The sequence below is a fragment of the Coleofasciculus sp. FACHB-1120 genome, from assembly GCF_014698845.1.
In the GTDB taxonomy this organism is placed as follows: Bacteria; Cyanobacteriota; Cyanobacteriia; order Cyanobacteriales; family FACHB-T130; genus FACHB-T130.
The window spans coordinates 1-57671 of the sequence record NZ_JACJTV010000030.1 but is presented as its reverse complement, the minus strand read 5'-3'; the positions used below and the strand labels follow the sequence as shown (position 1 = coordinate 57671).

Here is a 57671-nt window from a genome sequence, read left to right as displayed (position 1 = left end):
CCGAACGATATCCTGACTTTGGAGCAGCTGCGGTTGCCAGAGGTGTTCAAGGATATTTGCCATTACCATAAAGGATTGATTTTGGTCACAGGCCCCACGGGTTCGGGTAAATCCACCACGATGGCTGCCATGATTGACTACATCAATAAGGAGATGGCGAAGCACATCATCACGATTGAAGACCCGATTGAGTTTGTTCATACCAGCCGCAAGTCGCTGATTAAGCACCGGGAAGTAGGGTTGAACACGTTAAAGTTTGACAACGCGCTGAAAGCGGCGTTGCGGGAAGATCCCGATTTGATTCTAGTTGGGGAAATGCGGGATAAAGAAACCGTCAACACTGCCCTCAAAGCGGCGCAAACGGGTCACTTGGTAATGGGAACGCTGCACACCAATAGCGCTGTGAAAACGATCGAGCGGGTTCTCAACCTCTACTCGGCAGAGGAGCAGCATTCGATGAAAATAGCGATCGCTGAATCTCTAGTGGCGATCATTTCCCAAGGATTGTGCAAAACGACCGATGGCAAGCGTGCCGCTTTCCATGACATCCTGATCAATACTGAAGCAATCAAGGACTACATTAAGGAAGGTAAGTACGAAGACATTACCGGAATCATGCTAGGCTCCGGTTTTGACGGCATGATGACGATGAACAAAGCCCTCCTTGAGCTTTACCATGAGGGTCGAATCACCGAAGAAATTGCTCTGGAAATGTCGCCCACTCCGAACGAGATGGCTCAGTTCCTCCGAGGTCGAGTGTAAAAATTACATATTTAATTTTTAATTAAGCAAGAAAGAGGAATTTCCTCTTTCTTTTTTTTATTCTTTTGGCATATTTTCTTGACTCAAAATCCACTCTCTATTCCCCAGCTCTTTAAAGGTATTGCCCTGTTTACGCCAGGGGGAGATTTAATTTATTGCATCGATCCGAATAAGCAGAGCCACTGGCACCTGCATCTGTGTGCTGGATTTCAAGAAATGCTGGGATTACCAGAACCTCCCCATTTTTTAGTGCCAGCCTATACTGCGACGATCGATCGGTGGCTCGATCCTTACACCCAGGAGTTACGGATTGCGGCTGAGGTTTATTTGCCGGTGCGACGGCATCAGGCGTTGCTGAATGGGATTTTCCAGAATATCAACTTGCACAATTGGCAAGTTGCTCCTTGGCCCCCAGAATTAGGCGATCCGATCGTATTAGAAACTTATCGTCACCAATTTCCCCAACTTTGGGAAAACCACGATTTAATTGTGCGCTTGGAACGCACAGGTTTCCAGCCTTCATTCCGCCCAGTTTCGACTCCTGGATACGTCTTGCGCCTGTTTGTTTCCGGTCATAATGGAGCCACCGAACACACTCTCCAAAGTCTGCATCAGTTGTTGGAGCAGTCTCTCGGTCATCCTTATACTTTGAAAGTGATTGACATCTTCAAACATCCAGAGCAGGCGGAGTCAAATCAGATATCTGCTACACCCACCCTTGTTAGAGTTTGGCCCGAACCTGTGCGGCGGATTGTGGGGGATTTGGACAATATTGAGAGAGTCTTACAGGTTCTTGGGTCTGTAGATTATTGAAGTAGAGGCACGCGAGTGTCGTGTAAGAGTATTTCACTTGAAGGTCGCCATAAATAAATTGCTGGAAGTGGCTACTGATAAGACGCGATCGCGATAAGTCTTCTACAATCCAAAATCTAAAATCCTTATGTCTTGTCTCTTATTTTAATCACTGGTAGGAATACAGGCGTCTGGCGCGCACAACCCCGGAAATTTCAAGGTTGTCACTTCCAGAGTAGCAACATCGACACGACGGATAGCATGGTTATTGGTGTCGGCAATGTATAAATGAGAGCTAATCCCACTCACTCCTGATGGCTCATAAAATCGGGTGCTGGTGCCTTGACCATCTTGGTTCCCTGCCGTCCTATCCCCCAAAACTGTGATGCAAATGCCAGTCTTTGGGTCAACTCGCTTAATTTTGTGGTTGTAGCTATCAGCAACCCAGAGGCAATTATGGGCGTATTCAATGCCTAAACAATGCTGGAGCCGAACCTCAAAGCCTTCACCATCGATATCCCCAAACCCAAATAGTTCACCACTGCCGCAGATTGTTCGTACCTGAGCCTTTTCACCCAATCCGACGCCACGGATTGAGCTAATTTCGCTGTCGGCAACGTACAACTCTTGTCCGTCGGTGGTAATGCCGCTGGGTTGGGAAAAGGCAGATTCGTCAAGATTTCCATCGACGCATGATTCTGCACCAATCCCTGCGTAGGTACCAATGATGCCGGTTTCCATCTGCATTTCCCAGATTTGGTGGAGTCCCGCCATCGCAATAAACAAGCGATTTCCTACTTTTTCTAAATCCCAAGGAGAATTGAGCGGTGTTTCTCGTGCCGTACCCCTGTAGGGGCGAAGGTGATAGCTTTGTTCGCCAGTCCCGGCAATTGTTTCCACCTTTTGATTCTTCAGGTCAATCTGTCGCAGGGCATGATTTTCGGTATCGGCAACATAGAGAATGTCATTTTCTGCGTCGAGTGCCATGCCTTGGGGAGCGAAAAACTGAGCGTCGGTAAAGGAGCCATCGGTTAAGCCTTGTTTGCCAGTGCCAACGATATGTATCACTTTCCCGGAAAGGGTAGCGATCGCAATCCGGTGATGTCCGGAGTCAGAGATGAACAGGCGATCGCTTGCTTCATCCGCTAACACTTTACCGGGAAAAGCCAACGGCGTTACCAGCGGTTGCCGCTGTTTTTCTAAAATAAGGCTGATTTCTTGAAAATTAATCGTTCCTCGCTCTTGGTGTTGTTGAATCAGTTGCAAAACCAGTTCCTCTACAACATCCCGATCCCCTTCCCCAGATACACAGCCAATGACGTAACCTTCTGGGTCAATCATCATCAAGGTGGGCCAGGCACGGACGGCATACTCGCTCCAAATAGCAAAATTGCTATCAACAACGACTGGATGCTCAATGTCGTAACGCAGAACTGCCTGACGGATGTTTTCCACCTCTTTTTCGTTGTCAAATTTGGCAGAGTGGACGCCAATCACCGTAAGGCTATCTTTGTATTTTTGCTCCAGGTACTTCAACTTTGGCAGTACGTGCAGGCAGTTGATACAGCAATACGTCCAAAAGTCAAGAATTACCACTCGTCCTTTTAATTCCCGCAGGGAAAGGGGACGGTCTGTATTTAACCAGGTTTGTTTCTGGGGGAATTCTGGCGCTCTAACACGGGGCGTCATCATGTCTCCTTTTTACTGACCGCAACAGGAACAAAGCCGCTCCTCACGAAGTATGTTGTAAAGCTAATCCTGTTCGGTTAAAGGTTATCGGTGGGAATTGCCGGTATATCGAGACGCATTCGTGAAACGGCAAGTTATGTAAGGGACTTTCAGAAAAAAGATTCATCCACCCTCCTAGGGGCAAGGACAAAGCCCGTGCCCCTTACATCTATTGTTAAGACCGATTTATTGATTCCTAGGAAGTCTTTAAGGCGTAACGGCTTCCCCTAGCTGAGCATTCTCTGCATTATTTTCCTCTGTTGGGGCTTCTAGTTCCGGTGTTGCCGGTTGTGATTTTTGGAAGAAACGACTAGGGATATCTGGCTCAGCGGGAGCTTGGATAATCCGTAACGGTGGAGCCGCAGCAGATTTAGGCGTCAATACGTCCTTGAAATCAACTTTTGGTTTTGCTTGAGCCGATTGGGTTGTCTGTTCAGTCTTCTGCTTTACAACTTCAGGAAGCACCGAAGTTGTCGGCTGAGGCGAGGGCAGTGGTTGTATTGAACTCTCTGGTTGAGGAGGTGCTTCCTGAAGTGGCTCTTCTGGCATTGGAGATGGGACTATCTCCGGTAGGGTGGGCGGTAAATTGGGTGCCGGATTGCCAACACCTGCATCTGGACGCCGGAAGCGATTGAAGAATCCCCCTTTGGGTTTTTCTAACTGTTTTGCTGCTGGAGGTACTGGGGGCGTAGATGGAGCCGTTTCTACTTCTGGGATTGCTTCTGGACTTGCTTCTGGACTTGCGATTACCTCTGGTAAAGTCCCTGGTTGAGGAATATTGTCTGGTGTGGGTAACACAGAAGGCTCCTCAATTGCCTCAGGCACTGGCAGTGCAGGCGCTGGGCTAACAGGGGTCTTGGAACGCCGGAAGCGATTAAAGAATCCACCTTGAGGCTTTTCTAACTGTTTTGCCGCTGGGGGTGCCTCGGCTGGCGCTGCTGGCTCAACTTCAGAGGGCGTCGGTTCTTCTTTACCCAGCTCCGGTGCTGGTGTTTCTTCAACGGCAGGAAGTTCTAATGGTTCGGGGGTCGGCGTAATCGATGGTGCAGGGGCTGCCGTCGGCACTGGCGTCTTCCCAGTGTAGTTGGGGTTTACAATCCCGCGAACAGCAGCCGCTGACAGTTCCCCACGTACCAATTTAGAAAGGGTATCTTTGCCTTTCGGTTCGTAGGTAATTACCCGCGCGGTGTTGTTGAAGACGTTTGTAACTGGATTTCCTTGTTCATCTAGAAATTCCAGTTTTACCCAGTTCTTCCCTGAGTTAAACCCTTTGAGGTAAAGGGGTTGCCATCTGTCCATGACAAAGCTTTGACCATTTACGGTGACGCGAACTCGCCAGTCAGCAATTTCATCGTCGGGATTGGACTGGGCGACTAAATGCAGGGGGGCGTTAGTCAGGTAGAAGTCCAGCATAATTGGCTCAGCTCCATAACTGCCTGTGGGGCGGCTATAGGTCAACAGAGGCTGCCCTGGATTGGGGTTGTTGTCCGTTGTCTTAGTGAAAAGGTGAAAGGTTGTTTGAGCGTAAGCGCCTTCATTTTTGAAGCTTTCGTGCCAGGGACGGGAGGCAAAAACCCGTAGGGTGTGGGTTCCGGGCGCTAAATCTTCAAAGACGAGGGGCTGTTCTAAGTCATAAACAGCTTTGTAAGGCTGGTTGTCCAGGATGACGTGTAAATGGGGGCCGAGACCGAGTTGGGGATCTTTGAAGATGGGTAGATCCCGAACTTGGAGTCGCACTGCTACTGTTGTGTCTTGAAGAACTTCATCCGTTTGGGGACTCAGGATGGTGACTTGAGGCTGAAAACTCTCCAAATCTGGGCGCAGCTGTTGAATGACCTCAGGAGGAGAGACCTCTGAGATTTGCCCACCTAGGGAAGATGAGGGCTTGGAGGTGCCTGATGGGGTCGTCAGGGCGCGATCGCCACAACCGACTAAACTCCCCACCAAAACAGTTGCCACCAGCAACGAAACTAGCGTTCTCACAGGGTTCCACCGGCGATTCATGCCCAACACGCACTCCTACTCCTTCCGCGACCAACATCAAACAAAATATCGAGACCTGTCCATAGGGAACTATAGCCCAAAAGCATCAACTACCCCGCTCGAAATGCCGTGAATTTCAGCCTTTGACAACCCAGAAGACACGGAGTTTAAATGAGCTGATAGTTGCGTTTTGTTAACTAAATTTAATCCCTCTTGACTTTTTAACACTAAATATGGAGGTGCAAGCTAAGTTGCATCAATAACTTGACCAAATTTGAATTATTGTTAAGTGGCTCGAAATACTCAGTAAACCTAGTCCTATTATCTACAAAGATAGAGGGTGTGGTTTTTCAACCCTTCCTCTCAGAGAACCCTTTAAAACGGGTATTCCATAAATTGGGGAAAGCAGTTCTTCCCAGCCTGCGTTCCTACCCATTAAAATCAATTTTCAATGGGACAGAACTCGTTCCTTGTCTAGAGAGAGGAGAGTCCTCATGACAATCAGTCCTCCGGAGCGAGAGGAGAAAAAAGTAAGGGTTGTTGTCGATAAAGATCCAGTACCCACTTCATTTGAGAAGTGGTCTCAGCCGGGTCATTTCGACCGCTCCCTTGCTAAAGGACCAAAAACCACCACCTGGATTTGGAACCTTCACGCCCTCTCGCATGATTTCGATAGTCATACCAGTGACTTAGAAGACGTATCTCGGAAAATTTTTGCCGCGCACTTTGGTCACTTAGCCGTGATCTTCATCTGGCTAAGCGGTATGTATTTTCATGGCGCTAAGTTTTCAAACTACGAAGCTTGGCTAGCTAATCCTTTAGGCGTCAAGCCTAGCGCTCAAGTCGTTTGGCCTATCGTTGGTCAAGATATTTTGAATGCCGATGTGGGCGGTGGCTTCCACGGGATTCAAATCACCTCCGGCTTGTTCCAGGTTTGGCGGGCAGCTGGCTTCACAAACACATTCCAGCTGTACTGCACTGCCATCGGTGGCTTGGTAGCAGCAGCTCTGATGCTGTTTGCTGGCTGGTTCCACTATCACAAGCGGGCTCCTAAACTGGAATGGTTCCAGAATGTGGAGTCAATGCTAAACCACCACCTAGCTGGATTGCTGGGTCTGGGGTGCTTGTCTTGGGCTGCTCACCAAATCCACGTGGCATTGCCCACCAACAAGCTCCTGGATGCGGGAGTCGCCATCAAAGATATTCCGCTCCCTCACGAGTTCATCTTGAACCGTGACTTGATGGCCCAACTGTATCCCAGCTTCAACCAAGGGTTGACACCATTCTGGACTTTGAATTGGGGTCAGTATGCTGACTTCCTAACATTCAAAGGCGGTTTAAATCCCCAGACGGGTGGATTGTGGCTGTCAGATACGGCACACCATCACCTAGCTTTGGCAGTACTCTTCCTGATCGCCGGTCATATGTATCGGACGAACTGGGGGATTGGTCACAGCATTAGGGAAATTCTAGAGAACCACAAAGGTCCCTTTACAGGTGACGGTCATAAGGGTCTCTATGAAAACATGACCACATCCTGGCACGCGCAGTTGGGAACCAACCTTGCCATGCTGGGTTCTGTGACCATCATCGTGGCTCACCATATGTACGCGATGCCTCCGTATCCGTACCTTGCCACTGACTACGCTACTCAGTTGTCCATATTCACTCACCACATGTGGATTGGGGCATTCTTGATCGTTGGCGGAGCAGCTCACGCTACCATTTTCATGGTGCGGGATTACGATCCAGTGGTGAACCAGAACAACGTCCTGGATAGAGTGATTCGTCACCGGGATGCAATTATTTCCCACCTCAACTGGGTTTGTATCTTCCTAGGCTTCCACAGCTTTGGCTTGTACATCCACAACGACACGATGAGTGCTTTGGGTCGCCCCCAAGATATGTTCTCGGATACGGCGATTCAGTTGCAGCCGGTGTTTGCTCAGTGGGTGCAAAACCTGCACACTCTGGCTCCTGGCGGCACAGCACCTAACCAGCTAGAACCAGTAAGTTATGCCTTCGGCGGCGGTATCGTTGCTGTAGGCGGCAAAGTAGCGATGATGCCAATCGCGCTGGGTACGGCGGACTTCATGATCCACCATATTCACGCTTTCCAAATTCACGTCACTGTTCTGATTCTGCTGAAAGGCTTCCTGTTTGCCCGTAGCTCTCGTCTGATTCCAGACAAGATGAATTTGGGCTTCCGCTTCCCTTGTGACGGCCCCGGTCGTGGCGGTACCTGCCAAGTTTCTGGTTGGGACCACGTGTTCTTGGGTCTGTTCTGGATGTTCAACACTATTGCGATCGCGGTTTACCACTTCAGCTGGAAAATGCAATCCGATGTGTGGGGCACAGTCAACGCTGATGGCACGGTGGACCATATCACCGCAGGTAACTTTGCGATGAGTGCCATCACTATCAATGGCTGGTTGCGTGATTTTCAATGGGCACAAGCTGCTCAAGTGATTCAGTCATACGGTACAGCCCTCTCAGCCTACGGTCTGCTGTTCCTGGGCGCTCACTTTGTGTGGGCATTCAGCCTGATGTTCCTATTCAGCGGTCGTGGCTACTGGCAGGAGTTGATTGAGTCGATTGTTTGGGCTCACAATAAGTTAAAAGTTGCCCCTTCTATTCAGCCTCGCGCTCTGAGCATCATTCAGGGTCGGGCTGTTGGGGTTGCTCACTTCCTCCTGGGAGCGATCGTCACGATATGGGCGTTCTTCGAGGCGCGAATCCTTTCAATAGGATGATTTAAGCCTGAGTAACGAGTGCTGAGTAAAGAGTAAGATGCTCTCACTCCTCAGCACTCAGCACTGATAATTGAGGAGACTATGGCGACAAAATTCCCCAAATTTAGCCAAGACCTCGCTCAGGACCCGACTACACGTCGGATCTGGTACGGGATTGCAACGGCTCACGACTTTGAAAGCCATGATGGGATGACAGAAGAAAATCTTTATCAAAAGATTTTCGCTACTCACTTCGGTCATGTGGCAATTATCTTCTTGTGGGCCTCTAGCCTCCTGTTCCACGTCGCCTGGCAAGGTAATTTTGAACAGTGGATTAAAGATCCGTTGAATGTCCGTCCCATCGCGCATGCGATTTGGGACCCCCACTTTGGTCAACCGGCAGTAGATGCCTTTACCCAAGGTGGTGCGACCTTTCCAGTGAATATTGCCTACTCAGGTGTCTACCACTGGTGGTACACCATCGGTATGCGGTCAAACAATGACCTGTATCAAGGTGCAGTGTTCCTGATTGTCCTGTCTGCAATCTTCTTGTTTGCAGGCTGGCTGCACCTACAGCCCAAGTTCAGTCCTAGCCTTTCTTGGTTCAAGAGTGCCGAGCCTCGGCTGAACCACCACCTGGCAGGTCTGTTTGGCGTTAGCTCCTTGGCTTGGGCAGGTCACTTGATTCACGTTGCGATTCCCGAATCTCGCGGTCAGCACGTAGGTTGGGATAACTTCCTAACAACGCTGCCTCACCCCGCAGGCTTGGGACCGTTCTTCACCGGCAACTGGGGTGTCTACGCTGAGAACCCAGAGGCTGCTAATCATGTATTCGGTACCTCTCAAGGTGCTGGAACAGCGATTCTAACGTTCTTGGGTGGCTTCCATCCCCAGACACAATCGCTGTGGCTGACGGATATGGCTCATCACCACTTGGCGATCGCAGTCATCTTCATCATCGCCGGTCACATGTACCGGACTAACTTTGGGATTGGTCACAGCATCAGAGATATGCTGAACGCCAAAAACTTCTTTGGCACCAAGACTGAAGGGCAATTCAACCTGCCTCACCAAGGGTTGTACGACACCTATAACAATTCTCTACACTTCCAGTTGTCTATACACCTGGCAGCGCTGGGAACTGCTACTTCCCTGGTAGCGCAGCACATGTATGCGATGCCTCCCTATGCTTTCATCGGGAAGGACTTCACAACTCAAGCAGCGCTCTACACACACCACCAGTACATTGCTGGTTTCCTGATGCTGGGAGCATTTGCCCACGCAGGTATCTTCTGGGTGCGGGACTACGACCCAGAACAGAACAGAGGTAACGTCCTCGATCGGGTACTCCAGCACAAAGAAGCGATCATCTCGCACCTGAGCTGGGTTTCCCTATTCCTGGGCTTCCACACCCTAGGTCTGTACGTCCACAACGATGTTGTGGTTGCCTTCGGGACTCCCGAAAAGCAGATTCTGATTGAGCCAGTATTTGCCCAGTTCATTCAGGCTTCTCACGGAAAAGTCCTATACGGCTTAGATACTCTCCTGTCTAATCCTGATAGCGTTGCCTCGATGGCTGGTGGGCCTTGGCTTCCCGGTTGGCTCGATGCTATCAACAACACCACCAACTCTCTGTTCTTGACAATTGGCCCTGGCGATTTCTTGGTTCACCATGCATTCGCCCTCGCCATCCACACCACCACCCTGGTTTTGGTCAAGGGTGCGTTGGATGCTCGTGGCTCCAAGCTGATGCCCGATAAAAAGGACTTCGGCTACGCCTTCCCTTGCGACGGCCCCGGTCGTGGCGGTACTTGCGAACTCTCTGCTTGGGATTCCTTCTACCTCGCTGCGTTCTGGATGCTGAATACCATTGGTTGGGTAACCTTCTACTGGCACTGGAAGCATCTGGGGATTTGGCAAGGCAACGTGGCTCAGTTCAATGAGTCTTCTACTTACCTCATGGGCTGGCTGCGCGACTACCTCTGGCTGTACTCCGCTCAGCTGATCAATGGGTATAACCCCTACGGCATGAATAACCTGGCGGTTTGGGACTGGATGTTCCTGTTCGGACACCTAGTTTGGGCGACTGGCTTCATGTTCCTGATCTCTTGGCGTGGTTACTGGCAAGAGTTGATCGAAACCCTTGTCTGGGCACACGAGCGCACTCCTCTGGCGAACCTCGTTCGCTGGAAGGACAAGCCGGTTGCTATGTCCATCGTCCAAGGTCGTGTGGTTGGTCTAGCTCACTTTGCAGTCGGCTATGTCTTGACCTACGCTGCCTTCCTGATTGCCTCCACTGCTGGTAAATTTGGTTGATCTCCTGTAGTTCGCTGAATCGATGCATTTTAGGTAATTAAAATAAAATCCCCTGCCTTCGGGTAGGGGATTTTTTTATAAGATTGTCTAAAATTCCCAAGGAAAATGTAGCTTAAAATAGCAAAGTATTTTATATAAAATGTCTAATAAAATAGCAACTGTGAGTAACTTAAACATTAATAACGTCACCCATCAGCTAATAAAGATTCAAGAGCAAAATAGCAATTGTAGTTTGTGGCAATTTAGAAGCTTAGTTAGCGCTAATCAATATCTTCGGCTATATAGAATTTTTTTTAAATATGTTCCAACCGGAAATGAAGTATTAGATTGGGGTTGTGGGAACGGTCATTTTTCTTACTTTTTAGTAAAGGCTGGCTATAAAACCTTTGGATTTGCCTTTGAGGACTTTTGTGTTCGGGAAACTCTTAACAGCTCAACTTATGAATTTAGAAAAGGGAGTGCTGAAGATCCAACAGCCATTCCCTATCCAGATAATAAATTCAAGGCAATTGTCTCTGTAGGGGTTTTAGAGCATGTCAGAGAGACTGGAGGAAATGAAATTACCAGCTTACGGGAAATATTCCGCTTGCTCCAACCAGGTGGCGTTTTTATCTGTTACCATTTCCCGAATCAGTTTAGTCTGATTGAAGCGATCGCTTCCCGCTTGCCCCACAAATACCATCATCAATATCGTTATACTCGCCAGTCAATCAAAACGCTTTGCCAAGAAACCGGATTTGAGGTTCTAGAAGTCCAGCGTTATGGTTTTCGGTAGTCCTAAAGATGTAAGGATGCATTGTAGTAGTGGACAAAGTGCCACACTGCACCAACATGATTCTCTAACTTCTTGGAAAACGACAACGTCTTTCTCACTAACCGGGATACTCGCTGCCGTAAGGTGCAATTGAAGCGCTCAATTAAGCTTGTTTGACCACTGTCCTTGCCCACACTAGCAATGTCGTTGGCTGGGGAAAACCTCATTGTAGGCAGACCAGAAATCGGTATAGGAGACGGCACACTGTCGATACACCCCTGGCAAGCTGTCCCATAATCCTTGGGCACCCTCACGAGAGCGATCACCGACGTACACGCCGACAATTTCTCGGGTATTGACATCTAATGCTAACCAAATCCATTGCTTGTTGCCCTTATTAGCCACAAATGACCACATCTCGTCGCATTGAATCGTCAAGCGCCCCTTTTTTTAGCCGATACCTCGACTTGTCGGGGAATCGCTTCGTATTTCCCATTGACATAGCTCTGGAGCCAGGGTTCTGAAACACCCGTCACTCTAGCAATTCCAGCTAACGGAATCTTCTCCAACAGCAGTTTGTCAATCAGGGTTTTAGTAGTTTGGTCAATGATCTTGTTCTGCGGGTCTTGCACAAATTGTCTGCCACACTCACGGCACTTGAAGTTCTGTTTGCCGTTGTGAATTTTCCCATTTTTCACGGTATGAGTAGACTCACAAGCAGGACAAGTAGGATGGGGATTGGACATCGAACAACAGCAGTAACTCTACCTTCTTATCCTTACATCTTTAGGACTACCTGGTTTTCTACCTAGAAATATCTGGGGCGCATTTCCAAAAGCGATCGCAAATTTCCCACCGCTGGCATGGAGTTGGGATTTTCTAGACGACATTTTGGCATATCCTTTCTCTGTAGTCTGTCAAAACTATTTGTTTGTCGCTAGGAAACCCTTGGCAAAATCCTCTGAATGACGATGCAAGTATTTGGTAGAAGTATACAAAGCGATCGCTCTTTTAGGGTGAATTAAACGCGATCGCTCAAATATCCCCTTTCCATCAAAAACGCTGACCCGTGGTTACTTCAAGTCGGACTTCTCCCTGATCGCTAATGCCTAAATCGCTGCGAATTAAACCAATCGGGGACTTGACCCGCAATCCTAACCCGTAACCAAAACCACTCCCCGGTTTACCGCGCCGCAAAGCTGGTTGCCCAAGCACCGTGTCACCAGACCCCAAATCTGAGCCGTAGTCAGCAAAGACAACCCCTCCCAGCCACTGCAAAATTGGGAAGCGATATTCTATTGAAGCCAAGGCATAACTGCGACCGCTAGCGACTTTACCAGATCCATAACCGCGCACAGAATTGAATCCGCCAAGATTAAACGCCTCAGTCGGAGGAAATTCGCCAAGTATCGTCCCAGTTTGCAAATTTAAAGCCACCATTTCTGGATTTTCGGTTTCCTTACCCTTACCTATCCAGCTGACGGGGACATATTGGATGTAATTTGCTCGCACTCGGTTACTCAAAATACTGCCCAATCCAATCGGAATCGATTGTTCTGTGGTGAGGGTGAGTAGCGAACCCTGAGTCGGATTGGAACGGCGATCGCGTCGATCTCTCGCCACGCCGAACGACACCGTCACCAAGTCATCAATGCCAGTTTTGCTGACAGATAGCGGATTCCCTAATTCATCCACCCGTGCAATATTGAAATCAGCATCGCGGGTACTAATCCGGGTGTAGTTCAAACCCAACGATCCATCCCAACCATTAGAAGACCGCAACACCGCAACACCACCGCCAAATCGTCCCTCTCGCGTACTGTCCCCATTAGGCAACTCGATTTCATCGGTGAAGGTGCGCGAATAATCCCGATTGCGAAACGCTCTAACGCTATACCCCAAGCGGTTTGGCTCGTCAGCCCGATAAGGGCTGGTAAACTCGGTATTAAACTGGACATCCTTGCCGCTCACTTGAAGTTTGGCAGCTAAGCGATCGTTGACACCGTTAATATTGGCATCTCGATAGCTTACCGAACCATAAAGCCCGATGTCGCCGCTATTGCCACCCCCTAATGTGATAGAAGGAAAGCGATTCTCCTGGATGTCGTAGATGATGTTAACCCCGTCGGCGGCTTCCTCCACAGAAACATTGACATCATCAAAAGACTCTAATCGCCTCAATCGCTGCAAGTCTTCCTGAAGCAAATCCTCACGAAATACCTCACCCGGCTTGAGTTTCAGTTCACCAATAATAAAATCTTTTTTCGTGCGACTGGGTATCGGTCGATTCTGGTCATCGACTGACTCACCTTTATTATTGACAAAGCGGATCTGCACATCTTTGACAATTCTGGAGGCAACCTCAGCAGCAGTTTGAATGCCCTCCCCTCCGGACGCTGGCGGTATCGTCGGTGGCAGATAATTACCGTATTTGGCATCATATTCAACAACAGGAATGGGATTTGCTGTCTGAGCCAATCCTGGCGTTACCTGGGTTACAGATGGAGTCGCAGCATCCTCAATGGGTGCCGATGTCGCCATATCGCCCGAAGTCCTCTGGGCAGTGGGTTGGGAGGATGCGATCGCTCCTTTTGGTTCCCAGATCCCCAGCGTTGCCACAATCAAAATTGCAAATGTTTTAAGACCCATAAAATTAGCTTAATCGGCTGGCTACCATTGTGCTTGGCTCATTGGCTTGTATCCTTGGCTAGGACTGGCTTTTGAGGCGGGCAACAGACGGATCTATTGCAGATATCAAGTGAAATGGTATCAGTAACAACCAAGGAAACGTCAAGGATATGAGTATTCAACAGGCATTTAACACAGCAGCAACTGAGTACGACAAGCTCCGACGTACCCTAATTCCCTGTTTTGATGACTTTTACCAAACAGCCATTCAGGTTATCCCATTTGACCGCACAGCATCCCTAAACGTTCTCGATTTAGGTGCAGGGACGGGACTTTACTCAGGCATGGTTCAGGCAATGTTTCCGTATGCTGAATTTACCCTACTGGATCTCGCGACTGAGATGTTAGAGCAAGCAAAGGCTCGATTCCAGCAGATGGGCAAATCTCCCAAAATATGGATTGGAGACTACGTTAAGACAGATTTGAGCGATTCCTATGACCGGATTATCTCCGGCTTATCGATTCATCATCTGTCTGATTCAGAGAAGCAGCATCTTTATCAACGGATTTACGATGCGCTCAAACCTGGAGGGATGTTTGTCAACGCCGATCAAGTTTTAGGCAGAACACCCCAACTGGAGCAATTTTATCAACAACAATGGCTCAATACCGTGCGCGATTGCGGGATCTCAGACGAGCATCTGCGAGCCGCTCAACATCGGATGACCTACGATCGTCTAGCACCTCTCGACGCTCAACTGCAATGGCTGGAAGCAGCCGGTTTTCAGAACGTAGACTGCTGGTATAAGCATTACAGCTTTGCCGTGTTTGGTGGATCTCGTTCTGCTGAGTCGGAGTCAGAGCTACAACCACCCACGCTGCAAACACAACGGTTAACGCTCCGTCCTTTCACCTTGGCAGATGCTCCGAATGTGCAACGCCTAGCCAGCGAGCGCGAAATTGCTGATACAACACTAATTCCTCATCCTTACGAAGATGGGATAGCTCAAGCGTGGATTAAGGCTCATTCGGCAGCATTTAAGGAAAACAAAGCAGTTTACTTTGCGATCGCACTCCAGGAAACTGGAGAACTCTGTGGGACGGTTAATCTGATGATTAATGCCAAACAGAACAATGCGGAGATCAGTTACTGGATTGGAAAGCCCTACTGGGGACAAGGCTACTGTACTGAAGCAGCAAAAGCTCTACTGCAATACGGCTTCGAGGTGCTTAAATTGCACCGCATTCATGCGGCTCACTTTTCGCGCAATCCAGCTTCGGGACGAGTCATGCAAAAACTGGGGATGCAGTATGAGGGATGTCTCCGCCAACATTTACGGAAAGGAGAAACCTTTGAAGACATCGAACAATACGGCATATTGAAAAGTGATTGGCAGCAAAGGATTGGTCAAAATTACTAACTGCTTACCTAAAAATGCAGAGAAAAACCTACTATGGCACAACCATCTTTACCAAAAATTATCATCTTCGACACCACCATGCGAGATGGAGAACTTACGCCCGGTGTCAAAATGGATATTCATCAAAAAGTCCGGCTTGCCAAGCTTCTAGAGGAGATGCGGGTTGATGTCATTGAAGTGGGATATCCAGGGGCTATTAAGAAAGACTTTGATGAAATTTTTCTAGTCTCCAAGGAAATTAAACAATCAACCATTTGCGGATTAGCCAATTCTAAGCTGAATGAAGTGATGGACGTTGCTTTAGCAATTAAACCAGCGTTACAAGGCAGAATTCACATTTATACCCAAGTTAATTTGAAGCATCAATCAAAGTGGGCTGAAGAACACACCTTAGAAGCGATCCACGATTCTATTGGACTTGCCAGAAACTACTGTGGGGATGTGGAGTGGAGTGCTTTTGATGCTCCTCGAAGCCAGCCGGATTTTCTTTGCAAAGCCGTTGAAACAGCCATCAAAAGCGGTGCAAAAACAATCAGTATCCCTGACAGCCTTGGTTTATCGTCGCCAATAGAATTCTCAGGGTTGCTGAATATGCTCTTTAATCGGGTGTCAAATATCGATCGGGCTACGATTTCTGTCCACTGTCATGATGATTTGGGATTAGCAGTGGAGAACTCAATCGCAGCTCTTAGTTGGGGTGTCAGGCAAATTGAATGCTCGATTAATGGGCTGGGGGCAAGGAAAGGAAATGCTGATTTGGGAGAAGTCATAAAGGCAATTATCAATCATCCAAACTACAGCGTTGATGTTGAGCAATCTTTAATAGACGAAGCCTCTGAGTTGGTCAGTGAGATTACTAAAATTATCAATCAGTCAGTAGGATAAAATAAAAACTCAATCCGTGGTAAAAACAGACCTATTTTTAGGTATTTTATATGTTTATTTAATCTTAAACTCTATTATTTTGGCAGGGAAATTTCTGAGCTGTGATGGAATCATAGACTTACTCTATAGCATCCCTAAATGATTAGAGAAGGCGGGAATCTCCCTTTCTTTAAGAAGCCGGGAGCCTGAATTTCTGGCACTTCACGACTAAAATAGAATTGCTATAGAACCTTTCGTTTCAGAAAAGTTGGAGGCTAACAATACACTGCCCCACATGGCTTGTTATTAGAATTTAATAATTTATTTCTAACAATAGTGACAGATAGCAGTTATAAGTTGATGAGTATTAACCGCGATCGCTAGCATCTGTCAGTAAATCGCTAAAGGTTATAGACTGGCTACCCTCTACGGGCAGAGTAAAATATGATGCTGCCTACTTTACAGATATTGTTGCTGGGTGGCTTTCGCCTAACTTATGGCGAAAGGCCGCTGACAGACGTGAGCGGGGAGCGATCGCAATCGTTGCTGGCATATCTGGTGCTGCACAGCGGCACGCCTCAGCCTCGTCAGCGTCTAGCTTCCCTGTTTTGGGCTGACTCCACGGACGAGCAAGCCCGAACGAACCTGAGAAGAGAACTGCACCACTTACGGCGGGTTTTGCCGGACGCGGATCGATTCATTGAAGTGGATACAAAAACGCTACAGTGGCGCTCAGATGCACCTTTTACGTTGGATGTTGCAGAGTTTGAGCGGGTGGTTGCTCAAGCGGAGGAGGCAGAACGAGCGGCTGACCAGAAAACCGTCCGAACGTTGTTAGAGCAGGCGGTAGCCCTCTATCAGGGGGATTTACTGCCCAACTGTTACGACGAATGGATTTTTCCGGAACAGGAACGACTGCGACAAATTTTTATCCAAGGATTGGAGTGGTTGGTTCGCCTGTTAAAGGAGCAACGAGATATCCGGACGGCGATGCGCTATGCCCAGCAGTTGTTAGAAGTTGACGCGCTCAACGAAGCAACTTATGGGGACTTGATGCAACTGCACGCACTGAATGGCGATCGCGCGAGTGCCTTGCGAATCTACCACCGCTGCATGACGCTTTTACGGGAAGAGTTAGGAATCGATCCCAGCCCGATTACCCGCGATCTCTACGATCGCTTAATCAATGAAGATGCTGAAGGGATTAGAAGTCCAGACAAGAGTTCTGAGTTACTGGAGATAAATTCTGAATTAAATACACCCACTCAAAATGACCCGCAACCTCGTTGCGACTGGGGCGAAATCAACGATGTTACCCTGTTTTACGGAAGGACAGAGGAGCTAAACACGCTCAAGCAGTGCATTTTACAGAATCGCTGTCGGCTAGTTGTCTTATTAGGCATGGGTGGAATTGGGAAAACTGCCTTGTCTGCAAAACTAGCGCAGGAAATCCAAGGAGAGTTTGAGTGTGTAATTTGGCGATCGCTACGGAATGCTCCCACGTTAGAGACTCTTTTTCACGACTTAATCTCTTTTCTATCAGAGCAACAGGAGACAGGAGGTGGAATTGAACGACTGATATATTGGCTGCGGAGTTCTCGTTGCCTGATAATTTTGGACAATGCAGAAACCCTTTTTCAGGTGAGTTGTCCGGGGCAATATCGTCATGGCTATGAAGGGTACGAGGAACTGCTACGCGCGATCGCAGAAACTGCCCATCAAAGTTGCCTGGTGCTGACCAGTCGGGAGAAGCCTACTGAGGTGGGCATCTTAGAAGGCGTAGTTGATAGGAATTCACCGTTACCTGTGCGAACCTTGCAACTAAGCGGTTCACCAGAGGCAGCTCAAGCATTAATTCAAGCAAAAGGATTGATTGGAACTGAAGCACAGCAACAGCATTTGTGTGAGTTCTACGGCTGTAATCCTTTGGCGTTAAAGATTGTTGCCACTTCCATTCAAGATGTTTTCGATGGCAAGATTCAAGATTTTCTCGCTCAAAACACCACGATTTTTAATGGGATTCACAGACTGCTAGACCAGCAGTGTCAGCGTTGCTCTCCCTTAGAAAAAACAATTATGTTTTGGCTTGCCATTAATCGAGAATGGACAACTTTCTCGGAATTGGCAGATGATATCGTTCCCAGCGTTGCTCGTGCAGACCTAGTAGAAGCATTGGGTTCTCTCAGTTGGCGATCGCTAATTGAAAAGCAGTCGGGCAGCTATACTCAGCAACCTGTCGTGATGGAGTACATCACTGAGCGATTGATTGCCCAAGTTTGTGAAAAAATTCAAGAATTGGGAGCAGAAAACCAGACATCCCTTCCAATTCCCATCCTGCACAGCCACGCATTGCTCAAGCCTCAAGGCAAAGACTATATCCGAGAAATTCAGATTCAACAAATTGTTAAACCCGTTTTAAACACTTTAATTACCCGACTGTACGGGCAATACAACGTTGAGCAACAGCTGACTCAACTGCTTTCAAAACTGCGAAATGAATGGTCGCGACAACCCGGATATGCAGGTGGCAATATCCTCAATCTGCTGGTTCAATTGCAAAAAGACTTAACAGGTTATGACTTCTCTCATCTCACCCTCTGGCAGGCTGATTTACGAGAAGTGAATTTACATCAGGTCAATCTTGCTCATGCCGACCTGTCCAAAACGGTGTTTACCGAACCCTTGAGCTTCGCCCTCGCCGTTGCTTTTAGTCCAGACGGAGAACTTCTGGCAACCGGCGATACGAACCGCGAGGTGCGGGTGTGGAGAGTAGCAGATGGGAAAAATTTACTGACCTGCCAGGGACATACCAATTGGGTTTGGTCGGTCGCTTTTTGTCCTCAAGGTAATATCCTGGCGAGTGGTAGCGATGATAAAACGATTAAACTGTGGGATCTCAAGACAGGACAATGCCTCCAGACTTTGCAAGAACACGCCCACCAAGTCTGGTCAGTCGCTTTTAGTCCGGATGGTCAAACCCTAGCCAGCGGGAGTGAGGATCGAACGGTCAAGTTGTGGGATGTCCAGTCAGGACAGTGCTGCCAAACGCTTCAGGGTCACGAAAATTGGGTACGGTCGGTAGCGTTTAGCCCCGACGGAAAAACCCTGGCGACTGGCAGCGACGATCGAATCATCAAGCTGTGGGATCTTAAAACCAGTCAATGTTATCAAACACTACAAGGACACGCTGAGCGAGTCTGGTCAGTCGCCTTTAGCCCGGATGGTCAAACCTTAGCCAGCAGTAGTAGCGACCATACAATTAAACTTTGGAATTTTAAGACGGGTGAATGCCGCCGAACCCTCAAAGGGCATGGAAATTGGGTGCGATCGCTTTCTTTCAGCCCGGATGGTCAAACGGTAGCGAGTGGCAGCGAAGACCGCAGCGTGAAGCTGTGGCGAGTTCGGACTGGGGAATGCTACCAAACATTATGGGGGCACCAAAATTGGGTGCGGTCGGTGGCATTCAGCCCGGATGGAGAAATCCTGGCAAGCGGTAGTGGCGACCATACTGTGAAGCTGTGGCACGCTCCCACGGGTCAATGTCGCAGAACCTTACAGGGTTATGCGAACCGAGTGCGATCGCTGGCGTTGAGTCCAGATGGTCGCATCTTGGCAAGTGGGAACGACGATCGCACCGTTAAATTGTGGGATCTCGGTACGGGGAAATGCGTTCAAACCTTGCAAGGTCACATCAGCTCAGTTTCTGCTGTTGCCTTTAGCCCAGACGGTCAGACTCTCGCCAGTGGGAGTGGCGACCAAATGGTGAAGCTTTGGGATCTTGACACCGGACGTTGCCGCCAAACCTTGCAAGAGCATACTTGCGGGATTTGGTCAGTTGCCTTCAGCCCCGATGGTCGAACCCTTGCCAGTGGTAGTGATGATCAGACGGTGAAGCTTTGGAATATTGACACAGGGCTTTGCCAACGCACCTTGCAGGGACACGCCAGTTGGGTTTGCGCGATCGCTTTTAGCCCGGATGGTCATACTCTGGCGAGTGGCAGTTACGACCAAACAGTGAAACTTTGGGATGTCCAGACGGGACAATGCGCTCAGACATTCCAGGGACATACCAATTGGGTTTGGTCAGTTGTCTTTAGCCCAGATGGTCAAACCTTGGCGAGTGGAAGTGGCGACCACAGTATTAAGTTATGGGACGTGCGGACAGGAGAGTGCCGACGCACCTTGGCAGGACACACCAGCCGAGTTTGGTCAGTTGCCTTTAGTCCAGATGGTCAAATCCTTGCCAGTGCGAGTAGCGACCAGACAGTAAAGCTTTGGGATGTCCAAAACGGTTCTTGTCTTCATACCTTGCAGGGACACACCAATTTAGTCTGGTCAGTAATCTTCAGCCTTGATAGCCGCAGGGTCGCGAGTGGCAGCCAGGATGAAACCATTAAGCTTTGGGATGTGCAGACGGGTGAGTGTGTAAAAACCTTAAGGGCAGATCGACCCTATGAGGGAATGAATATCACCGGAGTCACCGGATTAACAGACGCCCAAAAGGCTGCATTGAAGGCGCTGGGGGCAGTGGAAACTGGGAGCCGGGGAGAGAATCAGCCCCGATTCTTGGCTCCCCTAATCGGGCGAGAGCGGGAATGGGCGACAATCTGTAATTGGATGGCATCCGATACCCGGATGGTCGTTTCAGAAATCCTCTTACTGGTTGGCGAATCGGGAATTGGGAAGACGCGCCTGCTGGAAGAACTGGCTTCCGTTGTCACGAGTAACGGTTGCGTCGTTTGGGGACGCGGGTTTGAGGCGGAAATGCTGCGACCGTATGGAGTCTGGATTGATGCACTGCGGGCGATCGCTCGTGATTCAGGATCGCAATTGCCAGCAGAACTGAGTTCCCTATTTCCGGAAATGGAGGGAAGAAGAGATCCGGGCGATCGCTCTCAGCTATTCGATGCGGTAGTCAACCTACTCTCCCAACTTTCGAGCAATGGCAAACAAACCATCATCATCCTGGATGACATTCAGTGGCTGGACGAGGCATCTACGGCACTCCTGCATTATGCAATCCGCCTGCTGGGTCATTCCTCCGTTCGGTTTGCCCTCTCTGCTCGTCAACGCGAGTTATCAAATAATGTGCCTGTGTGTAAGCTGGTGCAAGCGCTACGGCGGGAGGAGCGGGTGCAAACCATCTCACTGCCACTATTAAATCAAGCGCAAGTGGTTCAGCTGACTCGCTCGGTGAATATCGATGTTGATGGCAACCGCGTCTTTGTGGATAGTGGCGGGAATCCCCTATTCGCTCTAGAAGTGGCTCGTGCCCTAGCCCAGCATGACACGGCTTACTCCGACAATCTGGAAGCCTTGATTCAAGACCGATTGCGGCAACTCGACGAACCGGCGCGAGAACTTTTACCTTGGGCAGCTGCATTGGGACGAAGTTTCAATCCGACAATCGTGGCACGGGTTGCCGACTATCCGCTCTCTAAATTACTTTTAGCCGTGGAAGAACTGGAGCGGCAGGGGATTATCCATCCAGGAACTTTATTAAATAACGAAACTGGCTATGACTTTGCTCATGATGTTGTGCGGAAAGTCGCTTATCACCAGTTGTCAGAACCCCGTCGCCGCCTGGTGCATTTGCAAATTGCCCAGGCTTTGAATCGTCTCTCGGTCCCTGATAACGCCAAAGCCAGCGAAGTCGCGCATCATGCGTCATTGGGGGGTCATGATTCCTTAGCAGCCTCAGCTTTCCAAGCAGCCGCCGAACGTTGCTTGCGCCAGTTCGCTTACTCAGAAGCATCAGAACTGGCTCAACGGGGAATCCAGCATTGCCAGAACCTTGAGAAGACTTTACGGGTTCGGCTTCACATCGGACTGCTAAAAGTTTATGTTCTGGCAGGAGTGAGCAGAAATCAAATTTCCCAACTTGAAAACAACCTGCATCAACTGATTGCCGAAGCTAGCGCCCTTGGTTTGAAGGATGAAGAAGCGATCGCTCTAGAAGCCTTAATCGTGCTGAACTACGATCGCGGAAACCTCATGGGCGTCCGCGAACACTCGCTCCAAGCCGTGGAACGAGGACGATTGGCAAGTCCGGCGACTACCGCCCGAATGCTGGCTCACAGCGGTTGGTGCCTTGCCGAAACCGAACGCGAGATGCCCCGTGCCGAGGCGCTGTTGCTAGAAGCACAGCCGCTTGCAGCGAGAGTTGGGCTAGAAATTATCGATATTCCTTGTGGATTGGGATGCGTGCGCCGTCATGCGGCTGATTTCCCCGCAGCGCGTTCTCTTTTGGAACAAGCATGGCGAATGGCGCAAGCCGAACAGGATCGCTGGCGAGAGTCTGCTTGTTTGACTTATTTGGCAATGACCGAGTTGGAAGCGGGCAATCCGAGAGATGCGATCGCTTATTGTGAGGAATTGGCAGCAGTTGCCACAAAAATTAGTGGTGAAGGCAGCGAAGGGCCATTCGCCGTTGCCCTGAGTTCGCTCGCCCGTTATGTTATCGGAGAAATCGGTGCTGAAGAAGCACTTGAGCCAGCATTATCCACCCTGCGCCAGATCGATGCGAACCGAATGCTAGCTTATACCCTGAGCTTTGCAGCAGGGAGGGATCTGGAAAGGGGTCGCGTTGAATTAGCGATCGCCCGCGCTCAAGAAGCACTTCATGCCGCGCAAATTGTGGATCATCCCAGTGAAATTGCCCTAGCTGGGGCTGCATTAATTCGGGGGAAACTGACTTTGGGAGAACATCAGCGTGCCGCAGAGCTATTTGAAAGCTTACAGCAGCAAATTGACCCTCGCGTATTGAGCGTTCGTGCCCAAACCGCCATCAATCGCTTACCGCAGGATCTTAGACTTATGCAGAAATCCCCCTTGCATCCCCCTTAAAAAGGAGGATTTTTCCAATTCCTGCCAATTTATCGGGGGGTTAGGGGGTATCTAGGCTTCAAATGTTCAGTGCGTAAGTCCTGTATTTAAAAACCTAAATTGCTCAATCAATCAGGAGAAAAATATGGTGCGCGTCCTCGTACAAAAGATATTTGAGCCACCGATCACCGACGAGAAGTGGAACCACGATCTTGAGATCGGGATACCCTGTCATCGGGCACACAATGTTCATTGGATTCGCTCGATGATGGCACGCGATCGCACTCAGGTCGTTTGCGAATTTGAAGCACCTGATGCTGAAACTGTGCGGAAGTCCTTTCGGAAAGCTGGCTTACCCTTCGCCCGGATCTGGACAGTTGATATTTTGGAACCGGCTGTTCTCTCAAGTCGGGCTAATTGCCCCTAATTCCAGAATCTTTGTGGTCTCACAAAATTTTAAGAGTCTGGTTCGCATCCTGAAGGATTCCACAATACACTAACCTGAAAGATAGCCAACTCTATAGCGCGTTTTAAAACGCTTTTTTATGACCTTTCGGAAACTAGCTGCGTTCCTACTAACCGTCGTTCTCTTTATCTGGGCATTCCCAGCACAAGCAGGATACTACCCGCCTCCCTTGTCATATAGCAATGCCGAACTGAAAGCCAAGGATTTCTCCGGTCAAATTTTGCAGGTGGCTGAGTTTTCCAACGCCAACATGGAACTCGCTAACTTTGAAGGTGCGGACTTAAAAGGGGCGATTTTAAGTGCATCGGTGATGACGAATGCCAATTTACACGGGGCAGATTTAACCAATGCAATGGTCGATCAGGTAAAACTCAACGGCGCGGATTTAAGCGATGCCGTTTTGGTAGAAAGTATCCTGTTGCGTACTATATTTGACGGTGTAAATATCGCTGGTGCCGACTTCACTGATGCAATTTTAGATGGGGCGCAAATAAATGAACTCTGTATTAAAGCATCTGGTGTAAATTCTAAAACTGGTATCGCAACTCGTGAGTCTTTGGGGTGTCGATGAAGCGTGTAGGAGTAATTGGGGGCGGACAGCTAGCCTGGATGATGGCAGGTGCAGCAGAGGTGTTGGGGATTGAATTGGTTGTACAGACGCCTAGCGATCGCGATCCAGCGGTTGCGTTAGCGAAGCGTGCGGGAAGCGCAATCGCATCTTCCATCATTTTTGCCCCTATTGATGATGCTGCCGCTACAGCCGAGTTAGCGTCTCGCTGCGATGTTATTACTTTTGAAAACGAATTTATTAACCTGGAAGCTTTAGATTCCCTTGTCCAGCAAGGCGTCTGCTTTCGCCCTGGACTGGAAGTATTAGCGCCGCTGCTAGATAAATACGATCAGCGTTGCTATTTAGAAGATATCGGCTTGCCAACTCCCAGTTTTACGACGCTGGAGGGGGAAGCCGGGAATCAGGAAGTCAATCTTCCAAAATCATTTACTCACCCCCTGAACCTCCAAAACCTGGATTTTCCCGTCGTTCTAAAAGCCCGACGCGGCGGCTACGATGGTCAAGGCACCTTCATCATTCAAGATAGTCACGCCCTAGAGTCAACTTGGCAGCGACTCAAATATGCGCCAGTGTTGTTAGAAGAATTTGTGCCTTTTGAGCGAGAATTAGCGATTATTGCGGCTCGTTCTGCTGCTGGTGAGGTGGTGACTTACCCTGTCGTAGAAACTCAGCAGGTAGATCAAGTGTGTCGGCGCGTCTTGGTGCCAGCGGCAATTACGCCAACGGTGGAACAAGAGGTGAAAGCGATCGCACATAAGCTTCTCGATAGCCTGCAAGCGGTTGGCGTCTTCGGCATTGAGCTATTTTTAACCGCATCGGGGAAAGTGTTGGTGAATGAAATTGCTCCCCGCACTCACAACTCCGGACACTTTACCCTTGATGCCTGCGAAACGTCCCAATTTGAACAGCAACTTAGAGCCGTCAGCGGTCTCCCTTTAGGCAATCCCGATCTCAAAAGTGGGGGCGCTGTCATGGTGAATTTACTCGGTTACGAGCATTCCCAGAGCGATTATCTTGCCAAACGGCAACAGCTAGCTCAGTTGTCTCACACTCACGTCCACTGGTACGGCAAAACCGAATCTCGTCCCGGTCGAAAACTCGGTCACGTCACCGTTTTGCTAGAAACAGCCAACCGTGCTGAGGCAGAAGCGATCGCCCAAACGATTGAATCTATCTGGTATTCAGAGGACTGAGGATTAGGACTGAGAGGTTGAAAGGTAGGGGTTAGGAGTAACTAATTGAATGAGATTCTTCCACTCCCCGACAGCCTAGCTCCTTTGCTATAATAATTTTTAGGTTAAGCTGCGGCGTTGGTGACTGCCAATAACGTTTTTTGATCTTGCCTTGTTCTAACGGGAACCATAAAGCTCTGACAGCAGTAGACCGGGCAAGTACCCGGAAACTTTAAGTCAGACATTCGGTGCCCACCTGGTTTATCCAGGTCATAAACTGAGGTAAAACGGCGTTGCGGTGAACCTAATAGAATTAAAATCCCCTTGTCCAAGAGAGAAGGGGATTTTTGTATATTATGTAGCTGAAAGTTTAAAAATTTGATTGTATTTCTTAAATAATGGATGCAAAGCTGCCAACTTTGGATCGACAAATGATAATTTTTTAGCGTTAGGCGCTAGGATAATTGAATCGCATCTAACTAGAGTTAGAAAATAAAAAGTTTGTTGCAACTCTTAAATACTACTTCAAAATTTCCAGCTGAGGTATTCAAGCTGGACAACGGCTTAACAGTGATTTATCAACACATCCCAGCGACACCAGTGGTTGTGGTGGACGTTTGGGTGAGGGCGGGAGCGATCGCTGAGACAGAAGAGTGGTCGGGCATGGCTCACTTTCTGGAACACATGATTTTCAAAGGCACCGACCGACTACCGCCCGGTGTATTTGATCAAGTGATTGAAAATACTGGCGGCATGACGAACGCGGCAACCAGCCACGACTACGCCCATTTCTTTATTGTTACAGCCGCTCAGTATTTAGAAAATACCTTGCCTGCCCTGGCAGACATTCTCTTAAACGCGGCGATCCCCGAAGAAGAATTTATCCGGGAACGCGATGTAGTTTTAGAGGAAATCCGCCAGAGTTACGACGATCCCGACTTTATTGGATTCCAAGCGCTGACAGAAAGCATTTACCAGCGCCATCCTTACGGACGTCCCATCCTAGGAACAGAAGCCCATTTGATGGAGCGATCGCCCCAAGAGATGCGTCGCTTCCATCGCTCCCATTACCAACCGGAAAACATGACCGTCGTGATTGTTGGGGGAGTTGAGAAAGAACCCGCACTAGAACTGGTGAATCGCTCATTCCAGCACTTCGCCCCGCCGTTGGAGTGTCCTCTGGCTGAAGCTGAAGCCGAACCTCCGATGATAGAAATTCGGCGTCAGGAAATCCACTTACCCAGGCTAGGACAAGCTCGTTTGATGATGGCATGGGTGGGACCGGGGGTAGAGCAGTTGCGAAATGCCTACGGCTTAGACTTGATCTCGGTACTGTTGGCAGAAGGGCGGTCTTCCCGACTGATCAGAAACTTGCGAGAACAGCAGCAATTAGTCCAGAACATTAGTAGTAGTTTCTCCCTCCAACGGGATTCTAGTTTGTTTACGATTAATGCCTGCCTCGCGCCAGAGAATCTCGATCGAGTAGAGGCACTCATTGGCGATGCGATCTCCGAGTTGCAAAACACACCCGTTTCAGAGGGAGAACTTTCTCGCTGTAAACGCTTACTGTCCAATGACTATGCTTTTTCCACAGAAGCACCCAGCCAGCTAGCGGGATTGTATGGGTATTACAACACGATTGCGGCGGCTGAAGTCGCCACGACTTACCCCGAAAAAATACAGTCTTTTCAGAACACAGAACTTCAGCAACTGGCGCAGCAGTATCTCTCCCCGTACCGCTATGCGGTCACAATCCTCAAACCTTGTTAGCTTGATGAGAGGAGTGATGAGTCATTCGTCATTAGTGAGTAGTAAGTTGTTCCTACCACTCACGATCGATGACTGATCGCCGATGACCAATGACTAAGGACTCAACAACGAATGACTCAAAGTGTGACGCGATCGCTCGCCAACCCAACTATCCACCGCAGTGTTTTGGACAACGGCATCGTATTAATTACGGTGGAAAATCCAGCGGCTGATATTATTGCTGGTCGAATTTTTGCACGGGTTGGAGGTCGGTGGGAACCCCAAGAAAAAGCGGGACTTTCTCACCTGCTATCCACGGTACTCACCAAAGGAACCGATCGCCTTTCTTCCCTGGAAATTGCCGAGCAAGTGGAGTCAGTGGGAGCGAGTCTCGGTGCAGATGCGGCTGCGGATTATTTTTTGCTGAGTCTCAAAACAGTATCCGCAGATTTTCCAGAGATGTTGCAACTGGCAGGGGACTTATTGCGATCGCCTAGCTTTCCAGAAGCGGAAGTGGAACTGGAACGGCGTCTCGCCTTGCAGGATATTCGCTCCCAGCAGGAACAGCCATTCACGATCGCCTTCGACCAGCTGCGGCAAGCCATGTACCCGAATCATCCCTACGGATTCTCCAGCCTGGGAACCGAAGCCACCGTCTCTGGCTTAAGCCGCGCCGATCTCCAGGACTACCATCAGACTTATTTCCGTCCCGATAACCTGGTGATCAGTATTGCCGGTCGCCTGACTCCTCAAGACGCCACTGATTTAGTTAATCAAGTGTTTGGAGATTGGCAGAGTGGAACCACCCCTCTCCCTACCCTGAGCCTGCCCCAAATTACCCCTGAACCTACTGCTAGCGCTACCCCACAAGATACGCAGCAATCTATCGTGATGCTGGGCTACGTCGCGCCATCTGTGCAAGAAACCGACTACGCCTGCCTGAAACTGCTCAATACTTACTTGGGCAACGGTCTTTCTAGCCGCTTGTTTGTGGAATTGCGCGAGAAGCGGGGATTGGCTTACGATGTCTCAGCTTTTTATCCGACTCGGCTAGAAACCTCTCAGTTTGTGGTATATATGGGCACGGCACCAGAAAACACCGCGATCGCCTATGAAGGTTTGCGAACTGAAGTAGAACGCCTTTGCACGACTCAACTGACCGAGCAGGAGCTGCAAGCGTCCAAAAACAAGTTGCTTGGTCAATACGCTCTCGGCAAACAAACCAATGCTCAGCTTGCTCAAGTTTTCGGCTGGTACGAAATTTTAGGGCTGGGAATTGAGTTTGATACCGAGTTTCAGGAAAAAGTTACCCATCTCACCCCAGAGTTGATCCAAAAAGTGGCTTGCCGGTATTTCACCGAACCTTATGTCTCTCTGGTTGGACCAGCGGAAAAATTAGACATTAAAAATTAAAAAAGGCAAAAAGTAAAAAGAAAAAGTGAAAATGAAATATTTTTTCTTTAACTTCTTCACTTTTTCTGGTCGCGTTTGTAAACTCAAGAGGAAAAAGTGAAAATGAAAAACATCATTCTTTTACCTTTTGCCTTTTTACTTTTGCCTTTGATGGCGATTCCCGGCGATGCCCAAGAAATCGCCCAGACATTTCCTTCCGCAACCGTCACCCGGCAAACGTTACGACCTGGTAGCCAAGGGGCTGAGGTATCCGAACTTCAGGCAGCCCTGAAACTATTGGGTTACTATAATGGCGACGTCAATGGCGTGTATGGTGAAAATACCGCGATCGCAGTTTCCCGTTTTCAGCAAGCCGCTGGTTTAGCGCCTGATGGAATTGTGGGTGCGGAAACCTGGAGGCGTCTATTTCCAGTTGCTCCACCATCGGAATCAACCGCAGCCGTGACGCCGCTAGTTATCCCCGCGGCTTCTGCTTCAGCAATTTCTACCACCGGAGCAGCATCTTTTCCCGTCCCAACTACGACAAACACCGCTGCCAATCCTAGACCAGCAGTAACTCCCCGTCCCAGCGTGAATGTTCCAGCCCCCAACCGCCCAGCCGCGGCTGCTAGAACCTCCACGAACCGTCGTACAACCTCTTCTGCTAGCTCTCGCTCTCAGACACGGGCGAACCCACAGCAGCCCAGACAGCTCGATTTTCCAGTTCTGAGGCTGGGAACGCAAGGTCCAGCCGTTACTAGGTTGCAACAGCGCCTGCGAACCCTTGGCTTTTTCAAAGGAACGGTGAATGGAGTCTTTGATGCAAGGACTCAAACGGCTGTACAAGCCGCTCAGCAGAGATTTAAGCTAGACGCTGATGGTGTAGTTGGTCCAGCGACTTGGAACGTTTTGCTGCGTTAATTATCGGGATTTCCAGAAAATCAAATAACATCAACCCGTTTTCATCCAGAAAACGGGTTTTTTTGCGTTTTTTTAACATAGGTTTTTTCTAACAGTTGTGAGCTGGTGACGATTTTCACCGACTTCTTCCTTTCGGTTTTCCGATCTCAATCCTGGGATGGAGGAGAGAATCCATTCCCAGATAGATAGATTCAGGCAAGGTTAACGGATATCGTATTTCTTACAGGACAAGACAGCTAAGTTAAAAAAAATTCCTTAGCTTGTAATTGCCGATTTATTAAAAAAAAATCAGGGTTTTCTCGGTATCCTGATTGACACAAAGAGTTCGATCAACACTCATGTACAAGCACCCTAAAACCGATAAGAATTTAATGCCTAAATCGGTCAATGAGGGTAGAGGCAATTCTGAGCAGGTTTCCTACCAGAATCAGTACCTTAAAGGTCGAAATTCTGAACGTCTTTTTCAGGAACAGTTTCAGAAACAGAACTATATTGTTGATGAGAATGCCAATGCTTTGACTAATGTGCTGATGAATCTTGCTTTCACGTCGATTGTAAGTTTCCTCGTTGGGACTCTCTTCTTCGTCGCTCAGCGAAATGAATCCTCTCTACCCTCTGTGCCTGTTCCCAATGGCAGTCCCGCTCAAAGCGCCGAGAAAAAGACAACCATCTTTGACAGAACTGTAGACAACCTTCAGGAACTCGTTCCAACGCCTCAAAAACAAGCAGGAAAAGGGACATTGAAATCAATGTTTCTCGCTCTGCGTGAGGTAGACTCCTGACGTTCCTAGCTACATTTCCTAGCTAAATTCGGTTGAGAGAGCATTGCTCAAATCTACTGACCATAAACAGTTTTAAACATCCTTTTCTGCTTTTATACCATTCAGGAGTTGTAGTAATACTCATGTCTAACTTACCAAATCGCAACAACGATAACCGTGAAGTTCCCCAGAACCCAAATCATCCGGTTCAGCCCCCTAATCCGGCTAGCTCAACGAATACGGTTCACGGAAATGGCACCGTAGACCCAGGTAAAGTAAGCTCCTATCGAGACGGTTATGTACATGGTCGCGTTTCTGAGCGCCGGGTCAACGAGGACGGACAAGAAATCCGTGATAATAATAATGCTGCCAGAGGCTTGTTGATAGGGATTGCCCTCACTTCTCTGCTAGGGTTGGCTCTCGGTGCCCTCTACTTCCTCAACCAGCGAAATCAGCAGGTAGATGACTACACTGCGCCTGCGCCTGTGGTGGTTCCCGTACCTTCAGCTTCACCTTCGCCTTCTCTGGAACCAAACTCAACCGCACCCGATACCTCTTCGTCGGGCGCTTCTCAACCGCCCACCCAAGAGAGAATCATCGAAAGAACCACAATTGAAAAGGCTCCTACGGTGATTCAGGTTCCTCAGCCACAAAACTCAGCGCCTGCTCAAAAAGCGCCGGATGTTAACATTACAGTTCCTCCGAGTTCCGGGCAACAACCGACTCGAAATCAGACGAACATTAACGTAACGCCTTCTCAACCGTCATCAAATCGAACGAATACTTCTGGCACCAGTCAATCGAGTCCTAGTACAACTCAAACCGCACCTTCGGTACGTCAGAACCCAAATCGAACGAATACTTCTGGTAGCACCCCAGGCACGCTAAATCCAACTGGCACCACACCAGGGGCTGGCTCTACCACTAACGGAATTAACGGAACCACCGGCACTACACCGGGGGCTGGTTCTACTACTAACGGAACCACCGGCACTACACCGGGGGCTGGTTCTACTACTAACGGAATTAACGGAACCACCGGCACTACACCGGGGGCTGGTTCTACTACTAACGGAACCACCGGCACTACACCGGGGGCTGGTTCTACTACTGGTGGATCAAGCAGTACGGGTCAATAACTACTAAAACAGGTAGTTTTTAGCTCCCTCCTAATATTGGAGGGGGCTTTGTTATAGGAATATCGCAAATCTTTCGTTTATGAACAAGCTTTTTTAAAGCATTTCAAAACATAAAGGGATATGAATTAATTTAACTAACGAGTTGGGGAGAGAGAATCAAGTGCTAATTTAAATATAGACACAACGAAGTAAGAACCTTCGACACCAAGTTTCGGATTCGAGCCTGTGTCTCCCGCTCTTATCCAACGCAACACCGGATCTCGGTTGTATTTCTCTAAGAAATGTAGCGATCGCGCTGAAGTTCATTCGCTTCTTTTCGCTTTGAACTGTTGGTGGCGGATCTAGATCATTGCCTGAATCGGCGTAGAGAATGCAGATAGTTAGGAAAGGGTTGTTGCGAGTATAAGTCCACCCTAGTTGAGTTAGTTTTTGGTTTCGTCAACTTTTCTAAAAATTTTCCTCTTTCGTTTGAGTAACCTGACCATTTATAGCTCGTTCATAAACCCGCCGGTACCTTAGGCGGGTTTTAGTTTTTTATATGGAAGCGGAACGCCTAAAGGTTCGGCGAAACAAAAGGGTATTAGTCGCAAAAAGCTTCGATTAATTCCCAAATTTCAGGGAGGACGTTTCCTAAGCTGTGATCGTCCTCTAGTTCAATGAATTCAACCCAAGGACGTGAGGCGGCGTAGTCGCGGCTAGCTGCGATTGGAATCACTTCATCGTGACGCCCATGCAGGAGCAGAGTAGGAATGGGACGCTGTAACTGTTTGTCTTGATATTGGGCGGCGTCGGTGATGAACTGGTAATGCAGAGGAAGCGATCGCTTCTCGCCATAGTGATATACCGGCAAATACTGCTCTGTCTGCCATCGTTGCAGTTGTTCTTCCCCCAGTCGGAGCAACCAGTGAGTCAGAAAATCAAACGCCGGAGCTAGCAACACTAACCGCTGAACCTGGGGGTACTTTTCTCCCACCCAAGCCGCGGTTAAACCCCCCAAACTGGAGCCAAGGACAGTGACAGGCATCGGGTTTGGGGGAAATTCAGCGGCGATTTGGATTATTTGCCGCGTGATTGTCAGATGGGAAAAGTCGCCTTGGTTGAGATCGAGGATTCTCAGGGAAATTTGCCGGGAAGATAAGCGATCGCGCAGATAGATCGCCTTTGCTGACTGGGGGCTAGAGGCAAATCCATGCAGATAAATATAATCAAGCATCCAATTCAGCCGTAGTTTCGGGGGGAGCAGCCGCTAAAAATTTTTCCCTGCCCGTTCTCCCTTTTGTTGCCGTCGCTGTTGCATGAGTTGGACAAACTTGGCGCGTTGCTCTGGAGTCATCACTTCTCGCATTTCTAACATACTTTCAAACCGCAACTTTTGTAGCTGCTGCTGCAACTCTTCAACTTGCTGATTTTTAGAGCGAATTTGACTGGCGGAAGCTGTACTGTTCATCAGTGTAGCTAGCTCTTGCCGAGCTTGACGTAGAGCTTGCTGACGCGGCGCTATTTGGCTTCTATATTTCTGCCGAATTGCCTGCATTTGCTGCATTTGCTGTTGGGTAAGATTGAGTTGCTGAAGTAGCCCATCCTTGTTGCGCCTTTGAGGACGGGCACCCGGCGAATTTTGGGCAATTTGGGCAGATTGGGGATTCGGATCTGCAAGAGCAACAGCACTACCTACAGATAGTATGAGAACCGCTAACAGAGAAATACGATGTAAGGACACGGAAACAATCTCCTTGGTTAGTAGTAATTAGTAGTTAGTAATTAGTTAGAAGGCGATGAGTCATTCTTCATAGGTCATTAAGAAGTAGCAATAAGCTCGTTCAGAACAGTTGATTATTACCCTATTACCCATTCTCTAAAAAAACTAATTTTCTGAGAGCAACCAATCAGTTTCTGCCTCTTGGCTGTTCGACGATGGGGGCGTTTCACCCACGACGCTATCCCAATTGGTTGCCAGAAACGCTTCCAGTTCGGCGGTGTTTGTGGATGCAGTCGATGCAGTGTTCGGCACCAGCACGCGGTATCCTGCCCAGGTAACTAGCAGACTAGCAACAATGGCAGAAGGCAAGAGCCACATCTTTCTCCGCCCCTGCGGAGGCGCAGATGCCACTGCTTGCATAATGTGGCTCTCTAAATCGGGTGCAGATGGGGGAACATGACCCCGGTGTTGACGCAGAAACTCTATCAGGGGTTTGTCATCATCGGGAAACTGAGTCATATTTGGACTCCTTGTTGCTGGAGAAATTGCCTCATGGAGGTTCTAGCATGAAAGAGGCGAGATTTTACTGTGCCAACTGGAATTGACAAGATAGTTGCGATCTCTTTTTGTGGAACGTCTTCTAAGTCGTGCAGAACCAGTACGGCGCGATGCTCGAAACTTAGCTGTTGCAGTCCGCGCTGCACTAAGTCTTCATAATGTAAGTGCATCAGAGTGGGAGATTCTTGTTGACTTGGCAAGGCATTGGTAGCGTTTTGCTGTAAAAACGCGAAATTTCGGGTTTCTACAGCAAATTGCCGCCGCCGATCGGAAGCAACATTCCAGCTAATGCGATAAAGCCAAGTCGAAAAATGGGCGGTTTCCCGCAATTTTGGTAATCCCTTCCAAGCGCGTAAGAATACTTCTTGTACCAAATCATCTAAGCATGAGGTACCGCAGAGTTGGTAAAGAGTTGATCTGACGCGCTGCTGATGGCGCTGGTAGAGTTGCCGAAAGCTCTGCTTGTTGCCTTCTTGACACCGTTTTACCAGGTAAGCATCGGTGTCAAGATCGGGTTTTTCTTTGGGTTGATCGCCCATTAGCGCATTGATTGATACAGCTGGCACCGATTGCCTCTCTCTTACCACTGTTGGATTTCTAATGCTATAGACTGGGCATTTGGGGAAAAGGTTCAAAGGCAAGTAGCGCATATTTATACCAGTCCTCAATGTGCATCCACTTAACTTAAGTAATGACCTTACTAATGACAAAACTATCAAGATTTGGCAGTGTGATTGAGACGGTAGGTTAAATGAGAGAAAATATCGCTCATCTCAACAAGTCAAATGCAGACATTTGTAGGGGCAATTGATAATATTGCCCCTAGCCGTAATTTATCGCAGAGTGACAAACTCTTCGGCGGTGGAAGGATGAATGCCAACGGTGGCGTCGAAGTCTTTTTTGGTAGCTCCCATATTGACTGCGATCGCGATTCCTTGAATCACCTCGGCTGAATACTCGCCCACCATGTGAGCGCCCAGCACGCGGTCGGTGTTTTTGTCAATGACCAACTTGACCATGACTTTCTCATCCGCGCCGGTGAGACTGTGGAACAGAGGACGGAATCGGGCGCGATAAATTTGCACGTTGTCATCGCCCAACTTTTTCCGCGCATCGGCTTCGCTGATTCCCACCGTAGCGGCTTCTGGCTGAGTGAACACGGCGGAGGCAACATTTTCGTGATTGAATACCCGGCGGTTATTGCCAAACTCAGTATCGGCAAAAGCGCGACCTTCGCCAATGGCGACAGGCGTTAAATTGATCCGATTGGTGCAATCGCCTACAGCGAAAATATTCGGCTGGTTGGTGCGGCTGTACTCATCGACTTCGATGGCACAGTTGACGCTGTACCCGTGCAACCTGGGTAAATCTTCGTCCTCACAATTAACAACCTTAACGCCCGCATTCTCTAAACCAAGTTTTCCTAACAAAGGTGCGCGACCGATGGCGACTAGAACTTGGTCTGCGGTGAGGGTTGTATCTGCGTCTTTGCCTTTTTCGGTGAAGGCGACCTTTAGACCCTCTGGGGTTTGCTCAATGCCTTTCCCGGTAACATTAGTGATAATGTTGATGCCGTGATGGGACATGGCATCTTGAATGCCAACGCGAATATCGTCATCAAAACCTTTGAGAATGCGATCGCCGCGAAGCAACAAACTGACTTTCGATCCGAGTCCGTGCATAATACAGGCGAATTCCACGGCAATATAGCCAGCGCCAATAATGACAATGTGCTTCGGCTGTTCCTTGAGGAGAAATATCTCGCGAGAAGTGATGGTGTGTTCCATCCCTGGTAAATTCGGCTTGATGGCTTCCCCACCCACGGCGATTAAAATCTTGTCAGCCGTGACTTTGCGCCCATCCACTTCCACCGTATGCGGATCTAATAAAGTGGCGCGGCTCTTGATTAACTCCACCCCAGCTTTTTCCAGAAATCCAATATGCAAGTGGCTGAGGCGATGGACTTCCTTATCGACAGTCGTAATCAGATGCTGCCAGTTTAGGCTTCTCTCGCCCACGGTCCAGCCATAGCCTGCGGCATCCTCAAACAAATGGGAAAATTTGGAGGCGTAAACCATCAATTTTTTGGGAATACAGCCACGAATGACGCAGGTACCACCCACTAAATCGCCTTCTGCGATCGCTACTTTCGCACCATAGCTAGCCGCACGTTTGGAAGCCGCCAATCCTCCCGAACCCGCACCAATGACAAACAAATCGTAATCAAATTCCATGACTGGAAGTCCTCTCTTTCTTCATTTAGTTTAAAAGATGTAACGATGATGCTACTGCTTTCCCATTTTCCGCAGATCGCTTAAAGTCGGATGAGAATACCGTAAGTTTTAGCGAAGAACAATGGATCGAGAGCATCGTGGCGTCACCGTGTGGTTTACAGGTTTAAGCGGTGCGGGAAAGACCACCATTAGCAAGGAAGTGGCGCAAGTATTGCACAAACGCGGACACAAGGTGGAAATCCTTGACGGAGACGTGGTGCGCCAAAATCTGACCAAAGGTTTGGGGTTTAGTAAAGACGACCGCGATGAGAATATCCGGCGCATTGGTTTTGTCGCTCATCTCCTGACTCGCAACGGGGTCGTCGTACTCATTTCGGCAATTTCGCCTTACCGGGAAATTCGAGAAGAAGTGCGATCGCGTATTGGAGATTTTGTCGAGGTTTATGTGAATGCACCGTTAGCGGTTTGCGAACAGCGGGATGTGAAGGGATTGTATAAGAAAGCGCGGTCTGGGGAAATCAAAAACTTCACTGGGATTGATGACCCTTATGAGTCGCCCCTCCATCCTCAAATTGAATGCCACACAGACCAAGAAACGATAGAGGAAAGCACAGAAAAAGTTTTGAGAAAGCTGGAAGAACTGGGCTACCTCTAGTAAGGATAAACCGCAATTAAGCGGAACCCCTCCCCGCCCTCACCTGCGGCTCCGGCTCCGGCTCCGGCTCCCCTCTCCGCTTGCGGGGAGGGGCTGGGGGCGGGGTTCTTTTATTATGGATAATTACACAAATCTAATAGGAAGGTTTGAGAGCTAAAGCACAAAAGTATCGTGGATGGGCACCACCCACCCAACACCTACTTCTTCTTATCTGCGCCTCTACCTCTTTCTCCCTCTACTTCTCTAACTGTAGGGGTTCGCGACGGCGGTGGAGGCGGAGCGTCATTTTGTAACTGTTGCCGACCGTTGCGGATGACCTTGAGCATATCGTTGAGCTGCTGCTCAATATTCGTGAGAACTTGGTCGGCGTAGTCATCCGCTCCGTTTTGAATATCCTCGCATTCTTGGAGAGCAAGCGATCGCATCTGCTCTAGCTCTTGTTGTGCTTGTAGGCGCATCCGTTCCAGTTCTGCGATTGTTTGTTCTTGGATAGCGTCGCACTCTTGCTGCACCGCCTGCCGAATCGCTTGAGCTTCCCGTTCGGCTTGCCGAATCAAGCCCATTTCATCCAATATCTGATCGGCTCGGCGTTCTGCTGTCTCAATAATCTGCTGTGCATAATCCTCCGCTTGCAGGAGAATCTCTTCTTTCTGGCGAACAATTTCTTCGGCTTCCTGAAAAGCCGGTGGCAGATTGATCCGCACCAAATCCAGCTGATCGAGTACCGGATTCTCATCGACTAAGCGCAGGCTAGTCAAGGGAATCCGCGTACTATCGATAATCATTTCTTCGATGCGGTCGAGTTCCCGCTGAATATCTACACTTCCCGATCCACTGTCGGGTAATTCACCTTCGGGGAAGCGTCCATTACTATCGGGTTCGAGGCGGGAAGATTCTTGGCGTAACATCGGTAGATATCTAAGGCGACGTGCTGGGGAACAAGATGATCGACAGAGCCGCCAAATCTGGCAATCTCTTTCACTAAGCTACTACTTAAGAAACTGTACTCGTTAGAGGTTGCTAGAAAAACCGTCTCAATCCGATCGTCGAGAGTTTTATTCGTATGAGCCATCTGTAGCTCATGTTCAAAGTCAGAAAGCACCCGCAAACCGCGTAGCAGCACGCCCGCTCCTCGGATTCTGGCATAGTTGACCGTCAAACCGTCAAAGCTGTCAACTTCTACATTCGGCAGCGATCGCGTGGATAGACGAATCTGCTCGATGCGCTCCTGTACTGTAAACAGAGGCGTTTTGTTGGGGTTCCGCAGCACCGCAACAATCACGTCATCAAAAAGCCGACAACCGCGCTTAATGATGTCGAGGTGCCCCAGAGTAATTGGATCGAAGCTGCCAGGATAGATTGCAATCACGGAAGAGGTGTGTGAGCTAGCTTAAGGAAATTGTACTCATACAGTACCCCTAAAACTACGAATTGTTAAATGTCTCCGGTTTTGGCGAGAAGCACCGACCACTACACGAGAGCGATCGCAACCAAAGAGGATTCATCGCGTCAGCAGCCTCTTCTCGCGGCATACACGAGCCAGCAATCGCCCTCTGCTGCGATCGCAGAGAGTCTCTAGATTAATCCAACCAGAGCCACTCCTTAACTTTCAGGAGGTTCTCTCTAAAAATCAGCAAAAGCTAAAATCCGATTAGTGAATCTACACATTAAGTTGAAAACCCAGGAAAAGGCTCAATTTTTCCAGCAGTTCGCCACTTTGCTGAATTCTGGCATTTCAGTACAGCAAAGCTTAAATTTGGTTGAGCGCGATCGCAATTCTCCCTTCGGGCGCTATCTGCAAACAGTCAGTGCAGCGGTGGATTCTGGGCAAGATTTGGCGTCTGCTTTGACACTAGACGCTCGATATTTTGATGGCTGGACGATTAGCCTCATTCGGTTAGCAGAATACAGCGGCTCGCTAGCAGAGACTTTTGAGAGATTGGCAACGGCGGCGGAAGCGAAAGTCAAACGGGAACGCCTCTATCGTTCAGTGGGAATCGCCGCGATCGCGCTGATTTGGAGTCTGCTGGTACTTGCCGCCGCACTTTTCAAGCGAAATCCTCAAAAGCTTACCCATCCTGGTTTCTGGCTGTGCAGTTTTGGATTAGCAGTGCTTTTGGTTGGGGTAGCTATCCTGAATTCTCGCTTTCCCGGACGCGGTTTACAGCGGTTGGCGGCGCAACTTCCCGGTTTGGATAAAGTCATGCAAGCGCGATCGCTCCTTTACTTTACCGAGTTGTCTTTGCCTTTAAGTTGTGGGGTGCCAATTCTCGCCGCGCTGGAATTGTTGCGCGATCGCATCCCCGATCCTCAGATGGCAACCCACGTAGCAAAAGCTGCTCGGCAAATTCGTCTCGGTAGAAGCCTCACCGAGAGTCTGCAAACCAAGTTACCGCCACTTGCAATCCAATATATTCGCACTGGTGAAGAAACCGGCAATCTAGATGCGGCGCTGCGAAAATTGGAGCAATATTACGAAAGCGACTTAGAGAAACGTTTGAGGCACTTGGAGGGAATCTTGCGTCCTTTGAGTCTATTAGCAATTGGAGGTTTAGTGCTTTTAGTCGCAATTCGAGCAATTAATTCGCTGATTAACTCTCTGCCAGGATAAGTTTATGCGTGATGAAACAGAGGGATTAAAAAACTGGCTTATAATTCTGTCCCTTACATTTATTGCCATAGGAGTGATAGTTTTCCTGGGTTTATGGCAACTTGATGTAGTTCCCGTTGAACACTTCAATAATTCTTCTAAAATCCTGACTACAAAGGAGTTTATTGAGCTTAAAAGGCAGGGCATCAGCTCTGTTGTTGAAGCTTTAAAAATTGTTGCAACAACTTTTGGAGGAGCCGCAATCCTCTTTAACGTTTTCTATGCAGCGAAGCGAGCTAAAGCGATGGATGATAGTGCGATCGCTGCCAATAAAAGCGCTGATGCAGCTCTAGATAACGCTAAGGCTGCCCTAAAAAACGCAGAAGCAGCACAAGACAAGCAAATCACAGAACGCTTTACTAAAGCTATTGAACTTCTTGGTTCTGCTAATATTTCTATCCGTCTCGGTGGAATTTACGCTCTAGAACGAATCGCGAAGGATTCCAAAAAAGACCATTGGACAATTATGGAAGTGCTAACTGCTTTTGTTCGAGAGAATGCTCCTTTGAAGGAAGAAGAGATACAGCAGGAAAAATTACCAAAAATTCCTACGGATATTCAAGCAGCACTTACAGTTATCGGACAGCGCGACGTAGATAAAGACCCAGAATATCAAGGGCTAAATTTACAATATACCAACCTTGATGGAGCAGACCTCAGAGACGCTAACCTGCAAGGGGCAAACCTCAGAGACGCTAACCTGCAAGGGGCATACCTCAGTGAAGCTAACCTACAAGAGGCAGACCTCAGCCAAGCTAACCTACAAGGACCAGACCTCAGCCAAGCTAACCTACAAGAGGCAGACCTCAGCCAAGCTAACCTACAAGAGGCAAACCTCATAGACGCTAACCTGCAAGGGGCAAACCTCTTTGAAGCTAATCTGCAAGGGGCAAACCTCTTTGAAGCTAATCTGCAAGGGGTATTCCTCTGTAGAGCTAACCTGCAAGGGGCAAATCTCTTTGGAGCTAACCTGCAAGGGGCAAACCTCTTTGGAGCTAACCTGCAAGGGGCAAACCTCTTTAGAGCTAACCTACAAGGCGCAAACCTTAGCGAAGCCGAAAATCTAGAACTCAAGCAAATTGAAACAGCATTTGGAGATAGCGCAACTGTCTTGCCGGACGATGTGGAAAGACCTGCACATTGGACGCAAGCTGGGGGAGAGACGAATGCGATCGCCCCAATATAGAACCCATTTGAGATATATTCCTGAAACTAAAAGCCTTGCAGCTAGCTGGTTTTATCCCGGTTCTTGCAAAAAACAGTCGAGTTTAAGCAGGCTCTATCATTGATCGCAACGTAACGGCTTACTTCTTGCGCCTTGCACCCCAGCAAAAGATGTCAAATGGGTTCTATACAAGAGGGCAATCGAATTTAGCTGAACTACGAGCTAAGTTACAAATTTTATAGATCGATCGTCAGGATTTTTTTCTTGCTTTTTTTGTCGCTCAACACGACTGTATTGTAGGGTGAGGTATCCGTTTCCGGCGGAATTGGCAGCCAAAAACTGGGGTTTTTATGATCGAGTTCGCCTAAATCAATGCTTTTCTTTATATCGCCATCTGTTGCCAGATAAGCGGTAAGTTCGCCTTTATAATCTTCAATTAAAAAGTCGCTAAATAAAACGACTTGCCCACCCTCAGGATGTATACCAAGGATGACCTGACCGCTGAAAGTTACGCCTTTTCGTTCTTCATCAACCGTTGCCATGATGATTTCCGAGGGGTCTTGACCGGACATATCTGCCATAAACTTTTTTCTCTTGCGAATTCTCAACAATTGAAAATGATTTTACAAGAGCGCTATGGGCGATCGCAAAACTCTCAGGACGTATTTCTGCATCGGTCTTGCAAATATATAGCCAAGTTACTTCGGGTTTAACGCCTATTTGGAAGATTGAGTAGGGATGAGTAGAGGCTCAAAGCGATCGCGAAGCGTTGCTGCTATAAGAGATCGCATCGCAGAAACCTGATAGAGGGGAGACGCTCTTGAAGTTTCCGGATTCTGTTCTAGCAACCTACGAGAGCCACGGGAAGGGGTAGGCAGGAACACCAAGGTCAAATGCTTGTAGGTCATTTTCAAGGGGTCAGGAAGCGATCGCCTAAACAGCATCCCAGCACAAGAGGGTAGTACAGAGATAAGCTTTGCCATGCCTATACAAGAGGGTCTAAAGTATTTATGTACAAGAGGACAAGGCAGGGATAAGCTGACCATGCATACACAAGAGGATAATGCAGGGATAGAGAGGCTTAGAACCCATTTGACATCTTTTTCTGGGGTGCAAGGCGCAAGAAGTAAGCTGTTACTTTGCGATCAATGATAGAGCCTGCTTAAACTCGACTGTTTTTTGCAAGAACCGGGATAAAACCAGCTAGCTGCAAGGCTTTTAGTTTCAGGAATAGATCTCCAATGGGTTCTATAAAGCTTGTCATTTGAATCAAATACAAAACCTAACCTCCTACCCCCTTCCCTAAAAGGCAGGCAGAAAAGCCCCTTTCCTTGTAGAAGAAAGGTTAGGGAGAGGTCATAATGTACTGCACCTAATTACAAACCCCAATATTTCCAATTTCTTAGCCCACGCAAGCGGACTTTATTTGTGTAGCCCCAGCCTTCTAGGTGCGGGCGTTATCAAGTAGGATTTAATCAACCAAATGTTGACCCATCCCAACCCCACATTGAACCTTTCGCATCAGCAAACTCAATGTAAATCCGGTTTGTAGATACACCAAGTTTCTCATTAATTTGCTGGCAAAAATCTTGGCTCATCGCCTTAGTTTGCGACGGACTCATGCTACCGACACTTTTAATTTCGACGTAGCAGACGGGATCGAGAGTTCCGCCAAATGTCATCGCCACACTCGGCTCAAAAGCCGTCATCACATAAGATTCCGGTTTGCCTGTATGCTTCGCTAATTTAGCAGAAAGACTTTTCAGCAATCCCTCGACAGCACCCCGATCGGGAGAATCAACAGAAGTTTGAACTTTGATCAGCGGCATAATCTTTTACTCTAATTCCTTTCAAAAGGCATTCAATAATGGGTAATCGTTATTAGTCATTCGTTATTAGTCCTTTGCTACTAACCAATTACCAATTACCGATTACCAATTACCAATTACCCACCATATTGCCAAGGGGTATTTTCGAGTAAAAGCGGTTTACCCTCGCGGTGGACACCAGCAGCGATCGCTTCCCCGACATAAACCGTATGATCGCCGTGTTCTACAGCACCGACAACCTTACACTCCACATAACCGAGGGAGTCGGAGATGATAGGACAGCCGGTTTCTTGTCCTAGATAAAATTCCACATCTTCAAATTTATTACCGACGCGGCGCTGCGGCTTGAAGAATTTTTGCGCCAAATCTTGCTGTCCCTCATCCAGGAAACTAAGCGCAAAAACGCCACTGGCTTTGATCATGGCGTGGGATTTAGAATCCTGCTTAACGCAATTCACAACCAGCGGTGGCTGAAACGATCCCTGCATCACCCAGCTGGCTGTGAAGCCGTTAACTTCTTCGCCATCTTTGACACCGCAGATGTAGAGTCCATGAGGAATCTTACGCAGAATAGTTTTTTTGGCTTGTTCGTCTAGCAAAGTTTCACCTAACAGCTACTGATACATCGCTTAGTTTATCAATGTCTTGGAAAGAAACATCAATCTGGAGATAGTTCACAGACACAGAAAACAAGTAGGTTTGCTTTCTAGCGGTTCTTGGATGGGTGGAATATATTACCCATCAGTACCAACTGAAGATTGGCTCGGCGGTTGAAACCGCAGCTATACAGACAAAACCTGCCTTCGCAGGTTAAAGAATGATTTTTCCTTAGTCCGCGAAGGCGGACTTCGTTTGTATAGCCGCGATTTCCAATCGCCAGGGCTTAAGTAGACTTAAAAGCAACCGAATCGCAGAATGAGCGATCGCTTCTTAAGCAACCCCGTACTTCTTAAACCAAGCTTGTAGACGTTTCCAGCCGTCTTCTGCTTCCTCTTCGCGGTAGCTGGGGCGATAGTCGGCAAAAAAACCGTGGGGCGTGTCCGGATAAAGGATAATTTCCGAAGGCTTGTCTGCTGCTTTCAGCGCTTCTTGCATCTTCTCGACGGTTTCGTTCGGAATGCCGGTATCGTTGCCGCCGTAGAGTCCCAGTACGGGCGCTTTCAGCTGATCAACCAAGTCAATAGGATGTTTTGGAGTAAGCGGCGAAGACTCGCTGACTAAGCGTCCGTACCAAGCAACTCCAGCATTGAGCGTGGGATTGTGCGCCGCATACAGCCAAACGATTCGCCCACCCCAGCAAAAGCCTGTAATTCCCAGTTTATCGGTGTTTCCCCGACTGGACTTAGCTGCCCAAGCAACCGTTGCATCCAAATCTGACATAACTTGGGCATCGGGGACTTTAGAAACTACTTTGGTGATAATTTCTTGAACATCGCTCATTTGGGAAACATCGCCTTGACGCGCATAGAGTTCTGGCGCGATCGCTAAATAGCCCAGTTTTGCAAAGCGGCGACAGATATCTTGCAAATGTTCGTGAACGCCAAAGATTTCCTGCACCACTAGCACGACGGGGAAATTCTTACCCCTGGCAGGCATTGCTCGATAAGCGGGGATGGCTCCATCTTCTACGGGTATCTTCACTTCACCCGCCACCAAGCCTTTCTTATCGGTCGTAATGACTTGGGCAGAAATGGGGCGAACTGCTAGGGCAAACCCTGCCGCCAGCGTAGAGGCCATGATAAATTCGCGGCGCGTGAATTTCATCAGCAGTTTTCTCCAAAAATCTAGATTGTGCATCAGTTGGGCGCGAATAACCACTCCCTACTGATGGCTAAACACCGAAACCACGCTAACAAAGTTCAGATAAAATCCGCTGTCATCGTGGGGAATCCACTTGCTATCTCCCAAAGAGTCATCCTCCTTAAATGGATGCTGACACCCCGGTTATACGGACTTCTCGCACCCCAGCTTCACCGAAGCAAAACCTTCCCCCTGGAAGAAGCCGCAGTCGATCAACTGTTACAAGCTGGATCGAGGCGAGTAAAAGCATTTTGCTCATTAGCGATCGCTCGCTGTAGGAGCAATTTATCAATCGCTTCTACTCAAATTCACAGTTTACCGGGAGGGGTGATGCCGCAATATTTTGGAAAACTGCCCACGACAGGGACATCTTGGTCAACAATTGGAACGCTAAAAACGATAGAACGCCACGATCGAGGAATCTACGGCGATTGTGAAAATTCGCGCCTTGCAATTAGCATCCTGGCACCAAACTTAGTCCGAGTCCGCTGGGCACCTAATGGTGAATTGATGCCGCGTCGTTCGTGGGCAGTCACATTGGACGATCCAGAATGGTCAATCGTACCCTTCCAACTTTGGGAAACTGACGCAGGGGTAGAAATCGAAACCGAGCAGATGCGGGTGTACATCCACCGCCAAGGGTGCCGGATCGAGTGTTTTGATAAAACTGGGCGACCTTTCGCGCAAGATACCGGGATGGGGATGGCTGGACGCATGGGCGCGATCGCTGCCTGGAAGCGCATCGAAGCCGATGAACATTTCTACGGTTTTGGCGAACGCACCAAGCTACTCGACAAACTCAGCGAAGTCCAAACAAACTGGACAGTTGACGCCCTCGATTACAGCTCCTTTACCGATGAAATGTACCAGGCGATTCCATTTTTTATCGCGCTGCGTCCAGAACTCGCCTACGGTATCTTCTTCAACACCACTTTTTGGAGCCAGTTCGACATCGGTGCGGAACAACCGGGCGTCTATCGGATGGAAACGCGGGGCGATGAACTGGATTATTACATCATTTACGGCCCCGAACCGGCGCAAATTCTTAGCACCTACACCCAGCTAACAGGTCGAATGCAACTTCCGCCGAAATGGTCGCTTGGTTATCACCAATGCCGTTGGAGTTACGAATCTGAAGAGGTGGTGCGAGAACTTGCCCAGGAATTCCGCAACCGTCGCATTCCTTGCGATGTGATTCATCTCGATATCGACTACATGAACGGCTATCGGGTGTTTACCTGGAGTCCCAAACGGTTCCCCGACCCTGCCCAATTGGTCAATGACTTGGCGCAGGATGGCTTTAAGACAGTGACAATTATCGATCCAGGCGTCAAGTACGAGCCGGAAGCCGATTACCACGTCTTCGACCAAGGGATAGAAAATGACTATTTTATCCGTAAGGCAGAGGGTGAACTATTCCACGGCTACGTTTGGCCCGATAAAGCGGTATTTCCCGATTTCCTGCGTCCGGAAGTGCGCCAGTGGTGGGGCGACTTGCACAAAAGCCTGACGGAAGTCGGCGTTGCGGGTATCTGGAACGACATGAACGAACCGGCGATAGACGATCGCCCGTTTGGAGATCCGGGCAATAAAATATCCTTCCCCCTAGATGCGCCTCAAGGTTCGCCAGAAGAACGCACCACCCATACCGAAACTCACAACCTGTACGGGCAATCAATGGCTCAATCGGCTTGCGAAGGGCTGAAGCGACTGCGTCCTACAGAGCGCTCGTTTGTACTGACCCGCTCCGGTTTTGCCGGAATTCAGCGTTGGTCGTCGGTGTGGATGGGCGATAATCAATCGCTGTGGGAGTATCTGGAGATGTCGCTGCCGATGCTCTGCAATATGGGACTATCGGGTGTGGCGTTTGTCGGTTCAGATATTGGCGGTTTTGCTGGCAATGCCACGGCTGAGTTATTTGCCCGGTGGATGCAAGTGGGAATGCTTTACCCATTGATGCGCGGTCACTCGGCAATGAGTACGGCAAGACACGAACCTTGGGTTTTTGGCGATCGCGTTGAAGCTATCTGCCGCGAATATATTAATCTCCGCTACCAGCTATTGCCCTATATCTACACACTTTTCTGGGAAGCGGCAACCACTGGCGCACCGATTTTACGTCCCTTACTCTATCATTTCTCCAACGACCCGAAAACCTATAAACTCTACGACCAAGTATTGCTCGGTTCTTCCCTCATGGCAGCACCCATCTATCGACCAGGAGTAGAGTATCGGGCACTGTATCTTCCGGAAGGCACTTGGTACGACTGGTGGACAGGAGAACGTTACGAAGGCGCGACGCATATCTTAGCTCATGCACCGTTAGAGCGAATGCCGCTATATGTGCGTGCGGGAGCGATTATCCCCATGCAGCCGGTGATGCAATACACGGATGAGCGTCCCCTTGACGAACTTACCCTCCGCATCTGGCCTGGACATGGTGAGTGTAGGCTCTATGAAGATGATGGGCATACATTTGAATATCAAACGGGTGCTTTTGCCACCACGACCTACCGCGTTTATTCCCAAGGACAACAAACGAGGGTTGAAATTGCCGCCCGTGAAGGCAATTGGACGCCACCCAACCGCGAAACCATTGTGCAGCTAGTGGGTGTTGGCGAACAGCGTTTCGTTGACGATAGTACGGCGCGTCAACTGACTTTTTAAGCCTAGTTCCTGCGTTTGATAGAACCTCACCCCCAGCCCCTCTCCGTTCACGGAGAGGGGAGCCGGAGGCGGGGTGAGGTGCTTCTAATGGAAGGCGTGATTAACCAGGTTTAATTTCAATCCTTAATGGTCAGTGATTTGCGCTTGAGGGCAAATCGCTTCTTTTGGCATTCTTTACTTTCCCTCAGAGCGATCGCAGATCCCAGCTTCTCGCTCAAGCCATCTTGCGAAAAATGAAATATATCTAAAGACCGATGCCAAAAAAATTGTTAAACATTAAGACCAAATAAAATTTGCTTAGAGAATTTTATTTTAGCTGTAAATTTGATTTGGGCAGGTGTTGATAACTTCTATAAACCTTTGTTATAGAGCTACCAAACTTTACACAATCAGCATATCAGAAATATCCAAATGATGTTAAGCCCCTGTGCGAACATCCCTGATTTGCATAAGTTCACAATGGGGATCAAAGCTAGATAGCCCCATATTCCCAAAGAATGATTCATTATAATCATCCAATTGATTATGGATAATTATCAAAAAGGTTGCCATAATAGTCTAGAAAGGTAAATTGATTTTTTCCTGATTGCGTTAAGCTAAATTGTTACTTTAGCTACACTTTCACCGGATAGTATCGGTGTCAAATCTAGCAATTCTCTTGTTTTAAAAAACTGATTGACATGAAAACTTTAACAATGCAGCTCGTCCAAGCAATTCGGTGCCCTAACTGTGGCAGCCTAGGTGAACGGCATTACATTTCTAGCAGTCAGCTAACGCGGACACAATGCCGCACTTGTGACTACTTAATGGTGACTTGTTCTCGAACCGGGAGAGTAATCGAAGCATACGCACCCGGTCTGGATGCAAGTCGTCTGTAAAAGCAATTGTAAAAGCAATCCTCAAAGAATTGCTTTTACAGATTATTTAGAAGCTCGAAGTTGTCCGCAGGCAGCATTGGCTTCTAAACCACGAGAGTAGCGAACACTAACAGCAATATGCTGTTTTTTCAGAGCTGCCACAAAAGCTTGAATCCGAGTAGAATCCGGACGCTGATAGTCAGCATCGTGGATAGGATTGTAGGGAATTAAATTGACGTGAGTTTGGAATCCCCGCAGGCGAGATGCAAGTTCATTAGCGTGTTGAGGGAGATCGTTCACACCCGCAAGCAGAACGTATTCAAACGTCAATCTGCGACCTGTTAATTGAACATATTCGCGACATTCTGCTAACAAATCTTCTAGAGAATATCGCTGAGCCGTGGGGATAAGTTTTTCCCGAAGTGCCTGATTGGGTGCGTGGAGGCTAACTGCGAGGGTGATTTGCAAGTGATGTTTCGCTAAATCGAGGATGCGATCGCGTACTCCCACAGTGGAGAGAGTCATCGAACGCTGTCCAATTCCTACATCTTTATTTAGTATCTCTAGCGCTCCCAGAACATTTACCGTATTCAGTAAAGGTTCGCCCATCCCCATAAATACAATATGGCTGACTCGTCGCTTGAAGTCTTCCTGAACCGTTAACACCTGATCGACGATTTCATGGCGTGCGAGATTGCGGGTAAAACCGCCCTTCCCCGTAGCGCAGAAGTCGCAAGCCATCGGACAACCCACCTGGGAAGAAACGCACACCGTGAGGCGCTTTTCTGTGGGAATGCCGACTGTTTCGATAATTTGACCATCTGCCAACCGCAGCAGATACTTCACCGTGTCATCTGGAGCGACAGAACGATGATGTATCGTAGAGCGTCCAATCGGGACATCTGCTACTTGGTCGCGCCACTGCTTAGAAAATACAGTAATGTCAGAAAGCGATCGCGCTCCTTTTTCATAAATCCACTGATGCAGTTGCTGTCCTCGGTAAGCCGGTTGTCCTTGAGAAAGCACCCATTGGGTTAATTCAGCTAAATTTGCCCCTAAAAGGGGAGGAATCGTTCTGGCTGGGTTTTTATTCGTTACCCGCTGCTCTTGAGCAACGGGAGCAGTTTCATCAGACTGATTTTGATGCTGACTTCCTTTAGAAGACTGAACCTTAGAGACGGGCGTAGCAGACATAAATAATCAAAAGTTTTCGCTAGGATCTCTATCCTAGAACCTCTCAATCGACGCCGGAGTTCACTTTATAGGTTTTCCCAATCGGAATATCAACTTGAAATGCGCCTTCCACAACTTGAGTTCCCCAGCTTGCAATAGACACTTCATCTGTCCGCCATGCTTATCTACAACAATTTGATAGTTAATCGATAACCCCAGTCCGTGCTATGAGCGACTGGTTTTGTCGTAAACAACAGGACAAACAGTTGCGCTTGAACTTAATCTTGATTGCTCCTTGAAAGGGGTTTCTGATTTTTCAAGTTTTAAGGAGACTGAGAATTGGCTAGAGGCGTGTGAGCGATCGCGATTTAGCTGCTGCTATGCAAGACTTGAATCAAGCATTCGATAAACTATGAAGTGCTAGCAGCGAGTCTTGTCCGGGCTACGCTGGAACTCAATCAAAGCCGATGCTTCTTGATATTCCCACTCTGCCTTTGGCATTTGAATTTACCTCTCCAGGCCCAATCCTCATTGAGCTGGGACCGTTTACCATTCGCTGGTACGGTCTGTTAATTGCCTCAGCCGTATTAATTGGCGTCAGCCTTTCCCGATATCTGGCTTCCCGGCGTCACATCAACCCAGATATACCGAGCGACTTGGCTCTCTGGCTAGTTGTGGCAGCGATTCCCAGTGCCCGACTCTACTATGTTTTATTTGAGTGGCAAGAATACGCCCAAAGACCGGGTGACATCATTGCCATCTGGAAAGGAGGCATTGCGATTCATGGGGCGATCATCGGTGGCACTTTGGCAGCTTTGATTTTTGCCCGAATCCAAAAAATCTCTTTCTGGCAACTGGCTGACTTAGTCGCACCTTCTTTAATTTTGGGTCAAGCCATCGGACGTTGGGGCAATTTCTTCAATTCTGAAGCTTTCGGGGCACCCACGAACTTGCCTTGGAAACTGTTTATTCCTTTCGAGAACCGTCCGCCCGATTATCAGAATTTTGCCTACTTCCATCCCACCTTTCTCTATGAATCTCTTTGGGATTTAATGGTGTTTGGGTTGCTAATGACCTTGTTTTTTCGGGATTTGAAGGAAAAGCCACGCCTCAAGGCAGGCACGCTGTTTCTGGTTTACCTGGTGGCTTATAGCGCTGGTCGCGTTTGGATTGAGGGATTACGCACTGATAGCTTGATGCTGGGTTCATTGCGAATGGCACAAGCGATCAGTTTGGTCGGAATGGCGCTGGGATTGGCGGGTCTGGCTTGGGTTTATTTGTTGCGTCGTTCTCTGCCAGATGTCGTGTCAGCTTCTAGTAATGACAATGCTACCAGCGAGAAGACCCAACGATGAATCCTCCCATTTCACGGGGGCGAGATTACACCTCAGATTCCTCAACCGTCTTTCTAATCAGGCTTTGAGAATTGAAGTGTCGCGTTAATCAAGTGAATTGGTAGAAAAAGCCAGGTTTCAGGAGAAATTATTCCCAAAAAAATCCCAAAAAAAAATGCTCTAGAGTCAAACTCTAGAGCAAAACCAGGGTGCATCTACCATTCCTTAATTACCGGGGAAGTGGAACGAATCCGGAAAGTGTCCGTAATCAATTTAATTTTTTTGACTCGGTAGGCATAGATAGCCACCGCTGTACGGGAACCAGAAGCAATCTGCAATCCTGGCAAAATTGCAGAATGAGCAACAGATGACTGATAAGTTACACACTCTAGAAGAGGTTTGTCTGAATTGGCGACTAAATTTACTGACGAATCATTGTCTCCTTTGGCACCCGCCGTTTATATTGTCGGTGCTGGGCCGGGAGATCCAGATTTATTGACGGTTAAGGCACAGAAACTACTCGCGGTTGCGGATGTAATCTTATTTGCCGATTCTCTGGTGCCAGTGCAAATTTTGCAGGGGGTGCGTGCGGATGCAGAGATTATTCGCACCGGGAATAAAACCCTCGAAGAAATTCTGCCAGTGATGATTGAACGAGTGCGATCGCATAAATCTGTGATCCGCCTCCACTCTGGCGACCCCAGTCTCTACGGTGCTGTCTTTGAGCAAATGCAAGCCTTGGCAGAGGCTGAGATTCCTTTTGAAATTGTCCCCGGTATCAGTGCCTTCCAGGCAGCCGCCGCCAAGCTCAAAGTTGAGCTAACGGTGCCAGGACTGGTGCAGACGATTATCCTCACCCGGATTAGCGGACGCGCCTCAGCGGTGCCGGAACGGGAAGAATTAGCCTCCCTAGCAGCGCATCAGGCAAGTTTATGCCTTTACCTGGCGGCGCGTCACGTCGAAGACGCGCAAGCGAAACTGATGCAGCACTACCCCGCCGATACACCCGTGGCGATTTGCTTTCGAGTCGGTTGGCCTGATGAGAAAATCTTCTTGGTTCCTTTGGATCAAATGGCAACTGTGACGCAGCAGGAAAATTTGATTCGGACGACGCTTTATGTGATTAGCCCCGCGCTGGGGACTGTGGAAAATACGCCAGAGTCATTGGGGACAGCGAAACGTCGTTCGCGTCTGTACGATCCTGAACATACTCATCTGTTTCGCCAGAAATCAACAAACCTCTCCCCCGATCCCGCTTGACAAGGGTAGGTTTTGAATATCTAACGCTCCGAAATCGTCAAAAACCTATACCTGTGGGGGAGAAGTTTCCGGGTGCAAAAAGTCTTATTGGTAACAGCACCCAATGCAGATGAAGCGTTAATAAGCAGATAACAATCGAGGCAATTTTGTAAACTATGCTTTCGCAAATCGTGCGCCCAATGGTTCGCACTCAAATCCGGTTACTCGCTAGCTGTCAGGCAACTCGTTCCACACTGATTGGGACGATTGCCCAGTGGCTGGGCTTTCTCGGTGTACGTGCCCAAGTCACTCAGCTCAACGCCGGTTCAGACCAAAAAATTAGCATTTCGCTGACGGTAGACCAACCCGAAGGGTGCGACAAACAAGACTGGCAGCAAATTGTCAGCAACCTTAACCAAGAAACTGTTGATACCAACCCAGAAGAACATTCCCAGCCTCAGCTAACACCCCAGCAACAAAGTAAGCTACAGCGGTTGCTGGCTTATTTGATTCAGGCGGCGGAACCGGAAGTCAGGATTAGCTGGGAGGTTTGGTCTCGTCAGCTTCAGGCACTCGGTTTAGAAGAACCCATGCTGCTTGGTGTCAGATCGGCATTGAAAGTGCCTCAGTCGCTTGAGCAATTGCTGGAAGGACTCGATCCAGACATTGCAGCGATCGCGCTTCCCAAAGCGGTCAGCATTGCCTTGCTCGATCGCCGGGTCAATGCCTCGGAAGACAAGGCTTTGACAGCACTTTTGCAGCTAATGAAGCCACGCAACGAGGGTTGATCGCTGGTTAGTTTTATTCACCCTCGATTACCAAGGCGATTTTACCTGTAATCGATCCGGCTTCCAACAGTTGGTGGGCAGCGGCGGCGGCTTCTAAGGGAAAAGTTTTAGCCAGGTGAATTTTCAGCGAACCTTCATCAATCCAGGTTGCACACTGTTCTAAAATTTCTGCGTGATGCTGTTGAGCTTCCAGGAGTCCTTGCAATGCAGGCGTTAGCATCAATTCAAAGCTAATCCGGAGATTGCGCGATCGCGCAATCTTCCAATTAGAGTAAGCGGGGTCTGGCTCCAAAATCGTCACCAGATCGCTATAAACCCGCACGGCGGGGAACGTTTTATAGAAGGTTTCCCCGCCTACCGTATCAAAGGCTAAGTCTACTCCCTCTCCTCCCGTCCAATCTAGAACCGCCTGTACAAAGTCAGTTTGCTGATAAAAAATTACCTCATCGGCACCCAATTCGCGGACAAAATCAGCCTTGTCCTGAGAACTCACCGTGGTACAAACTTCCGCACCTTTCAGCTTCGCCAGTTGAATGGCGACGTGACCGACACCGCCAGCACCCGCGTGAATCAGCACCCGTTCCTTGGGTTCCAGTCGCCCCCGTTCAAATAGGGCTTCCCAAGCAGTAATCAGAACTAGAGGGGCAGCGGCGGCTTCTGCAAAGCTTATAGAGGCGGGTTTCTTGGCGACAAATCGCTCATCGACAACCGCCATTTGAGCATAGTTTCCCAGCTTTGTCCCCAGTCCACCTGCACAGAAATACACTTCATTGCCAACCTTAAACCGCTGGACGCCAGAACCGATTGCTTCCACGACCCCCGCGCCATCACAGCCTAAAATAGCGGGCATTTGGTCTGGATAGAAGGTGCCCCGCTGCCGCAATTTAGTGTCAATTGGGTTAATTCCCGCCGCCCGGAGACGGACTAGGATTTCTGTGTCTTGTTCAATCGTCGGGTTTGGGACTTCCTGAAGTTGCAAGACTTCCGGTGCGCCAGATGCTGTCATCAAAACTGCTTTCATCAGGTCGTGCTTGTTGCTAAGCCAAGGGTCTTTTATTCAGAACTCTACCGCAAGTATGGGTTTTTAGCGTCACATAGCGATCGCATCTTTTTCCGGAAATTTTGCATCATAGTAAAAGTAGCCCTTGCAACATTTCTTTGCAAAAGGTTGCCGCCAGTAAGGTGAAAGCGTGGAGGGAGCGCGGTGATGGACGAAGCCCCAAAAAAGATAGAAGTTGATGAATTAGATGACTGGGACGGTGACGAAGAATCCTCTGACGACGGCTGGAAGCGGAGCCGCAAAAAAAGAGGTCTGTCTGGTTGGAAGGGTGTGGCGCTTGGCGTAGGGATAGGCATCGCCCTCACCGCAGGCGGAATGAAACTGCTTTCACAGCCTAAGACTGCGAAGAAGCCAGATGCCACGCAACAGGCAGCACCACCCAGCCAAAGTGTCACCGCAACTGTCGCCCAATCCGCCGTGGTCGCCCGCACGCTGACAACCAGCGGCACAGTAGAAGCCCGCGAACTTATCCCCGTTTTGTCCCAGACAACCGGCTTACAAATCCAGAGAGTTTTGGTGGACGAGGGACAAACGGTGGAAGCCGGACAGGTAATGGCAGTTCTGGATAATTCCGTCCTACAAGCGCAACTCGATCGGGGGAAGGCACAGCTAGAATCAAGCCAAGCCGCTGTCCGGCAAAGACAAGCTGCCTTAGCGCAAAGCCGCGCCACCCTTGCAGAAGCCCAACGGAATCTCCAGCGTTATCAGCAACTAGCTCAGGCTGGGGCGATTAGTCGTCAAGAGCTAGATGCTCGCGCCACCACTGCCGCAACCGCGAGAGAAGAGGTTCGCCTTGCCCAAGCGAATATCAATAGTGCCGAAGCCGAGGTCAGGAGCAGTGCGGCAAATCTGCAACAACTGCAAACTCAGCTAGGGCAAACGCAGGTTCGCGCTCCGGCTAGCGGCATTGTTACCAGACCAAAAGTAGATGATGAAATTCAGCAAATAGCCCGGATTGGGGATGTCACTTCTGGCAGTAAACCGCTCTTTTCGATCATCCGCAACGGACAACTGGAACTGGAGGCACAACTTCCTGCTATCCAACTGCCGCAAGTAAAAATTGGGGCACCCGCCACGATCACCTCGGATAACGATAGCCGCATTCGCTTGCAGGGGCGAGTCAGAGAAATCGCGCCCCTCGTGAACGCACAAAGGCGGGAAGCAACCGTCACGATTGACCTGCCCCAGCCTTCGCGCGGGGAAAGCTTGTCTTTACGACCGGGGATGTTTGCCCGTGCCGCAATTACGACTACTACGACAACTGGGGTAACGGTGCCTGCCAAGGCGATACTCCCTCAGCCGGATGGTAGTGCAATTGTATTCCTGCTATCGGGTGAAGACACGGTTCAAGCTCGGAAGGTAGAACTAGGAGAAGTGGCGAGCGGGGACACAAGGGAGATTAAGAGCGGGTTAAAACCAGGCGATCGCGTCGTCGTTGCCGGTGCCGGGTATCTCAAAGAAGGCGACAAAGTTCGAGTTGTCGATAGTCAATAGCCAATGGCTAATCGCGAAAGATAATCAGCGATTAGCCACGAGCAATCAGCAATCTTTTAATCTTTTAATTCGCCTTTTATGAACATTTCCGGCTGGTCAATTCGCAAACCCGTTCCCACCCTGGTCTTATTTTTGATTTTGACCGTGGTAGGTTGGTTTTCTTTTACAGGTTTGGGCATTGATATCAACCCAAATATCGATCTACCAACGGTTTCGATTACCGTCACCCAGGCGGGGGCGGGACCAGCGGAACTGGAATCTCAGGTGACGAAACCGATTGAAGATGCTGTGGCGGGTCTGGGAAATATAGACCAATTAAATTCAACAGTTAACGACGGCGTCTCTACCACCGTCGTTAATTTTGTATTGGGGACAGATAGCGATCGCGCGACGAATGATGTCCGCAATGCCGTCGCCCAAATTCGCCAAAGTTTACCCGCAGACATCAACGAACCGATCGTGCAACGGCTGGAGTTCTCCGGGGGGCCGATTATGAACTACGCCGTCATTTCTAAGCAAAAATCGGTAGAGGAATTAAGTAATCTAGTTGACGAAACGATTAGTCGCGCCCTGTTGTCGGTAGAGGGAGTCGCTCAAATCAAGCGGGTTGGCGGTGTTGACCGCGAGATTCGCGTCAATCTCGATCCCGATCGTCTGCAAGCTCTGGGAATTACAGCCACTCAAGTCAACGACCAAATCCGCGCCCTCAACGTCAACTTACCCGGCGGACGAGCGGAGTTAGGCGGGAGCGAACAAAGCATTCGCACCTTAGGCAGTGCGCCAAATGTCCAGGCATTGCAAAACTATGAGATTATCCTTCCCAACGGGGGTTCGGTGCCCTTGTCTAGTCTGGGAGAGATCCGCGATGCTTCTGCCGACCCCCGGCAGGCGGCACTACTGAATAATCAACCCGTCGTGTCTTTTTCTGTCTTGCGTAGCACTGGTAGCACGCTGGTGACGGTGGAAGAAGGGGTACGCCAGAAAGTAGAAGAACTGCAAAAAACCCTAGGGACGGATGTCCAGCTAAAACTCATCTTTACTCGCGCTGACTTTATCCGCGAATCCTATGAAGGCACGATTGATGACTTGATCCAAGCCTCCGGGCTGGCAGTGCTGACGATTATGATCTTTTTGCGGAACTGGCGTGCCACGTTGATTACTGCCGTGGCACTGCCGTTGTCCATGCTGCCCACCTTTGCCGTGCAATATTTACTGGGTTACACCCTCAACAACATGACTTTGCTGGCATTGGCGCTCGCGGTGGGGAACTTGGTGGATGATGCCGTTGTAGAAATTGAGAATATGGATCGCCACATGGATATGGGCAAAACGCCCTTCCAAGCGGCTTTAGATTCTTCTGCGGAGGTGGGTTTGGCAGTGCTGGCGAGCGCGGCGACGATTATCGCGGTGTTTTTGCCAGTTGCGTTTATGGGTGGAATTCCGGGGCAGTTTTTCCAGCCGTTTGGGGTGACGGTTGCGGTCTCGACTATCTTCTCTACTCTGGTGGCGCGGACGGTTACGCCGATGATGGGTGCTTATTTGCTCAAACCGAAGAAGACTTCACCCGCCAATCACGCATCCGGAAATGGAAACGGGAACGGCGCTAACAGCCGGAAAAAAAATCGATTTCAACCCTATCGCTTTGTGCTGAAATGGGCTTTAAGGCATCGCCTGACCACGATGGCGATCGCTCTGGCATTTTTCCTAGGCAGTTTGGCGCTAGTCCCGTTTATTCCCAAGGGATTATTTGATAACGGTGACATTGGGTTCTCGGAAGTTGCCGTGCAACTCCCTCCCGGTTCGACGCTGGAAGATACTAAAAAAGTTGTACAGCAGACAACTCGGTTAATTCAGCAAAGCCCCGCCGTTGAGAGTGTCTTGGCAACGACAGAAGTCAATACTGCCAATCTTTTTGTCAATTTGAAACCGAAGGAACAACGAGAGGATATCCCTCAGAAGAAATTTGAGAATCAAATGCGCCAAGAGTTCCCTCAAGTGCCGGGGGCGCGGATTAGTTTCCAAAGCCAGGGAGCTGGAGGAGCGGGCAAGGATTTATCAATTGTCCTCAAAAGTGAAAATCCGGAAGCTTTGAACTTGGCAGCGGATGCTCTGGAAAAGCAGATGAGAAGCGTGCCCGGTTTAGTGGAAGCAACCTCTACTGCCAGTTTGGTGAAACCAGAAATTCTGATTATTCCCGATGCGGCACGAGCGGCGGATTTGGGAGTGACGGTGCAAGCGATCGCGCGTACCGCATCCCTTGCCACTATCGGCGACAATGAAGCAAATCTGGCTAAGTTTAACCTCCCCGATCGGCAAATTCCGATTCGAGTGCAGATCGATCCTGATGCTCGGCAGGATATCGACACGCTCAAAAATCTTCAGGTGCCCAGTCAAAATGGGAATCTTGTTCCGTTAGTGTCGGTGGCAGATATCCGCTTTGGCAGCGGTCCGGCACAAATCGATCGGTTTAATCGCGCTCGTCAGGTGTCGGTGCAAGCGAACTTGCAGGGCGTTGCTCTGGGAGATGCGGTGCAAGCGGTGCAGCAGCTACCTGCTCTCAGAAATCTTCCCGCCGGAGTCACGCAGGAATCGGCTGGGGATGCCGAGATTATGCAGGAGATTTTCGGTCGCTTTGGTTCGGCTATCGGACTGGCAATTATGTGTATCTATGCCATCCTGGTGCTGCTGTACAACAATTTCCTCCATCCCCTGACAATCATGGTGGCGTTGCCTTTGTCTTTAGGCGGCGCACTGTTGGGCTTAATGATTGCCCAAGAAGCGTTGGGGTTATATGCGCTAATTGGGATTGTCTTGCTGATGGGGATTGTGACGAAAAACTCCATCCTGCTGGTGGACTATACCTTGATTAACCAGGAGGAAGGCAAGTCGCAATATCAGGCGCTAATCGCCGCTGGGATGGATCGTCTGCGACCGATTTTGATGACATCTCTAGCTACGATTGCGGGAACCATTCCCCTCGCCTTGGGAATTGGTGCCGGGGCTGAAGTCCGCGCTCCGATGGGAATTGCGCTGATGGGCGGCTTCACGACTTCCACGCTGCTCACGCTGGTGGTGGTGCCGGTGCTATTCACCTACGTGGACAACTTGCAGCGCTGGCTTGTGCAACTGCCGAAGCGCGGATTTGGCAGAAAACGGGGGCACAAAAATGGCGGGGTGCGTCGGACGAATTCACAGGGAAAGAGATCGCTTCCCCCCACTCCCAACCCAGAACAAGATAAATTTCCAATCGGTAAGAAGTAGTTAGAGCGCGTTTCACTACTAAAACCCCGTAGGTTGATACCCACGGGGTTTTATTTTATAGAAGCGATCGCGCTTGTGAAAACTATAGCTGTCGCCAGTTCAGTTAGGACGTAGAGTGGTGATAGAAGTGACTGGAAACTCTGTGATGGCAAAAGCTTACAGTTATGACTTACGCCGGAAGGTCATCCAAGCAATCGAGTTAGATGGACTCAACAAGAGTGAAGTGAGCGAG

Annotated in this window: 44 protein-coding genes, 1 other RNA gene and 2 pseudogenes (1 of these 47 running past the window's edge); 29 read left to right on the top strand and 18 right to left on the bottom strand. The window is 49.1% G+C overall.

Annotated elements, in window-relative coordinates:
- Both H6H02_RS21330 and H6H02_RS21325 read left to right on the top strand, forming a co-directional pair.
- Positions 1–762: the 3' portion of a type IV pilus twitching motility protein PilT gene (locus H6H02_RS21330; RefSeq protein ID WP_190821485.1), read on the top strand. 618 nt of this gene lie to the left of the window's left edge; only the last 762 of its 1380 coding nucleotides appear in the window; the start codon falls outside the window, past its left edge; it ends in the stop codon at positions 760–762.
- Between the two features lie 78 nt (positions 763–840).
- Positions 841–1575, top strand: coding sequence for a circadian clock KaiB family protein (locus H6H02_RS21325; protein WP_190821483.1), 735 nt, complete (start codon positions 841–843; stop codon positions 1573–1575).
- A gap of 144 nt (positions 1576–1719) precedes the next feature.
- Here the strand turns inward: H6H02_RS21325 and H6H02_RS21320 are convergent, their stop codons facing one another.
- Together H6H02_RS21320 and H6H02_RS21315 are read right to left on the bottom strand one after the other, a co-directional pair.
- A complete protein-coding gene (locus H6H02_RS21320; RefSeq protein WP_190821505.1) occupies positions 1720–3243 on the bottom strand; it encodes a thioredoxin-like domain-containing protein in 1524 nt (507 codons plus the stop codon).
- A gap of 246 nt (positions 3244–3489) precedes the next feature.
- Positions 3490–5286, bottom strand: coding sequence for a hypothetical protein (locus H6H02_RS21315; protein ID WP_199329428.1), 1797 nt, complete (start codon positions 5284–5286; stop codon positions 3490–3492).
- A 473-nt stretch (positions 5287–5759) separates the two neighbouring features.
- Here H6H02_RS21315 and psaA point away from each other — a divergent pair, with 473 nt between their 5' ends.
- The 3 genes from psaA to H6H02_RS21300 all read left to right on the top strand — a co-directional run bounded on the left by psaA (position 5760) and on the right by H6H02_RS21300 (position 11088).
- Positions 5760–8018 (top strand): photosystem I core protein PsaA, encoded by a 2259-nt coding sequence (gene psaA, locus H6H02_RS21310; protein WP_190821481.1) that lies wholly within the window; start codon positions 5760–5762, stop codon positions 8016–8018.
- An 81-nt stretch (positions 8019–8099) separates the two neighbouring features.
- On the top strand, positions 8100–10313 hold the full coding sequence (gene psaB / locus H6H02_RS21305) for a photosystem I core protein PsaB (RefSeq protein ID WP_190821479.1): 2214 nt from the start codon (positions 8100–8102) through the stop codon (positions 10311–10313).
- 160 nt (positions 10314–10473) lie between these two features.
- Positions 10474–11088, top strand: a complete 615-nt coding sequence (locus H6H02_RS21300; RefSeq protein ID WP_206757305.1) for a class I SAM-dependent methyltransferase — start codon at positions 10474–10476, stop codon at positions 11086–11088.
- Between the two features lie 2 nt (positions 11089–11090).
- On the opposite strand, the pseudogene H6H02_RS21295 reads toward H6H02_RS21300, so the two are convergent.
- Positions 11091–11813 (bottom strand): annotated as a pseudogene (locus H6H02_RS21295) (IS1 family transposase).
- 307 nt (positions 11814–12120) lie between these two features.
- Positions 12121–13716 carry a BamA/TamA family outer membrane protein gene (locus H6H02_RS21290; RefSeq protein WP_199329426.1) on the bottom strand — a complete coding sequence of 532 codons (1596 nt, stop codon included), beginning with the start codon at positions 13714–13716 and terminating at the stop codon, positions 12121–12123.
- 149 nt (positions 13717–13865) lie between these two features.
- On the opposite strand from H6H02_RS21290, the gene H6H02_RS26790 reads away from it, so the two are divergent.
- The 12 genes from H6H02_RS26790 to H6H02_RS21230 all read left to right on the top strand — a co-directional run bounded on the left by H6H02_RS26790 (position 13866) and on the right by H6H02_RS21230 (position 30976).
- Positions 13866–15116, top strand: coding sequence for a GNAT family N-acetyltransferase (locus tag H6H02_RS26790; RefSeq protein WP_199329423.1), 1251 nt, complete (start codon positions 13866–13868; stop codon positions 15114–15116).
- Between the two features lie 33 nt (positions 15117–15149).
- Positions 15150–16001: a 2-isopropylmalate synthase gene (locus H6H02_RS21280; protein WP_190821475.1), complete on the top strand. Its 852-nt coding sequence runs from the start codon at positions 15150–15152 to the stop codon at positions 15999–16001.
- Between the two features lie 423 nt (positions 16002–16424).
- On the top strand, positions 16425–22826 hold the full coding sequence (locus H6H02_RS21275) for an AAA family ATPase (protein ID WP_190821473.1): 6402 nt from the start codon (positions 16425–16427) through the stop codon (positions 22824–22826).
- A gap of 124 nt (positions 22827–22950) precedes the next feature.
- Positions 22951–23232, top strand: a complete 282-nt coding sequence (locus H6H02_RS21270; RefSeq protein ID WP_190821471.1) for a DUF4242 domain-containing protein — start codon at positions 22951–22953, stop codon at positions 23230–23232.
- 118 nt (positions 23233–23350) lie between these two features.
- A complete protein-coding gene (locus H6H02_RS21265; RefSeq protein ID WP_190821469.1) occupies positions 23351–23842 on the top strand; it encodes a pentapeptide repeat-containing protein in 492 nt (163 codons plus the stop codon).
- Positions 23839–25035: a 5-(carboxyamino)imidazole ribonucleotide synthase gene (locus H6H02_RS21260; protein WP_190821467.1), complete on the top strand. Its 1197-nt coding sequence runs from the start codon at positions 23839–23841 to the stop codon at positions 25033–25035. The genes H6H02_RS21265 and H6H02_RS21260 overlap by 4 nt, the downstream gene beginning before the upstream one ends.
- A gap of 103 nt (positions 25036–25138) precedes the next feature.
- Positions 25139–25320, top strand: a non-coding RNA gene (gene ssrS, locus H6H02_RS21255) — 6S RNA.
- A gap of 195 nt (positions 25321–25515) precedes the next feature.
- Positions 25516–26784, top strand: a complete 1269-nt coding sequence (locus H6H02_RS21250) for a pitrilysin family protein (protein ID WP_190821465.1) — start codon at positions 25516–25518, stop codon at positions 26782–26784.
- Between the two features lie 111 nt (positions 26785–26895).
- Positions 26896–28176 carry a pitrilysin family protein gene (locus tag H6H02_RS21245; RefSeq protein ID WP_190821463.1) on the top strand — a complete coding sequence of 427 codons (1281 nt, stop codon included), beginning with the start codon at positions 26896–26898 and terminating at the stop codon, positions 28174–28176.
- Between the two features lie 102 nt (positions 28177–28278).
- The gene (locus tag H6H02_RS21240) at positions 28279–29076 is read left to right on the top strand and encodes a peptidoglycan-binding domain-containing protein (RefSeq protein WP_190821461.1); all 798 of its coding nucleotides are present in this window, start codon (positions 28279–28281) and stop codon (positions 29074–29076) included.
- Between the two features lie 338 nt (positions 29077–29414).
- Positions 29415–29858 carry a hypothetical protein gene (locus tag H6H02_RS21235; protein WP_190821456.1) on the top strand — a complete coding sequence of 148 codons (444 nt, stop codon included), beginning with the start codon at positions 29415–29417 and terminating at the stop codon, positions 29856–29858.
- A gap of 122 nt (positions 29859–29980) precedes the next feature.
- Positions 29981–30976 (top strand): hypothetical protein, encoded by a 996-nt coding sequence (locus tag H6H02_RS21230; RefSeq protein WP_190821454.1) that lies wholly within the window; start codon positions 29981–29983, stop codon positions 30974–30976.
- A gap of 580 nt (positions 30977–31556) precedes the next feature.
- Here the strand turns inward: H6H02_RS21230 and H6H02_RS21225 are convergent.
- The 5 genes from H6H02_RS21225 to gor all read right to left on the bottom strand — a co-directional run bounded on the left by H6H02_RS21225 (position 31557) and on the right by gor (position 35467).
- On the bottom strand, positions 31557–32189 hold the full coding sequence (locus H6H02_RS21225) for a YqiA/YcfP family alpha/beta fold hydrolase (protein ID WP_190821452.1): 633 nt from the start codon (positions 32187–32189) through the stop codon (positions 31557–31559).
- A 33-nt stretch (positions 32190–32222) separates the two neighbouring features.
- A complete protein-coding gene (locus tag H6H02_RS21220; RefSeq protein WP_190821450.1) occupies positions 32223–32696 on the bottom strand; it encodes a periplasmic heavy metal sensor in 474 nt (157 codons plus the stop codon).
- Between the two features lie 144 nt (positions 32697–32840).
- Positions 32841–33194, bottom strand: coding sequence for a hypothetical protein (locus H6H02_RS21215; RefSeq protein WP_190821448.1), 354 nt, complete (start codon positions 33192–33194; stop codon positions 32841–32843).
- Complete coding sequence (locus tag H6H02_RS21210; RefSeq protein WP_190821499.1) at positions 33191–33772, bottom strand: sigma-70 family RNA polymerase sigma factor; 582 nt, start codon at positions 33770–33772, stop codon at positions 33191–33193. Before H6H02_RS21210 ends, H6H02_RS21215 begins: the two co-directional genes overlap by 4 nt.
- 294 nt (positions 33773–34066) lie before the next feature.
- Positions 34067–35467 carry a glutathione-disulfide reductase gene (gor, locus tag H6H02_RS21205; RefSeq protein WP_190821446.1) on the bottom strand — a complete coding sequence of 467 codons (1401 nt, stop codon included), beginning with the start codon at positions 35465–35467 and terminating at the stop codon, positions 34067–34069.
- A gap of 121 nt (positions 35468–35588) precedes the next feature.
- On the opposite strand from gor, the gene cysC reads away from it, so the two are divergent.
- Positions 35589–36122, top strand: coding sequence for an adenylyl-sulfate kinase (cysC, locus tag H6H02_RS21200; protein WP_190821444.1), 534 nt, complete (start codon positions 35589–35591; stop codon positions 36120–36122).
- Positions 36123–36319: 197 nt separating this feature from the next.
- Here the strand turns inward: cysC and H6H02_RS21195 are convergent, their stop codons facing one another.
- Both H6H02_RS21195 and coaD read right to left on the bottom strand, forming a co-directional pair.
- Complete coding sequence (locus H6H02_RS21195; protein WP_242040810.1) at positions 36320–37030, bottom strand: ATP synthase F0 subunit B; 711 nt, start codon at positions 37028–37030, stop codon at positions 36320–36322.
- Positions 36940–37491 carry a pantetheine-phosphate adenylyltransferase gene (gene coaD / locus H6H02_RS21190; protein ID WP_190821442.1) on the bottom strand — a complete coding sequence of 184 codons (552 nt, stop codon included), beginning with the start codon at positions 37489–37491 and terminating at the stop codon, positions 36940–36942. The genes H6H02_RS21195 and coaD overlap by 91 nt, the downstream gene beginning before the upstream one ends.
- Positions 37492–37560: 69 nt before the next feature.
- Between coaD and H6H02_RS21185 the strand changes: the two genes are divergently transcribed.
- The 3 genes from H6H02_RS21185 to H6H02_RS21175 all read left to right on the top strand — a co-directional run bounded on the left by H6H02_RS21185 (position 37561) and on the right by H6H02_RS21175 (position 39958).
- A complete protein-coding gene (locus H6H02_RS21185) occupies positions 37561–37701 on the top strand; it encodes a hypothetical protein (protein ID WP_190821440.1) in 141 nt (46 codons plus the stop codon).
- 75 nt (positions 37702–37776) lie between these two features.
- Complete coding sequence (locus tag H6H02_RS21180; RefSeq protein ID WP_190821438.1) at positions 37777–38733, top strand: type II secretion system F family protein; 957 nt, start codon at positions 37777–37779, stop codon at positions 38731–38733.
- A gap of 4 nt (positions 38734–38737) precedes the next feature.
- Positions 38738–39958: a pentapeptide repeat-containing protein gene (locus H6H02_RS21175; RefSeq protein WP_190821436.1), complete on the top strand. Its 1221-nt coding sequence runs from the start codon at positions 38738–38740 to the stop codon at positions 39956–39958.
- 215 nt (positions 39959–40173) lie between these two features.
- On the opposite strand, the gene H6H02_RS21170 is transcribed toward H6H02_RS21175, so the two are convergent.
- From H6H02_RS21170 to H6H02_RS21150, 5 genes are all read right to left on the bottom strand, one after another.
- The gene (locus tag H6H02_RS21170) at positions 40174–40518 is read right to left on the bottom strand and encodes a hypothetical protein (RefSeq protein ID WP_190821434.1); all 345 of its coding nucleotides are present in this window, start codon (positions 40516–40518) and stop codon (positions 40174–40176) included.
- Positions 40519–40653: 135 nt separating this feature from the next.
- Positions 40654–40920: a hypothetical protein gene (locus tag H6H02_RS21165; RefSeq protein WP_190821432.1), complete on the bottom strand. Its 267-nt coding sequence runs from the start codon at positions 40918–40920 to the stop codon at positions 40654–40656.
- Between the two features lie 492 nt (positions 40921–41412).
- Positions 41413–41766, bottom strand: coding sequence for a phenylpyruvate tautomerase MIF-related protein (locus tag H6H02_RS21160; protein WP_190435216.1), 354 nt, complete (start codon positions 41764–41766; stop codon positions 41413–41415).
- A gap of 116 nt (positions 41767–41882) precedes the next feature.
- Positions 41883–42365: a flavin reductase family protein gene (locus H6H02_RS21155; protein ID WP_190821430.1), complete on the bottom strand. Its 483-nt coding sequence runs from the start codon at positions 42363–42365 to the stop codon at positions 41883–41885.
- A gap of 331 nt (positions 42366–42696) precedes the next feature.
- On the bottom strand, positions 42697–43533 hold the full coding sequence (locus H6H02_RS21150) for a dienelactone hydrolase family protein (protein WP_190821497.1): 837 nt from the start codon (positions 43531–43533) through the stop codon (positions 42697–42699).
- 363 nt (positions 43534–43896) lie between these two features.
- On the opposite strand from H6H02_RS21150, the gene H6H02_RS21145 reads away from it, so the two are divergent.
- Both H6H02_RS21145 and H6H02_RS21140 read left to right on the top strand, forming a co-directional pair.
- A complete protein-coding gene (locus H6H02_RS21145; RefSeq protein WP_190821495.1) occupies positions 43897–46233 on the top strand; it encodes a glycoside hydrolase family 31 protein in 2337 nt (778 codons plus the stop codon).
- Between the two features lie 695 nt (positions 46234–46928).
- Complete coding sequence (locus H6H02_RS21140; RefSeq protein ID WP_190821493.1) at positions 46929–47111, top strand: replication restart DNA helicase PriA; 183 nt, start codon at positions 46929–46931, stop codon at positions 47109–47111.
- 42 nt (positions 47112–47153) lie between these two features.
- Here the strand turns inward: H6H02_RS21140 and rlmN are convergent, their stop codons facing one another.
- A complete protein-coding gene (rlmN, locus tag H6H02_RS21135) occupies positions 47154–48284 on the bottom strand; it encodes a 23S rRNA (adenine(2503)-C(2))-methyltransferase RlmN (protein WP_190821428.1) in 1131 nt (376 codons plus the stop codon).
- Positions 48285–48730: 446 nt separating this feature from the next.
- Between rlmN and lgt the strand changes: the two genes are divergently transcribed.
- The 3 genes from lgt (at position 48731) to H6H02_RS21120 (ending at position 51624) form a co-directional block, all read left to right on the top strand.
- Positions 48731–49618, top strand: coding sequence for a prolipoprotein diacylglyceryl transferase (gene lgt, locus H6H02_RS21130; protein ID WP_190821426.1), 888 nt, complete (start codon positions 48731–48733; stop codon positions 49616–49618).
- 387 nt (positions 49619–50005) lie between these two features.
- Entirely contained in the window at positions 50006–50857 is an 852-nt protein-coding gene (gene cobM / locus H6H02_RS21125) for a precorrin-4 C(11)-methyltransferase (RefSeq protein WP_242040809.1), read from the top strand.
- A 155-nt stretch (positions 50858–51012) separates the two neighbouring features.
- On the top strand, positions 51013–51624 hold the full coding sequence (locus H6H02_RS21120; RefSeq protein ID WP_190821424.1) for a hypothetical protein: 612 nt from the start codon (positions 51013–51015) through the stop codon (positions 51622–51624).
- 13 nt (positions 51625–51637) lie between these two features.
- Here H6H02_RS21120 and H6H02_RS21115 read toward each other — a convergent pair whose 3' ends face one another.
- A complete protein-coding gene (locus H6H02_RS21115) occupies positions 51638–52645 on the bottom strand; it encodes a zinc-dependent alcohol dehydrogenase family protein (protein WP_190821422.1) in 1008 nt (335 codons plus the stop codon).
- Positions 52646–52831: 186 nt separating this feature from the next.
- Here H6H02_RS21115 and H6H02_RS21110 point away from each other — a divergent pair, with 186 nt between their 5' ends.
- From H6H02_RS21110 to H6H02_RS21100, 3 genes and pseudogenes are all read left to right on the top strand, one after another.
- Positions 52832–54178, top strand: coding sequence for an efflux RND transporter periplasmic adaptor subunit (locus tag H6H02_RS21110; protein ID WP_190821420.1), 1347 nt, complete (start codon positions 52832–52834; stop codon positions 54176–54178).
- Between the two features lie 78 nt (positions 54179–54256).
- On the top strand, positions 54257–57439 hold the full coding sequence (locus tag H6H02_RS21105; RefSeq protein WP_190821418.1) for an efflux RND transporter permease subunit: 3183 nt from the start codon (positions 54257–54259) through the stop codon (positions 57437–57439).
- 145 nt (positions 57440–57584) lie between these two features.
- Positions 57585–57671: pseudogene (locus tag H6H02_RS21100) on the top strand (IS630 family transposase); the annotation flags it as partial.

Bases quoted from the DNA above. Each gene is read 5' to 3' on its own strand.
- H6H02_RS21320 (WP_190821505.1), bottom strand. From the start codon at position 3,243: ATGACGCCCCGTGTTAGAGCGCCAGAATTCCCCCAGAAACAAACCTGG.
- H6H02_RS21315 (WP_199329428.1), bottom strand. From the start codon at position 5,286: ATGAATCGCCGGTGGAACCCTGTGAGAACGCTAGTTTCGTTGCTGGTG.
- psaA (WP_190821481.1), top strand. From the start codon at position 5,760: ATGACAATCAGTCCTCCGGAGCGAGAGGAGAAAAAAGTAAGGGTTGTT.
- psaB (WP_190821479.1), top strand. From the start codon at position 8,100: ATGGCGACAAAATTCCCCAAATTTAGCCAAGACCTCGCTCAGGACCCG.
- H6H02_RS21290 (WP_199329426.1), bottom strand. From the start codon at position 13,716: ATGGGTCTTAAAACATTTGCAATTTTGATTGTGGCAACGCTGGGGATC.
- H6H02_RS26790 (WP_199329423.1), top strand. From the start codon at position 13,866: ATGAGTATTCAACAGGCATTTAACACAGCAGCAACTGAGTACGACAAG.
- H6H02_RS21280 (WP_190821475.1), top strand. From the start codon at position 15,150: ATGGCACAACCATCTTTACCAAAAATTATCATCTTCGACACCACCATG.
- H6H02_RS21275 (WP_190821473.1), top strand. From the start codon at position 16,425: ATGATGCTGCCTACTTTACAGATATTGTTGCTGGGTGGCTTTCGCCTA.
- H6H02_RS21270 (WP_190821471.1), top strand. From the start codon at position 22,951: ATGGTGCGCGTCCTCGTACAAAAGATATTTGAGCCACCGATCACCGAC.
- H6H02_RS21265 (WP_190821469.1), top strand. From the start codon at position 23,351: ATGACCTTTCGGAAACTAGCTGCGTTCCTACTAACCGTCGTTCTCTTT.
- H6H02_RS21260 (WP_190821467.1), top strand. From the start codon at position 23,839: ATGAAGCGTGTAGGAGTAATTGGGGGCGGACAGCTAGCCTGGATGATG.
- H6H02_RS21245 (WP_190821463.1), top strand. From the start codon at position 26,896: ATGACTCAAAGTGTGACGCGATCGCTCGCCAACCCAACTATCCACCGC.
- H6H02_RS21240 (WP_190821461.1), top strand. From the start codon at position 28,279: ATGAAAAACATCATTCTTTTACCTTTTGCCTTTTTACTTTTGCCTTTG.
- H6H02_RS21235 (WP_190821456.1), top strand. From the start codon at position 29,415: ATGTACAAGCACCCTAAAACCGATAAGAATTTAATGCCTAAATCGGTC.
- H6H02_RS21230 (WP_190821454.1), top strand. From the start codon at position 29,981: ATGTCTAACTTACCAAATCGCAACAACGATAACCGTGAAGTTCCCCAG.
- H6H02_RS21225 (WP_190821452.1), bottom strand. From the start codon at position 32,189: ATGCTTGATTATATTTATCTGCATGGATTTGCCTCTAGCCCCCAGTCA.
- H6H02_RS21215 (WP_190821448.1), bottom strand. From the start codon at position 33,194: ATGACTCAGTTTCCCGATGATGACAAACCCCTGATAGAGTTTCTGCGT.
- H6H02_RS21210 (WP_190821499.1), bottom strand. From the start codon at position 33,772: ATGGGCGATCAACCCAAAGAAAAACCCGATCTTGACACCGATGCTTAC.
- gor (WP_190821446.1), bottom strand. From the start codon at position 35,467: ATGGAATTTGATTACGATTTGTTTGTCATTGGTGCGGGTTCGGGAGGA.
- cysC (WP_190821444.1), top strand. From the start codon at position 35,589: ATGGATCGAGAGCATCGTGGCGTCACCGTGTGGTTTACAGGTTTAAGC.
- H6H02_RS21195 (WP_242040810.1), bottom strand. From the start codon at position 37,030: ATGTTACGCCAAGAATCTTCCCGCCTCGAACCCGATAGTAATGGACGC.
- H6H02_RS21185 (WP_190821440.1), top strand. From the start codon at position 37,561: ATGTCTCCGGTTTTGGCGAGAAGCACCGACCACTACACGAGAGCGATC.
- H6H02_RS21175 (WP_190821436.1), top strand. From the start codon at position 38,738: ATGCGTGATGAAACAGAGGGATTAAAAAACTGGCTTATAATTCTGTCC.
- H6H02_RS21170 (WP_190821434.1), bottom strand. From the start codon at position 40,518: ATGGCAGATATGTCCGGTCAAGACCCCTCGGAAATCATCATGGCAACG.
- H6H02_RS21165 (WP_190821432.1), bottom strand. From the start codon at position 40,920: ATGGCAAAGCTTATCTCTGTACTACCCTCTTGTGCTGGGATGCTGTTT.
- H6H02_RS21160 (WP_190435216.1), bottom strand. From the start codon at position 41,766: ATGCCGCTGATCAAAGTTCAAACTTCTGTTGATTCTCCCGATCGGGGT.
- H6H02_RS21145 (WP_190821495.1), top strand. From the start codon at position 43,897: ATGCCGCAATATTTTGGAAAACTGCCCACGACAGGGACATCTTGGTCA.
- H6H02_RS21140 (WP_190821493.1), top strand. From the start codon at position 46,929: ATGCAGCTCGTCCAAGCAATTCGGTGCCCTAACTGTGGCAGCCTAGGT.
- rlmN (WP_190821428.1), bottom strand. From the start codon at position 48,284: ATGTCTGCTACGCCCGTCTCTAAGGTTCAGTCTTCTAAAGGAAGTCAG.
- lgt (WP_190821426.1), top strand. From the start codon at position 48,731: ATGCTTCTTGATATTCCCACTCTGCCTTTGGCATTTGAATTTACCTCT.
- H6H02_RS21120 (WP_190821424.1), top strand. From the start codon at position 51,013: ATGCTTTCGCAAATCGTGCGCCCAATGGTTCGCACTCAAATCCGGTTA.
- H6H02_RS21115 (WP_190821422.1), bottom strand. From the start codon at position 52,645: ATGAAAGCAGTTTTGATGACAGCATCTGGCGCACCGGAAGTCTTGCAA.
- H6H02_RS21110 (WP_190821420.1), top strand. From the start codon at position 52,832: ATGGACGAAGCCCCAAAAAAGATAGAAGTTGATGAATTAGATGACTGG.
- H6H02_RS21105 (WP_190821418.1), top strand. From the start codon at position 54,257: ATGAACATTTCCGGCTGGTCAATTCGCAAACCCGTTCCCACCCTGGTC.